The sequence below is a fragment of the Streptococcus sp. 3109 genome, from assembly GCF_013276905.1.
GTDB lineage: Bacteria > Bacillota > Bacilli > Lactobacillales > Streptococcaceae > Streptococcus.
Window position 1 is genome coordinate 1 of the sequence record NZ_VMLY01000021.1, and the last position, 57,671, is coordinate 57,671.

The 57,671-nt window shown below is 39.6% G+C and carries 59 protein-coding genes and 4 pseudogenes (1 of these 63 running past the window's edge); 57 read left to right on the top strand and 6 right to left on the bottom strand.

Going from position 1 to position 57,671, the window contains the following annotated elements:
- The coding region (locus tag HT698_RS10420) for an LPXTG cell wall anchor domain-containing protein (RefSeq protein ID WP_240153252.1) at window positions 1–467 on the top strand (467 nt) is incomplete at its 5' end.
- Window positions 468–521: 54 nt separating this feature from the next.
- On the opposite strand, the pseudogene HT698_RS09045 reads toward HT698_RS10420, so the two are convergent.
- Window positions 522–1,040 (bottom strand): annotated as a pseudogene (locus HT698_RS09045) (transposase); the annotation flags it as partial.
- 150 nt (window positions 1,041–1,190) lie between these two features.
- Window positions 1,191–1,712 (bottom strand): annotated as a pseudogene (locus HT698_RS09050) (biotin--[acetyl-CoA-carboxylase] ligase); the annotation flags it as partial.
- 211 nt (window positions 1,713–1,923) lie between these two features.
- Here HT698_RS09050 and HT698_RS09055 point away from each other — a divergent pair.
- The 11 genes from HT698_RS09055 to dnaJ all read left to right on the top strand — a co-directional run bounded on the left by HT698_RS09055 (window position 1,924) and on the right by dnaJ (window position 12,990).
- A complete protein-coding gene (locus HT698_RS09055; protein ID WP_049496377.1) occupies window positions 1,924–3,120 on the top strand; it encodes a phosphoglycerate kinase in 1,197 nt (398 codons plus the stop codon).
- Between the two features lie 135 nt (window positions 3,121–3,255).
- Window positions 3,256–3,783 carry an aromatic acid exporter family protein gene (locus HT698_RS09060; protein ID WP_049496374.1) on the top strand — a complete coding sequence of 176 codons (528 nt, stop codon included), beginning with the start codon at window positions 3,256–3,258 and terminating at the stop codon, window positions 3,781–3,783.
- Between the two features lie 76 nt (window positions 3,784–3,859).
- The gene (gene glnR, locus HT698_RS09065; protein WP_000659548.1) at window positions 3,860–4,216 is read left to right on the top strand and encodes a transcriptional repressor GlnR; all 357 of its coding nucleotides are present in this window, start codon (window positions 3,860–3,862) and stop codon (window positions 4,214–4,216) included.
- A gap of 36 nt (window positions 4,217–4,252) precedes the next feature.
- Window positions 4,253–5,599 carry a type I glutamate--ammonia ligase gene (glnA, locus tag HT698_RS09070; RefSeq protein WP_033676218.1) on the top strand — a complete coding sequence of 449 codons (1,347 nt, stop codon included), beginning with the start codon at window positions 4,253–4,255 and terminating at the stop codon, window positions 5,597–5,599.
- Between the two features lie 119 nt (window positions 5,600–5,718).
- Window positions 5,719–6,039, top strand: coding sequence for a PadR family transcriptional regulator (locus HT698_RS09075; protein WP_173219759.1), 321 nt, complete (start codon window positions 5,719–5,721; stop codon window positions 6,037–6,039).
- A complete protein-coding gene (locus tag HT698_RS10550; protein ID WP_173219846.1) occupies window positions 6,039–6,614 on the top strand; it encodes a DUF2812 domain-containing protein in 576 nt (191 codons plus the stop codon). The genes HT698_RS09075 and HT698_RS10550 overlap by 1 nt, the downstream gene beginning before the upstream one ends.
- 34 nt (window positions 6,615–6,648) lie before the next feature.
- On the top strand, window positions 6,649–7,152 hold the full coding sequence (locus tag HT698_RS09085) for a DUF2812 domain-containing protein (protein ID WP_112444458.1): 504 nt from the start codon (window positions 6,649–6,651) through the stop codon (window positions 7,150–7,152).
- A gap of 160 nt (window positions 7,153–7,312) precedes the next feature.
- Complete coding sequence (hrcA, locus tag HT698_RS09090; RefSeq protein WP_173219761.1) at window positions 7,313–8,347, top strand: heat-inducible transcriptional repressor HrcA; 1,035 nt, start codon at window positions 7,313–7,315, stop codon at window positions 8,345–8,347.
- 26 nt (window positions 8,348–8,373) lie between these two features.
- Window positions 8,374–8,898 (top strand): nucleotide exchange factor GrpE, encoded by a 525-nt coding sequence (gene grpE / locus HT698_RS09095; RefSeq protein WP_000046038.1) that lies wholly within the window; start codon window positions 8,374–8,376, stop codon window positions 8,896–8,898.
- Between the two features lie 484 nt (window positions 8,899–9,382).
- Window positions 9,383–11,206, top strand: a complete 1,824-nt coding sequence (gene dnaK / locus HT698_RS09100; RefSeq protein ID WP_173219764.1) for a molecular chaperone DnaK — start codon at window positions 9,383–9,385, stop codon at window positions 11,204–11,206.
- A 638-nt stretch (window positions 11,207–11,844) separates the two neighbouring features.
- Window positions 11,845–12,990, top strand: a complete 1,146-nt coding sequence (gene dnaJ / locus HT698_RS09105) for a molecular chaperone DnaJ (protein ID WP_173219767.1) — start codon at window positions 11,845–11,847, stop codon at window positions 12,988–12,990.
- A 526-nt stretch (window positions 12,991–13,516) separates the two neighbouring features.
- On the opposite strand, the gene HT698_RS09110 is transcribed toward dnaJ, so the two are convergent.
- Together HT698_RS09110 and HT698_RS09115 are read right to left on the bottom strand one after the other, a co-directional pair.
- Window positions 13,517–13,804, bottom strand: coding sequence for a hypothetical protein (locus HT698_RS09110; protein WP_173219770.1), 288 nt, complete (start codon window positions 13,802–13,804; stop codon window positions 13,517–13,519).
- Window positions 13,805–13,813: 9 nt separating this feature from the next.
- Window positions 13,814–14,224, bottom strand: coding sequence for an HIT family protein (locus HT698_RS09115; protein ID WP_050275810.1), 411 nt, complete (start codon window positions 14,222–14,224; stop codon window positions 13,814–13,816).
- A 67-nt stretch (window positions 14,225–14,291) separates the two neighbouring features.
- On the opposite strand from HT698_RS09115, the gene HT698_RS09120 reads away from it, so the two are divergent.
- Window positions 14,292–15,023 carry an ABC transporter ATP-binding protein gene (locus HT698_RS09120; RefSeq protein WP_049521290.1) on the top strand — a complete coding sequence of 244 codons (732 nt, stop codon included), beginning with the start codon at window positions 14,292–14,294 and terminating at the stop codon, window positions 15,021–15,023.
- A complete protein-coding gene (locus HT698_RS09125) occupies window positions 15,020–16,069 on the top strand; it encodes an ABC transporter permease (RefSeq protein WP_173219774.1) in 1,050 nt (349 codons plus the stop codon). The genes HT698_RS09120 and HT698_RS09125 overlap by 4 nt, the downstream gene beginning before the upstream one ends.
- Window positions 16,070–16,130: 61 nt before the next feature.
- Here HT698_RS09125 and HT698_RS09130 read toward each other — a convergent pair whose 3' ends face one another.
- The gene (locus tag HT698_RS09130; protein ID WP_173219777.1) at window positions 16,131–16,460 is read right to left on the bottom strand and encodes a helicase BlpT; all 330 of its coding nucleotides are present in this window, start codon (window positions 16,458–16,460) and stop codon (window positions 16,131–16,133) included.
- A 295-nt stretch (window positions 16,461–16,755) separates the two neighbouring features.
- On the opposite strand from HT698_RS09130, the gene HT698_RS09135 reads away from it, so the two are divergent.
- The 41 genes from HT698_RS09135 to pheT all read left to right on the top strand — a co-directional run bounded on the left by HT698_RS09135 (window position 16,756) and on the right by pheT (window position 55,741).
- Complete coding sequence (locus HT698_RS09135; RefSeq protein WP_173219780.1) at window positions 16,756–17,493, top strand: response regulator transcription factor; 738 nt, start codon at window positions 16,756–16,758, stop codon at window positions 17,491–17,493.
- Between the two features lie 13 nt (window positions 17,494–17,506).
- The gene (locus HT698_RS09140; protein ID WP_173219782.1) at window positions 17,507–18,856 is read left to right on the top strand and encodes a sensor histidine kinase; all 1,350 of its coding nucleotides are present in this window, start codon (window positions 17,507–17,509) and stop codon (window positions 18,854–18,856) included.
- 68 nt (window positions 18,857–18,924) lie between these two features.
- Entirely contained in the window at window positions 18,925–19,281 is a 357-nt protein-coding gene (locus HT698_RS09145; protein WP_173219785.1) for a hypothetical protein, read from the top strand.
- 274 nt (window positions 19,282–19,555) lie between these two features.
- Window positions 19,556–19,675 carry a PncF family bacteriocin immunity protein gene (locus HT698_RS09150; RefSeq protein ID WP_173219790.1) on the top strand — a complete coding sequence of 40 codons (120 nt, stop codon included), beginning with the start codon at window positions 19,556–19,558 and terminating at the stop codon, window positions 19,673–19,675.
- Window positions 19,676–19,961: 286 nt separating this feature from the next.
- On the top strand, window positions 19,962–20,126 hold the full coding sequence (locus tag HT698_RS09155; RefSeq protein ID WP_049511538.1) for a hypothetical protein: 165 nt from the start codon (window positions 19,962–19,964) through the stop codon (window positions 20,124–20,126).
- Complete coding sequence (locus HT698_RS09160) at window positions 20,123–20,527, top strand: immunity protein (RefSeq protein ID WP_138704684.1); 405 nt, start codon at window positions 20,123–20,125, stop codon at window positions 20,525–20,527. The genes HT698_RS09155 and HT698_RS09160 overlap by 4 nt, the downstream gene beginning before the upstream one ends.
- Before the next feature lie 482 nt (window positions 20,528–21,009).
- Window positions 21,010–21,393 carry an immunity protein gene (locus HT698_RS09165; protein ID WP_173219793.1) on the top strand — a complete coding sequence of 128 codons (384 nt, stop codon included), beginning with the start codon at window positions 21,010–21,012 and terminating at the stop codon, window positions 21,391–21,393.
- Window positions 21,394–21,456: 63 nt separating this feature from the next.
- Window positions 21,457–22,146 carry a CPBP family intramembrane glutamic endopeptidase gene (locus tag HT698_RS09170; RefSeq protein WP_173219796.1) on the top strand — a complete coding sequence of 230 codons (690 nt, stop codon included), beginning with the start codon at window positions 21,457–21,459 and terminating at the stop codon, window positions 22,144–22,146.
- A 41-nt stretch (window positions 22,147–22,187) separates the two neighbouring features.
- Window positions 22,188–22,436, top strand: a complete 249-nt coding sequence (gene blpZ, locus HT698_RS09175) for an immunity protein BlpZ (RefSeq protein WP_112444995.1) — start codon at window positions 22,188–22,190, stop codon at window positions 22,434–22,436.
- A 29-nt stretch (window positions 22,437–22,465) separates the two neighbouring features.
- Window positions 22,466–23,077, top strand: a complete 612-nt coding sequence (locus HT698_RS09180; protein ID WP_112444996.1) for a type II CAAX endopeptidase family protein — start codon at window positions 22,466–22,468, stop codon at window positions 23,075–23,077.
- Window positions 23,078–23,236: 159 nt separating this feature from the next.
- Window positions 23,237–24,031 (top strand): phosphotransferase family protein, encoded by a 795-nt coding sequence (locus HT698_RS09185; RefSeq protein ID WP_112444998.1) that lies wholly within the window; start codon window positions 23,237–23,239, stop codon window positions 24,029–24,031.
- On the top strand, window positions 24,028–24,663 hold the full coding sequence (gene trmB / locus HT698_RS09190; protein ID WP_112445000.1) for a tRNA (guanosine(46)-N7)-methyltransferase TrmB: 636 nt from the start codon (window positions 24,028–24,030) through the stop codon (window positions 24,661–24,663). Before HT698_RS09185 ends, trmB begins: the two co-directional genes overlap by 4 nt.
- A gap of 126 nt (window positions 24,664–24,789) precedes the next feature.
- Window positions 24,790–25,269: a ribosome maturation factor RimP gene (gene rimP / locus HT698_RS09195; protein ID WP_173219799.1), complete on the top strand. Its 480-nt coding sequence runs from the start codon at window positions 24,790–24,792 to the stop codon at window positions 25,267–25,269.
- A 43-nt stretch (window positions 25,270–25,312) separates the two neighbouring features.
- Window positions 25,313–26,449, top strand: coding sequence for a transcription termination factor NusA (gene nusA / locus HT698_RS09200; RefSeq protein WP_173219802.1), 1,137 nt, complete (start codon window positions 25,313–25,315; stop codon window positions 26,447–26,449).
- A 21-nt stretch (window positions 26,450–26,470) separates the two neighbouring features.
- Window positions 26,471–26,764 (top strand): YlxR family protein, encoded by a 294-nt coding sequence (locus tag HT698_RS09205; protein WP_000857560.1) that lies wholly within the window; start codon window positions 26,471–26,473, stop codon window positions 26,762–26,764.
- Window positions 26,757–27,056: a YlxQ-related RNA-binding protein gene (locus tag HT698_RS09210; protein ID WP_001041392.1), complete on the top strand. Its 300-nt coding sequence runs from the start codon at window positions 26,757–26,759 to the stop codon at window positions 27,054–27,056. The genes HT698_RS09205 and HT698_RS09210 overlap by 8 nt, the downstream gene beginning before the upstream one ends.
- Window positions 27,057–27,072: 16 nt before the next feature.
- Window positions 27,073–29,958, top strand: coding sequence for a translation initiation factor IF-2 (infB, locus tag HT698_RS09215; RefSeq protein ID WP_173219806.1), 2,886 nt, complete (start codon window positions 27,073–27,075; stop codon window positions 29,956–29,958).
- A 165-nt stretch (window positions 29,959–30,123) separates the two neighbouring features.
- Window positions 30,124–30,474, top strand: coding sequence for a 30S ribosome-binding factor RbfA (gene rbfA / locus HT698_RS09220; RefSeq protein WP_173219809.1), 351 nt, complete (start codon window positions 30,124–30,126; stop codon window positions 30,472–30,474).
- A 170-nt stretch (window positions 30,475–30,644) separates the two neighbouring features.
- Window positions 30,645–31,424, top strand: coding sequence for a hypothetical protein (locus HT698_RS09225; protein ID WP_164226407.1), 780 nt, complete (start codon window positions 30,645–30,647; stop codon window positions 31,422–31,424).
- Window position 31,425: 1 nt separating this feature from the next.
- Window positions 31,426–31,608 carry a hypothetical protein gene (locus HT698_RS09230; protein WP_049524272.1) on the top strand — a complete coding sequence of 61 codons (183 nt, stop codon included), beginning with the start codon at window positions 31,426–31,428 and terminating at the stop codon, window positions 31,606–31,608.
- Between the two features lie 265 nt (window positions 31,609–31,873).
- Entirely contained in the window at window positions 31,874–32,107 is a 234-nt protein-coding gene (locus tag HT698_RS09235) for a DUF1858 domain-containing protein (protein WP_000368734.1), read from the top strand.
- Window positions 32,107–33,441 (top strand): DUF438 domain-containing protein, encoded by a 1,335-nt coding sequence (locus HT698_RS09240; RefSeq protein ID WP_173219811.1) that lies wholly within the window; start codon window positions 32,107–32,109, stop codon window positions 33,439–33,441. The genes HT698_RS09235 and HT698_RS09240 overlap by 1 nt, the downstream gene beginning before the upstream one ends.
- A 9-nt stretch (window positions 33,442–33,450) precedes the next feature.
- Window positions 33,451–33,705 carry a DUF1912 family protein gene (locus HT698_RS09245; protein ID WP_000119707.1) on the top strand — a complete coding sequence of 85 codons (255 nt, stop codon included), beginning with the start codon at window positions 33,451–33,453 and terminating at the stop codon, window positions 33,703–33,705.
- A gap of 95 nt (window positions 33,706–33,800) precedes the next feature.
- Window positions 33,801–34,196 (top strand): helix-hairpin-helix domain-containing protein, encoded by a 396-nt coding sequence (locus tag HT698_RS09250; protein ID WP_000038635.1) that lies wholly within the window; start codon window positions 33,801–33,803, stop codon window positions 34,194–34,196.
- A gap of 280 nt (window positions 34,197–34,476) precedes the next feature.
- A complete protein-coding gene (locus HT698_RS09255; protein ID WP_173219814.1) occupies window positions 34,477–35,037 on the top strand; it encodes a GNAT family protein in 561 nt (186 codons plus the stop codon).
- On the top strand, window positions 35,037–35,615 hold the full coding sequence (locus HT698_RS09260) for an AAA family ATPase (protein WP_173219817.1): 579 nt from the start codon (window positions 35,037–35,039) through the stop codon (window positions 35,613–35,615). The genes HT698_RS09255 and HT698_RS09260 overlap by 1 nt, the downstream gene beginning before the upstream one ends.
- Before the next feature lie 296 nt (window positions 35,616–35,911).
- Window positions 35,912–36,109, top strand: coding sequence for a hypothetical protein (locus HT698_RS09265; RefSeq protein ID WP_007284866.1), 198 nt, complete (start codon window positions 35,912–35,914; stop codon window positions 36,107–36,109).
- Between the two features lie 30 nt (window positions 36,110–36,139).
- Entirely contained in the window at window positions 36,140–36,295 is a 156-nt protein-coding gene (locus tag HT698_RS09270; RefSeq protein ID WP_004237269.1) for a hypothetical protein, read from the top strand.
- Between the two features lie 5 nt (window positions 36,296–36,300).
- Window positions 36,301–37,533 carry a beta-carotene 15,15'-monooxygenase gene (locus tag HT698_RS09275; protein ID WP_112445099.1) on the top strand — a complete coding sequence of 411 codons (1,233 nt, stop codon included), beginning with the start codon at window positions 36,301–36,303 and terminating at the stop codon, window positions 37,531–37,533.
- 302 nt (window positions 37,534–37,835) lie between these two features.
- Window positions 37,836–39,077 carry a hypothetical protein gene (locus HT698_RS09280; protein ID WP_173219820.1) on the top strand — a complete coding sequence of 414 codons (1,242 nt, stop codon included), beginning with the start codon at window positions 37,836–37,838 and terminating at the stop codon, window positions 39,075–39,077.
- A gap of 31 nt (window positions 39,078–39,108) precedes the next feature.
- Window positions 39,109–40,110 carry a virulence RhuM family protein gene (locus HT698_RS09285; RefSeq protein WP_173219823.1) on the top strand — a complete coding sequence of 334 codons (1,002 nt, stop codon included), beginning with the start codon at window positions 39,109–39,111 and terminating at the stop codon, window positions 40,108–40,110.
- A gap of 122 nt (window positions 40,111–40,232) precedes the next feature.
- Window positions 40,233–42,884 carry a valine--tRNA ligase gene (locus HT698_RS09290; protein ID WP_173219828.1) on the top strand — a complete coding sequence of 884 codons (2,652 nt, stop codon included), beginning with the start codon at window positions 40,233–40,235 and terminating at the stop codon, window positions 42,882–42,884.
- A gap of 79 nt (window positions 42,885–42,963) precedes the next feature.
- Window positions 42,964–43,719: a DUF3883 domain-containing protein gene (locus tag HT698_RS09295; RefSeq protein WP_173219831.1), complete on the top strand. Its 756-nt coding sequence runs from the start codon at window positions 42,964–42,966 to the stop codon at window positions 43,717–43,719.
- Window positions 43,720–43,757: 38 nt separating this feature from the next.
- Window positions 43,758–43,901: a hypothetical protein gene (locus tag HT698_RS09300; RefSeq protein ID WP_162499158.1), complete on the top strand. Its 144-nt coding sequence runs from the start codon at window positions 43,758–43,760 to the stop codon at window positions 43,899–43,901.
- 102 nt (window positions 43,902–44,003) lie between these two features.
- Entirely contained in the window at window positions 44,004–46,682 is a 2,679-nt protein-coding gene (locus HT698_RS09305; protein ID WP_173219834.1) for a DEAD/DEAH box helicase family protein, read from the top strand.
- A gap of 307 nt (window positions 46,683–46,989) precedes the next feature.
- Window positions 46,990–47,829, top strand: a complete 840-nt coding sequence (locus HT698_RS09310; RefSeq protein ID WP_061631244.1) for a PRD domain-containing protein — start codon at window positions 46,990–46,992, stop codon at window positions 47,827–47,829.
- 17 nt (window positions 47,830–47,846) lie between these two features.
- Window positions 47,847–49,685 carry a beta-glucoside-specific PTS transporter subunit IIABC gene (locus HT698_RS09315; protein WP_061631243.1) on the top strand — a complete coding sequence of 613 codons (1,839 nt, stop codon included), beginning with the start codon at window positions 47,847–47,849 and terminating at the stop codon, window positions 49,683–49,685.
- Between the two features lie 12 nt (window positions 49,686–49,697).
- Window positions 49,698–51,113 carry a glycoside hydrolase family 1 protein gene (locus HT698_RS09320; protein WP_173219837.1) on the top strand — a complete coding sequence of 472 codons (1,416 nt, stop codon included), beginning with the start codon at window positions 49,698–49,700 and terminating at the stop codon, window positions 51,111–51,113.
- 590 nt (window positions 51,114–51,703) lie between these two features.
- On the top strand, window positions 51,704–52,750 hold the full coding sequence (gene pheS / locus HT698_RS09325) for a phenylalanine--tRNA ligase subunit alpha (protein ID WP_049524320.1): 1,047 nt from the start codon (window positions 51,704–51,706) through the stop codon (window positions 52,748–52,750).
- Entirely contained in the window at window positions 52,750–53,259 is a 510-nt protein-coding gene (locus HT698_RS09330; RefSeq protein WP_173219840.1) for an N-acetyltransferase, read from the top strand. Before pheS ends, HT698_RS09330 begins: the two co-directional genes overlap by 1 nt.
- 76 nt (window positions 53,260–53,335) lie before the next feature.
- Window positions 53,336–55,741 (top strand): phenylalanine--tRNA ligase subunit beta, encoded by a 2,406-nt coding sequence (gene pheT, locus HT698_RS09335; protein WP_173219843.1) that lies wholly within the window; start codon window positions 53,336–53,338, stop codon window positions 55,739–55,741.
- A 180-nt stretch (window positions 55,742–55,921) separates the two neighbouring features.
- Here pheT and HT698_RS09340 read toward each other — a convergent pair.
- Window positions 55,922–56,923: pseudogene (locus tag HT698_RS09340) on the bottom strand (endonuclease/exonuclease/phosphatase family protein).
- A gap of 154 nt (window positions 56,924–57,077) precedes the next feature.
- On the opposite strand from HT698_RS09340, the pseudogene HT698_RS09350 reads away from it, so the two are divergent.
- Both HT698_RS09350 and HT698_RS09355 read left to right on the top strand, forming a co-directional pair.
- Window positions 57,078–57,563, top strand: a pseudogene (locus tag HT698_RS09350) (helix-turn-helix domain-containing protein); the annotation flags it as partial.
- Between the two features lie 48 nt (window positions 57,564–57,611).
- Window positions 57,612–57,671, top strand: the 5' portion of a protein-coding gene (locus HT698_RS09355) for a helix-turn-helix transcriptional regulator (RefSeq protein WP_112445038.1). Its footprint extends 234 nt past the window's final position; 60 of the gene's 294 nt are visible here — the first part of the coding sequence; the start codon lies at window positions 57,612–57,614; the stop codon falls past the right edge of the window.

The following is a 57,671-nucleotide window of genomic DNA, read 5'->3' on the forward strand; positions in this document are numbered from 1 at the left end:
CGAAAGGTGATGTGGTTTTTATTAAAGTCGGAAACGATGTTGTGAAACGCACTACATCTTATACGGTGACCCCTGAGAACGGTGATGTTACACCGAATGTTAATGACGAAATCGTTAAACCAGGTGAAGTGAAAGACAAGGTTGAATACCTTAAAGTCGGAAACGATGTTGTGAAACGCACTACATCTTATACGGTGACCCCTGAGAACGGTGATGTTACACCAAGTACTTCAGAATATAAAAATTCGTCTAAATTGACTAATACAAATAACACAAATAAACCAAACGACGTTAATGTTGAAGGTGAGATTCAGACAGGTGATAATTCTCGAACTAACTTGACTGGCAAAAAAGTTTTACCAAACACAGGTGGATCTGACTCAGTTGCTATGAATTTGTTAGGTGCGTTAACACTCACTTCTGTTCTTGGTTTGGCTGCGACTAAACGCAAAACGGAAGATAATTAATCTTTAAAGAGATACCTTTGGGCTCTTTGTCAACTGTAGTGGGTTGAAGAAAAGCTATGATCGAGAAAGGACAAATTTCGTCCTTTCTTTTTTGATGTTCAGAGCGATAAAAATCCGTTTTTTGAAGTTTTCAAAGTTCCGAAAACCAAAGGCATTGCGCTTGATAAGTTTGATAAGATTATTGGTTGCTTCCAGTTTGGCGTTTGAATAGGAGAATTGAAGAGCGTTGACGATTTTCTCTTTGTTCTTTAGAAAGGTTTTAAAGACAGTCTGAAAAAGAGGATGGACCTTCTTTAGATTGTCTTCAATGAGACCGAAAAATTTGTCAGCTTCCTTATTCTGAAAGTGAAAAAGCAAGAGCTGATAGAGCTGATAGTGGTGTTTCAAGTCTTCTGAATAGCTCAAAAGCTTGTCTAGGATTTCTTTATTGGTTAAGTGCATACGAAAAGTAGGGCGATAAAAACGCTTATCACTGAGTTTACGACTATCCTGTTGAATGAGCTTCCAGTAGCGCTTGATAGCCTTGTATTCATGGGATTTTCGCTCAAATTGATTCATGTTTTGTATAAATCTTATGGGACTTTTTTCTACAACAAAATAGGCTCCATAATATCCATAGGGGATTTACCCACTACAAATATTATATAGCTGAAAAGCTAAGCTCTAGAAAGGACAAATTTCTTTCTTTTTATATAGTTTATTTTTTGTTATATAACTTTACTATTATTTCCAAGTTTTTAGTGAAATTTCTCCGCTATTTAGCCAGATTTCTTTTCCGTTATCACATTGAACTAAAAGTTTACCACTTTCAGAGATATCTTTAGCAAGTCTCTTGTAGTCTTTTTGCCCTAGTGTGAAAGTGACTTCTTTTCCAAGAACGAATGACTGTTTTTTGTATAGGTATAATAGCTCTTCTGCTGGTGTTTCGAAGAAAGCACGCCATATTTCGATAATTAATTCATTTCTTGTTATAGGTGCTGGTACTTTAAATAAACTATCAGCTTTTTCTTTTAATTCCTGAGGGAAGTCTTTAATAGTGAAATTGATACCTACTCCAATAATGATATCTGTGACTAAGCCAGTTTCTACAGAGGTCATTGCTTCAGTAAGGATTCCTCCAATTTTATGATTTTTGAGGTAGATATCGTTGACCCATTTTATGTCGACATCTATTAAAGTTAGGTTCTTAATAGCTTTGTAGATAGCTCCAGCTACAAGTAGTGTGTAGGATGCTATTTTGTCATAGTGGACCTCATTTCTAACTCAAACGTCTCATACTTAATTCCACCATAAAAATCCGTTTTAGACTAATTTCCACTTTGGTCATCCAAGTGGAAGTTACTTTGAGAAGTTACCATGGAGATTAAATATCGAAAAATATTGTGAAATCTTTCCTTATATTCCCAAAGTGTGATATAATAGTTTCGAATAAAATAAATAAAGGGGTTTTTGTAACATGGCAAAACTTACTGTTAAAGACGTTGACTTGAAAGGTAAAAAAGTCCTCGTTCGTGTTGACTTCAACGTACCATTGAAAGATGGCGTAATCACTAACGACAACCGTATCACAGCAGCTCTTCCAACTATTAAGTACATCATCGAACAAGGTGGACGTGCAATTCTTTTCTCTCACCTTGGACGTGTGAAAGAAGAAGCTGATAAAGCTGGTAAATCACTTGCTCCTGTAGCAGCTGACTTAGCAGCAAAACTTGGTCAAGATGTTGTGTTCCCAGGTGTCACTCGTGGTGCTGAATTGGAAGCAGCTATCAACGCTCTTGAAGATGGACAAGTTCTTTTGGTTGAAAACACTCGTTACGAAGATGTTGACGGCAAAAAAGAATCTAAAAACGATCCTGAACTTGGTAAATACTGGGCATCACTTGGAGATGGTATCTTCGTAAACGATGCATTCGGTACAGCTCACCGTGCACACGCATCTAACGTTGGTATCTCAGCAAACGTTGAAAAAGCAGTTGCTGGTTTCCTTCTTGAAAACGAAATTGCCTACATCCAAGAAGCAGTTGAAACTCCAGAACGTCCATTCGTGGCTATCCTTGGTGGTTCAAAAGTTTCAGACAAGATTGGTGTTATCGAAAACTTGCTTGAAAAAGCTGATAAAGTCCTTATCGGTGGTGGTATGACTTACACATTCTACAAAGCACAAGGTATCGAAATCGGTAACTCACTTGTAGAAGAAGATAAATTGGATGTTGCGAAAGCTCTTCTTGAAAAAGCAAACGGTAAATTGATCTTGCCAGTTGACTCAAAAGAAGCAAATGCATTTGCTGACTACACTGAAGTGCGTGACACTGAAGGTGAAGCAGTTTCTGAAGGCTTCCTTGGTCTTGACATCGGTCCAAAATCTATCGCTAAATTTGACGAAGCTTTGACTGGTGCCAAAACAGTTGTATGGAATGGACCTATGGGTGTATTTGAAAACCCAGATTTCCAAGCTGGTACAATCGGTGTGATGGACGCTATCGTGAAACAACCAGGCGTTAAATCAATCATCGGTGGTGGTGACTCAGCTGCCGCAGCAATCAACCTTGGTCGTGCAGACAAGTTCTCATGGATCTCTACTGGTGGTGGAGCATCAATGGAACTTCTTGAAGGTAAAGTTCTTCCAGGACTTGCAGCCTTGACAGAAAAATAAGATTAACTAAATGAATCAAAGAAGAGGGGAATGAAAGTTCCTCTTTTCTTTTACTCGAAATAAAAACGCTTCCTCTCAACTATTGCTCATAAAATCAGCCAATTTATGATAAAATGGAAATAGAAAGTTGAGATTATGAGTTATTTTAAAAAATATAAATTCGATAAATCACAGTTCAGACTTGGTATGCGAACCTTTAAAACAGGTATTGCTGTTTTTCTAGTTCTCTTGATTTTTGGCTTTTTTGGTTGGAAAGGTCTTCAAATTGGTGCTTTGACAGCCGTTTTTAGCCTGAGGGAGAGTTTTGATAAGAGTGTCCATTTTGGGACTTCGCGTATTCTAGGAAATAGTATCGGTGGCCTCTATGCCCTGGTCTTCTTCCTATTAAACACCTTTTTCCACGAAGCCTTTTGGGTAACCTTAGTTGTTGTTCCAATCTGCACCATGTTAACCATTATGACAAATGTAGCCATGAATAACAAAGCAGGGGTTATTGGTGGTGTAGCAGCCATGTTAATCATTACCCTATCGATTCCGAGCGGCGAAACAATTTTGTACGTGTTTGCGCGTGTATCAGAAACTTTCATGGGAGTTTTTGTCGCAATTCTCGTAAATTACGATATTGATCGTATTCGGCTCTTTTTAGAGAAAAAAGAAAAATAATGTTACATTTTATAACATTATCAATTGACGTTTGTCTTTTTTTAGACTATAATAGACAGAAAGAAGGAAATTGTAAATGAAGGAAAAAGAATTTCGCCGAAATATGGCTGTTTTTCCTATCGGCAGTGTTATGAAGTTGACCGATCTATCGGCGCGTCAGATTCGTTATTATGAAGATCAAGAGTTGATTAAGCCTGATCGAAACGAAGGAAACCGTCGCATGTATTCCTTGAATGACATGGATCGTCTGCTTGAAATCAAAGATTATATCTCTGAAGGTTATAATATCGCTGCCATTAAGAAAAAATATGCTGAACGTGAAGCGAAATCCAAGAAAGCGGTTAGTCAGACTGAAGTACGTCGTGCACTTCACAATGAACTCCTCCAACAGGGTCGCTTTGCTTCAGTACGGTCACCTTTTGGTCGCGGTTAGGCAACCGCAAGTAGTCATACATTAAGGAGAAAACTCATGCCAATCACAGCTGCAGATATTCGTCGTGAAGTCAAGGAAAAAAATGTTACCTTTATTCGTCTCATGTTCTCAGATATTTTGGGAACCATGAAAAACGTCGAAATTCCTGCTACAGATGAACAGTTAGATAAAGTCTTGTCAAATAAGGCTATGTTTGATGGATCTTCTATTGAAGGTTTTGTACGTATCAATGAGTCAGATATGTACTTGTACCCTGACTTGGATACATGGACAGTCTTTCCTTGGGGAGATGAAAATGGAAGTGTTGCAGGTTTGATCTGTGATGTCTATACAACAGAAGGTGAGCCATTTGCAGGTGACCCTCGTGGCAATTTGAAACGTGCTCTTCATCACATGGAAGAAGTAGGATTCAAGTCCTTCAACCTTGGTCCAGAACCAGAATTCTTCCTATTTAAGTTGGATGAAAATGGAGACCCAACGCTTGAAGTGAATGATAAGGGTGGCTACTTTGATTTGGCGCCTACTGACCTTGCGGACAATACACGTCGTGAGATTGTGAATGTCTTGACCAAAATGGGATTTGAAGTAGAAGCGAGTCACCACGAGGTTGCGGTTGGACAACACGAAATTGACTTCAAGTACGATGAAGTTCTCCGTGCTTGTGATAAGATTCAAATCTTTAAACTCGTTGTTAAAACCATTGCTCGCAAACATGGCCTTTACGCAACCTTTATGGCTAAACCAAAATTTGGTATTGCTGGATCAGGTATGCACTGTAATATGTCCTTGTTTGATGCAGAAGGAAACAATGCCTTCTTTGATCCAAATGATCCAAAAGGAATGCAGTTGTCAGAAACGGCCTATCATTTCCTTGGCGGTTTGATTAAGCATGCCTACAACTATACTGCTATCATGAACCCAACGGTTAACTCATACAAACGTTTGGTTCCAGGTTATGAAGCACCTGTTTACATTGCTTGGGCTGGCCGTAACCGTTCACCGCTTGTGCGCGTGCCTGCTTCACGTGGTATGGGAACTCGTCTTGAGTTGCGTTCAGTGGATCCGATGGCAAACCCATACATCGCTATGGCTGTTCTTTTGGAGGTTGGTTTGCATGGTATTGAAAATAAAATCGAAGCACCAGCTCCTATCGAAGAAAATATCTACATCATGACAGCAGAAGAGCGTAAGGAAGCTGGTATTACAGACCTTCCATCAACTCTTCACAACGCTTTGAAAGCTTTGACAGAAGATGAAGTCGTCAGAGCGGCTCTTGGAGAACATATCTATACTAGTTTCCTTGAAGCCAAACGAATCGAATGGGCAAGTTATGCAACCTTCGTTTCACAATGGGAAATTGATAATTATTTAGACCTTTACTAATACTAATATAGAAGAAAGATTGCCTGAGGGTGATCTTTTTTCTTGTATTTTATATCGAGGTGTGATATACTTTATATAACGAGGTGCGATATATCGAACTGAATAGGAGGTGGCTATAAATGGAATTAACGGATAAGATCCGTCGTGTTTATCTTCCGATGACGGAAACTGGCTTTTATATCTTGTTCTGTCTGCAAAAGGAAGGTCATGGTTATAGTATTACGCAAAAGGTCAGGGAGATGACAGATTCGCAAATCTTGATTAGTCCTGGAACTATGTATGGAACCTTGTCGAAGATGGAAAAGGATGGCTTGATTTCCTTTGTTCGCGAAGAGGAGAAACGGAAAATCTATCAGATTACAGACTTGGGACGCAAAGTCTTAGAGATTGAATTGAAACGTATTGAACGACTCTACAGAAATAGTCGGGAGGAAAGATGATGGAAAAGAAAGTTGTTTATCGAATTTTTACAATTGCGGATTATGAGAGGGAGGCTTTATATCTTAGAAAAATGCATGCTAAGGGCTGGAAACTTAGAAAAGTAAGTTATTCTATCTTATTGTTTGCAGTTAAGTATACCTTTGAAAAATGTCAGCCTGAGCAAGTATCTTATCAGTTGGACTTTTATCCCATGAAAAAATCAGATAGAGCCTCCTATTTACAATTATTTAAAGACTGTGGCTGGGAGCATATTACAGACTTTAATGGGTTTTCCTACTTTAGAAAGCTTCATTCTGAAATTGAATCGAATGCAGAATTTGAAATCTATAATGACGCTGCTGGGAAGTTAGCTATGGTCAAACGGATTTTAACGAGGCGGATGCTTCCTATTTTGCTTCTCTTTTTAGCTCTACTACCGGTTTTCTCAAAGTTTGTCAGTGGAGGTAGTTCTTTCAGTTGGGTAGTGTTTTTGATTTTCATAATAGATTGGGTTTTATTGATAGTTTTTGCGATTCAGATTTCTTATATTTTTTGGAGCTTGTTTCAAAAATGGAAAGAATTATCTGACAAATAAAACCATGTATGTTTTCTGATTTGGAGGTAAGGTAATGAATAGCAAAGTACAATTTCGGTTTTTCACCATTGTTGATTTGGACAAGGAAGAAGAATATTTACATGAGATGCATTTGAAAGGTTGGAGGTATAGAACGAGTCGTTTTGGTTTGTTCTATTTTGACCAATGTCAACCAGACGATGTCATCTACTGTATCTATGATTCTAGATTTCTTAAAAAATATAAGCATGAACTGCAAGATTTTAGAAATAGCGGTTGGGAATTGATAGAAGCAGGTTCTTGTTCGGTTCTTCGTAAATCATCTTTTGATTTACTTCCGGAGGATATGAGCAAGGGTCTTAGATGGGAAGTTATGCGATCTAGACTTCGTTCCTGTACAGCTACTTTCTTAGGCGGTCTTGTTGTTTGTATGAGTTTGTTTCGAGAAGAACTGTCGCAACCTTTCTCTGTCATTTTTGTTCTATATGCCTTTATGATTTCTTATCTAATCTATGGTTATTTCAGACTAAAAAGGAAATATCAAGTAGATGGAAGGTGAGTTTCTCGGTCTTCAGACCGATTTTTAGCACTCTTGGCAAAAGAGTGCTAATTTTTTGAGTTTTTATCTTGACATTCTCTTTTAAGGGTGTATAATAGAATCATGAGTTAGCACTTGAGTATGTTGAGTGCTAATCGATCAGACAGAGAGGAGTGATGAGGTGGTTACAGAGCGTCAGCAGGATATTTTAAATCTGATTATTGACATCTTTACCAAAACGCACGAACCTGTCGGATCCAAAGCCTTGCAAGAGTCTATTAACTCTAGCAGTGCAACCATTCGTAATGACATGGCGGCTTTAGAAAAGCAAGGTTTGCTTGAGAAGGCTCATACTTCAAGCGGTCGCATGCCAAGTGTTGCTGGTTTTCAGTACTATGTGAAACACTCACTGGATTTTGACCGACTGGCTGAAAATGAGGTTTACGAGATTGTCAAAGCCTTTGATCAGGAATTCTTCAAATTGGAGGATATTCTGCAAGAGGCTGCTAATCTACTGACAGACTTGAGTGGCTGTACGGTAGTAGCACTGGATGTTGAGCCCAGCAAGCAACGGTTGACAGCCTTTGATATCGTTGTTTTGGGGCAACATACAGCCTTGGCAGTATTCACCCTAGACGAGTCGCGAACGGTTACCAGTCAGTTTCTGATTCCAAGGAACTTTTTGCAGGAGGACTTGCTGAAGCTGAAGAGCATCATTCAGGAACGTTTCCTCGGCCACACCGTTTTAGATATTCACTACAAGATTCGGACGGAGATTCCGCAGATTATCCAGCGTTACTTTACAACAACGGACAATGTTATCGATCTCTTTGAACACATTTTTAAGGAAATGTTCAACGAAAACATTGTAGTGGCGGGCAAGGTAAATCTCTTGAATTTTGCTAATCTGGCAGCTTATCAGTTCTTTGATCAACCGCAAAAGGTGGCTCTGGAGATTCGTGAGGGGATGCATGAGGATCAGATGCAAAATGTCCGAGTTGCGGACAGTCAAGAGTCCTGTCTAGCTGACCTAGCGGTGATTAGTAGCAAGTTCCTCATTCCTTATCGCGGAGTTGGAATTCTAGCCATTATCGGTCCGGTTAATCTGGATTACCAACAGCTAATCAACCAAGTCAATGTGGTCAATCGTGTTTTGACCATGAAGTTGACAGATTTTTACCGCTACCTCAGCAGTAATCATTACGAAGTACATTAAGATTGAAATCATTAAAGGAGGCGAAAATGGCCCAAGATATAAAAAATGAAGAAGTAGAAGAAGTTCAAGAAGAGGAAGTTGTGGAAACGGTAGAAGAAACAACTCCTGAGAAGTCTGAATTGGACTTGGCAAATGAACGTGCAGATGAATTTGAAAACAAATACCTTCGCGCTCATGCAGAAATGCAAAACATTCAACGCCGTGCCAATGAAGAGCGTCAAAACTTGCAACGTTATCGTAGCCAGGATTTGGCAAAAGCGATTCTCCCTTCTTTGGACAACCTTGAGCGTGCACTCGCAGTTGAAGGTTTGACAGATGATGTGAAGAAGGGCTTGGAAATGGTGCAAGAAAGTTTGATTCATGCTTTGAAAGAAGAAGGAATCGAAGAAATCGCAGCTGACGGTGAATTTGACCATAACTACCATATGGCCATCCAAACTCTTCCAGCAGACGATGAACACCCAGCAGATACCATCGCCCAAGTCTTCCAAAAAGGCTACAAACTCCATGACCGCATCCTACGCCCAGCCATGGTAGTGGTGTATAACTAAGATACAAAGCCCGTAAAAAGCTCACAGTAAAAATAGGAGATTGACGAAGTGTTCGATGAACACAAGAAAATCTATCTTTTTTACTCAGAGCTTAGGGCGTGTTCGATTAGGCAATTCTGACGGTAGCTGAAGCAACTTGTCAGAAAACGGCAATCGCTATGGCGTTTGCCTAGCCTCCTTACTAACTCGTCGTCGAAATAAAATCGATTTCGACTCCTCGTGTCGCAATTTACATAATAGAAAACTTGTCCGAAACGACACTAAACTATGAAAGAAAGATAAGAGGCAAGCCGGAGGCTTGCAAGGAAGATATTTCCCACCGTGGTGAAAGTTTCAGTAGCAAAAGCTACTGAAACAGGGGATTTTTGAGACAATAGGCTCAAAAATAAGTGATGAAATCCCGAAGGGAGTTGCTCACGTCCCCACCACTTAAGGGAAATATCAAAAAATCAAAATTCGAATTAAAATTTAAGGAGAAAAACACATGTCTAAAATTATCGGTATTGACTTAGGTACAACAAACTCAGCAGTTGCAGTTCTTGAAGGAACTGAAAGCAAAATCATCGCAAACCCAGAAGGAAACCGCACAACTCCATCTGTAGTCTCATTCAAAAACGGCGAAATCATCGTTGGTGACGCTGCGAAACGTCAAGCAGTCACAAACCCAGATACAGTTATCTCTATTAAATCTAAAATGGGAACTTCTGAAAAAGTTTCTGCTAACGGAAAAGAATACACTCCACAAGAAATCTCAGCTATGATTCTTCAATATTTGAAAGGCTACGCTGAAGACTACCTTGGTGAAAAAGTAACCAAGGCAGTTATCACAGTTCCAGCTTACTTCAACGATGCTCAACGTCAAGCAACAAAAGACGCTGGTAAAATCGCTGGTCTTGAAGTAGAACGTATCGTCAACGAACCAACTGCAGCAGCTCTTGCTTACGGTTTGGATAAGACTGACAAAGAAGAAAAAATCTTGGTATTTGACCTTGGTGGTGGTACATTCGACGTCTCTATCCTTGAATTGGGTGACGGTGTCTTCGACGTATTGTCAACTGCAGGGGACAACAAACTTGGTGGTGATGACTTTGACCAAAAAATCATCGATCACTTGGTAGCAGAATTCAAGAAAGAAAACGGTATTGACTTGTCTACTGACAAGATGGCGATGCAACGTTTGAAAGATGCGGCTGAAAAAGCGAAGAAAGATCTTTCTGGTGTAACTTCAACACAAATCAGCTTGCCATTCATCACTGCAGGTGAGGCTGGACCTCTTCACTTGGAAATGACTTTGACTCGTGCGAAATTTGACGATTTGACTCGTGACCTTGTTGAACGTACAAAAGTTCCAGTTCGTCAAGCCCTTTCAGATGCAGGTTTGAGCTTGTCAGAAATCGACGAAGTGATCCTTGTTGGTGGTTCAACTCGTATCCCAGCCGTTGTCGAAGCTGTTAAGGCTGAAACTGGTAAAGAACCAAACAAATCAGTAAACCCTGATGAAGTAGTTGCTATGGGTGCGGCAATCCAAGGTGGTGTCATCACTGGTGATGTCAAAGACGTTGTCCTTCTTGACGTAACACCATTGTCACTTGGTATTGAAACAATGGGTGGTGTCTTCACAAAACTCATCGACCGCAACACAACAATTCCAACATCTAAATCACAAGTCTTCTCAACTGCGGCAGACAACCAACCAGCCGTTGATATCCACGTTCTTCAAGGTGAACGCCCAATGGCAGCAGATAACAAGACTCTTGGACGTTTCCAATTGACTGATATCCCAGCTGCACCTCGTGGAATTCCTCAAATCGAAGTAACATTTGACATCGATAAGAATGGTATCGTGTCTGTTAAAGCTAAAGACCTTGGAACTCAAAAAGAACAAACAATTGTGATCCAATCGAACTCAGGTTTGACTGACGAAGAAATTGACCGCATGATGAAAGATGCAGAAGCTAACGCTGAAGCAGATAAGAAACGTAAAGAAGAAGTTGACCTTCGTAACGAAGTAGACCAAGCTATCTTCGCAACTGAAAAGACTATCAAGGAAACTGAAGGCAAAGGATTCGACACAGAACGTGAAGCTGCCCAAGCTGCCCTTGATGACCTTAAGAAAGCGCAAGAAGATAACAACTTGGACGACATGAAAGCAAAACTTGAAGCATTGAACGAAAAAGCTCAAGGCCTTGCTGTTAAACTCTACGAACAAGCCGCAGCAGCGCAACAAGCTCAAGCAGGAGCAGAAGGCGCACAAGCAACAGGAAACGCAGGCGATGACGTCGTAGACGGAGAGTTTACGGAAAAATAAGATGCAAAGCCCGTTAAAACCTCACAGTGAAAATAGGAAATCTGACGCAGAAACTTTAGTTTCTAGAAAGATTTGTCTTTTTCACCAAGAGGTTAGGGCGTGCTCGATTCGGTAAGATGTTGAGGCGTTAAGAAAACGAAAGAAAAATAGGAAGCCATCGCCTTGTGCGATGCACAAAAGATGGCTTATCTTTTTTCCGAAGTTTTTAGCCGAAACTCAGTTAAGCCTAACTCGTTAAGAATGACAAATGGCTAAAGAGTTTGTCATTCGACTGCAATCGCTATGGCGACTTGCCTAAACGCCTTACTAGTTCAAAAACAAAGTATAATCGACTTTGTTTTTGAACGTCGTAATGATAGGAAGAAATCCAGAGGTTGCAACCCAGCCTCTGTTTTTCGATAAAAAGGATCTGAACCTGATTTATTTGGGGTTTGTCTTGTCAATATATAAAGAAAGGAATTGAACCCGACCTAAATGGTGGTTCGATTCAGAACATCAATAGAAAGGAACAAGGGTGTTCGTAACTGAACACGGGCTACGGACTGTGCCAAAAAGATAGTTTTTTCTAGGACGCAAGCGTCCGTCGTCAAAACTCCTATTTTGGCTGTGTCCGTTTGACGCCCTTTGTATCTTGAATTATGAACAATACTGAATTTTATGATCGTCTGGGGGTGTCAAAAAACGCTTCGGCAGACGAAATCAAAAAAGCTTATCGTAAGCTTTCGAAAAAATATCACCCAGATATCAATAAGGAGCCTGGTGCTGAGGAAAAGTACAAGGAAGTTCAGGAAGCCTATGAGACTTTGAGTGACGACCAAAAACGTGCTGCCTATGACCAATACGGTGCTGCTGGAGCCAACGGTGGTTTTGGTGGAGCTGGCGGTTTCGATGGGGCAGGAGGCTTCGGTGGGGCAGGAGGCTTCGGTGGTTTTGAGGATATTTTTTCAAGTTTCTTTGGAGGAGGCGGAGCTTCGCGCAATCCAAACGCTCCTCGTCAGGGGGATGACCTCCAGTATCGTGTGAACTTGACCTTTGAAGAAGCTATTTTTGGAGCTGAAAAAGAAGTTAAGTACAACCGTGAAGCTAGCTGTCGTACATGTAATGGTTCTGGTGCTAAGCCAGGAACAAGTCCAGTCACTTGTGGACGCTGTCATGGCGCTGGTGTCATTAACGTTGATACGCAGACTCCGCTTGGTATGATGCGTCGCCAAGTAACCTGTGATGTCTGTCATGGTCGCGGAAAAGAAATCAAAGATCCATGTACAACTTGTCACGGAACAGGTCATGAAAAACAAGCGCATAGCGTACATGTCAAAATCCCTGCTGGTGTGGAAACAGGTCAACAAATTCGCCTAGCAGGTCAAGGTGAAGCAGGATTTAACGGTGGACCTTATGGTGACTTGTATGTAGTAGTTTCTGTGGAAGCTAGCGACAAGTTTGAACGTGAAGGAACGACTATCTTCTACAATCTCAACCTCAACTTTGTCCAAGCAGCTCTTGGTGATACAGTTGATATCCCAACGGTTCACGGTGATGTTGAATTGGTTATCCCAGAGGGAACTCAGACTGGTAAGAAATTCCGTTTACGTGGTAAGGGAGCTCCGAGCCTTCGTGGTGGTGTAGTTGGTGACCAATACGTTACTGTCAATGTCGTAACACCGACAGGCTTGAACGACCGCCAAAAAGCAGCCTTGAAAGAATTCGCAGCTGCGGGTGATTTAAAAGTCAATCCAAAGAAAAAAGGCTTCTTTGACCATATTAAAGATGCTTTTGAAGGAGAATAAAGCAAAAAGAGCTGTCGGGCTCTTTTTACTTTATAGATTTTTTAAGACTTTCCTAAGTAATGACGGACGGTAGCGACCTCCTTCGAAGTTCCATACCTAAACTTTGAACCTAAGTCTTAAAGTTTCCAAACAGCTGAAACCAAGCTGTTTCAGCTGTTTTCATTACGGCAGAAAGTCTTCGATTTAGTTGTGAAATGGTGAATGATACTCTTCAAACCACGTCAGCGTCGGCTTGTCATGGGTATGGTTACTGACTTCGTCAGTTCTATCCACAACCTTAAAACGGTGTTTTGAGCAGTCTGTGCCTAGCTTTCTAGTTTGCTTTTTGATTTTTATTGAGTATGAGTTACCTAAATTATGATGCATAGTTGATGGGATATATATAGTAGATTGAAATATAATATGAACAAATTGATAAGAGGATTTTAAAGTAATCTCTAACAATGCTTTAGAAACTATGATGTGCTATTCTAAATTCAATTCACTATAACTTGTTTACCTTTTAAAAAAGAGCCGAGTGGCTCTTTTACTTATCTTCAAGTTCCTGTGTTTCTTTAATCACAGCTAGTCTAGTCTGGATATCCTTTTCCACGACCTTAAACTTGTAAGTCAGGTCTTCTTGATATTCCTTGATGAGTTCTTTTTGCTGGTCGATGATTTGCAGGCTGTTTTGGATAATATCCACATCATCCTTGATAGCTTGAACGCGGTCAGTTGTATTCAAGACTTCATCTGTGATGGTTTGGCGATTTTTTGTGACCAGATAACTTCCGGCTGCGGCTCCTGCAAATAGCAGTAGGTTGGATAATTTCATGGTAACTCCTTAGGCGTTTTTGATGGTTTCAGCGACTTGAGCGAGTTTGTCAAAGTCAGGTTCGTGGGCGATAAAATCAATCTTGAGGTCATCGTCCGCACTGTAGCGAGGCACGAGGTGAACGTGGGTATGAAAGACGGTTTGACCTGCGATTTCTTCACAGTTAGCAATGATATTCATACCAGCAGCCTTGGTAGCTTTCATGACTTTTTGAGCTACTTTTGGTACTTGGGCAAAGAGTTGGCTGGCGCTAGTAGCGTTCATTTCCAAAAGATTGCGATAGTGTTCTTTTGGCACGACTAAGGTGTGTCCTGGTGTCACTTGAGAAATATCCAGAAAGGCAAGAACCTGCTCATCTTCATATACTTTTGAAGCAGGAATTTCCCCTGCGATGATTTTACAAAAAATGCAATCTGACATAAAATCTACCTCTACTGTATTGAATTTTGATATAATATAGCTACATTATACCAGATTTGGAGAAAATATGTTAGAAATTAAAAACCTGACAGGTGGCTATGTCCATGTCCCTGTCTTGAAAGATGTGTCTTTTACTGTTGAAAGTGGGCAGCTGGTCGGTTTGATTGGTCTCAATGGTGCTGGGAAATCGACGACAATCAATGAGATTATTGGTCTGTTGACACCTTATAGTGGCTCCATCAATATCAATGGCCTGACCCTGCAAGAAGATGCGACTAGCTATCGCAAGCAAATTGGTTACATTCCTGAGACACCTAGCTTGTATGAGGAATTGACCCTCAGAGAGCATATCGAAACGGTTGCCATGGCTTATGGTATTGAGCAGAAAGTGGCTTTTGATCGAGTAGAACCTTTGTTAAAAATGTTCCGTCTGGACCAGAAATTGGACTGGTTCCCTGTTCATTTTTCAAAAGGGATGAAGCAGAAAGTCATGATTATCTGTGCTTTTGTGGTGGATCCGAGTCTTTTCATCGTGGATGAGCCTTTCCTTGGTCTTGATCCGCTGGCTATTGCAGACTTGATTCAGCTTTTGGAAGTGGAAAAGCAAAAGGGTAAGTCTATTCTCATGAGTACTCACGTGCTGGATTCAGCGGAAAAGATGTGTGATGCCTTTGTTATTCTCCACAAGGGAGAGATGCGTGCCAAAGGCAATCTCCTGCAACTGCGCGAAGCCTTTGATATGCCTGAGGCTAGTTTGAATGATATTTACTTGGCTCTGACCAAAGAGGAGGAGCTATGAAAGACTTGTTTTTAAAGAGAAAGCAGGCTTTTCGTAAGGAGTGTCTTGGTTATCTGCGCTATGTTCTCAATGACCACTTTGTCTTGTTCCTGCTTGTCTTGCTGGGTTTTTTAGCCTACCAGTACAGTCAACTCTTACAACATTTTCCTGAAAATCATTGGCCTATTCTTTTGTTTGTAGGAATTACGTCTGTTTTACTTTTGCTTTGGGGAGGAATTGCCACCTATATGGAGGCTCCAGACAAGCTCTTTCTCTTGGTCGGAGAAGAGGAAATCAAGCTCCATCTCAAGCGTCAAACTGGCATTTCCCTAGTCTTTTGGCTCTTTGTGCAGACCCTTTTCTTGCTGTTATTTACGCCTTTATTTTTAGCAATGGGTTATGGCTTGCCTGTTTTTCTGGTCTATGTGCTTTTATTGGGGGTAGGAAAATATTTCCTCTTTCGTCAAAAGGCCAGCAAATTTTTTACTGAAACTGGACTAGACTGGGATTATGTCATTTCCCAAGAAAGCAAGCGTAAGCAAGTCTTGCTTCGTTTCTTTGCCCTCTTTACGCAGGTCAAGGGGATTTCAAACAGCGTCAAGCGTCGTGCCTATCTGGACTTTATCCTAAAGGCTGTTCAGAAGGCCCCTGGGAAGATTTGGCAAAATCTCTATCTGCGTTCTTATCTACGAAATGGAGACCTCTTTGCGCTCAGTCTCCGTCTTCTCTTGCTTTCCATACTGGCGCAGGTTTTTATCGAGCAAGCTTGGATTGCGACAGCAGTGGTGGTTCTCTTTAACTACCTCTTGCTCTTCCAGTTGCTGGCCCTCTATCATGCCTTTGACTACCAGTATTTGACCCAACTCTTTCCACTGGACAAGGGGCAAAAGGAAAAAGGCTTACAGGCTGTAGTCCGAGGATTGACCATTTTTGTTTTACTTGTGGAATTAGTTGTCGGGTTGATTACCTTCCAAGAAAAACTGGCCCTTCTAGCCTTACTGGGAGCTGGTTTGGTTTTACTAGTCTTGTATTTGCCTTATCAGGTAAAACGTCAGATGCAGGACTAACATTGCCTATATGACACTAAAAAAGAAGTTGAGTTCAGTCTGTCTCAGCTTCTTTTATTTTCTACAGGATAATGGTTGGTCCGTAGAGACTCAACTTGGTCTTGACTTGGTCAAAGTGGAAGCGGTCATAGGCCCGCCAAGCGGCGCGAGTTGGAGCATCTGGATTGAGAGCACTGAGTCCCATGAGAAGGCTGGAAGTCTGGTAAAATTTTTCCAGTTCAATCAAGACTCGATTATCCACTGTCTCAGACTTGGCTAGAAAACCAAGAATAGAGTTTAGCTGCTCCTGAAAGCGGACGTCGTCAGCGCTTGCCTGTTTGCATGCTTGGTAGGCTTTGTTTAAGTCAGTAATCAAAGTCTGAGCTCTTTTGATAGGGTCTGTATCTGTCATGAGAATTCCTCCTTTAATCTTGGTGCCAGTCTTGTTTCTAGCAACTGTGTTTTGATACTGTCAGTTTATCACTTTTATCTCCTTTTTCACCATCAAATCTTTAATTGTTCTTGAAATTTCCTGAATGGTACTGTTAAGATTTTATGATAAAATAGTGGTAAGATTATCATGCTTATTTGAGGAACAAGATACCTTTCAGGAGCGTTAAAGGCCTGTTTAGGATTGGGTGGGCTTGTATCATAGTATTTTTGCTATTCTATTTTTAGGAAGAAATCGAAACAAGGAGAGTAAGAAGATGAGAATATTTGTTTTAGAAGATGATTTTTCCCAACAGACTAGGATTGAAACGACGATTGAGAAACTCTTGAAGGAGCATCATATCACTCCCAGCTCTTTTGAAGTTTTTGGTAAGCCAGACCAGCTGCTGGCAGAGGTGCATGAGAAGGGAGCCCATCAGCTATTCTTTTTGGATATTGAGATTCGAAATGAGGAGATGAAGGGTCTGGAAGTGGCTAGAAAGATTCGGGATCGGGATCCTTATGCCCTGATTGTCTTTGTGACGACTCACTCGGAGTTTATGCCCCTGTCCTTTCGCTACCAAGTGTCTGCTTTGGACTATATTGATAAGGCCTTGTCAGCTGAGGAGTTTGAGTCTCGGATCGAGACAGCCCTCCTCTATGCCAATAGTCAAGATAGTAAGAGTCTGGCGGAAGATTGCTTTTACTTTAAATCAAAATTTGCCCAATTTCAGTATCCTTTTCAAGAGGTTTACTATCTCGAAACGTCGCCCAGAGCCCATCGTGTTATTCTCTATACCAAGACAGACAGACTGGAATTTACAGCGAGCTTAGAGGAGGTTTTCAAGCAGGAGCCTCGTCTCTTGCAGTGCCACCGCTCTTTTCTCATCAATCCTGCCAATGTGGTTCGTTTGGATAAGAAAGAAAAACTCCTTTTCTTTCCCAATGGTGGAAGCTGTCTAATCGCGCGTTATAAGGTCAGAGAAGTGTCTGAAGCTATCAATAACTTGCATTGAGCTAGGAGAGTTTATGAATATTGCTTGGATATTATTATATACACTTGTTACTCATGGACTAGAAATTGTCATTTTCTTTAAGGTGGATGGAATTGGTCTCACTTTTGAGAGGATTTTTAAGGCCTTTCTTTTTAAGATACTGTTGGCCTTTGTTTTTTTAATGATTGGCTATATGGTAGGAGATAGTTTCCTATTTTATTTTATGGACCCCTTGTACGGTATAGGCTTGTCTTTCTTACTGTTAAGAGGGCTTCCTAAAAAACTCCTCTTCTTTTATGGTCTCTTTCCAATGATATTGGTGAATCTCTTTTATAGAGGGGTCTCCTATTTTGTGCTTCCATTTTGGGGACAAGAAATTGTAGATAAAGATAGCAATCCTATCTTTTTATTGATGACGATATTCGTTTGCTTCATAGTTTTAGTCTTTTTGAAATGGTTGGACTATGATTTCACTAACTTGAGAAGGGAGATTCTCGATAAAGGTTTTAAAAAGTCCCTGACTACGATTAACTGGATAATGGGGGGCTACTATCTAGTGATGCAAAGTCTGTCTTTCTTTGAATATGAACAAGGTATTCAATCAACGACTGTTCGCCATCTGATTCTAGTGTTTTACCTGCTCTTTTTTATGGGGATGATCAAGAAATTGGATACCTATTTGAAGGACAAACTTCATGAGAGACTGGACCAAGAGCAGGTCTTGCGCTACAGAGATATGGAACGCTATAGTCGGCATATAGAGGAGCTTTACAAGGAAGTCCGGAGCTTTCGCCATGATTACACTAACCTCTTGACCAGCTTACGTCTGGGCATTGAAGAGGAGGATATGGAGCAGATAAAAGAGGTCTACGACTCGGTCTTAAAGGATTCCAGTGAGAAATTACATGACAATAAATATGATCTTGGACGATTGGTGAATATTCGTGATAAAGCCCTCAAAAGTCTTCTAGCAGGGAAATTTCTAAAAGCTAGAGATAAGAAGATTGTCTTTAATGTCGAAGTTCCTGAGGAGATTCAGGTCGAGGGGATGAGTCTACTTGATTTTCTAACCATTGTGTCTATCCTTTGTGACAATGCTATTGAAGCTAGTGTAGAGGCCAGTCAACCTCATGTTTCAATCGCCTTTTTAAAAAATGGGGCACAGGAGACCTTTATCATTGAAAACTCCATCAAAGAAGAGGGCATCGATATTTCTGAAATCTTCTCCTTTGGAGCCAGTTCTAAAGGGGAGGAGAGAGGAGTTGGTCTCTATACCGTTATGAAGATTGTGGCAAGTCATCCTAATACCAGTCTAAATACCACCTGCCAAAATCAAGTCTTTCGTCAGGTTTTAACAGTTCACTCGATGTCAGTTGATGATTAGAAGACTTGTGGAAAGAAGTACTGCCTGCAGTCATCAATTAAAATGCCATAGTATATGAGGTACCCTATATGAATAAGAAATCCTTTTTTATCATCTGTTCTACGTTGATCATAGCATCGAATCTTCTCATGCTTTCCGTTGTGAACAAGGGAGAAGAAACAGGGAGCAATCTGTTTGTGATTGCTATAGCCTGTGTTTTATTACCAGCATTTTTATATGCGGTTGAAAATCAACTGACTTCATTGGTAAGAGTAGAATCAATACTCCTGATTCAATTGACAGTTATATCCCTACTCCGTCTTATCAACAGAATAGGGAGTACGCCTGAAATCCTCAACATTATCATTACCCTTATCGCTTTGGCAAGTGGGACAGCTGCTATCCTTGTTGCGATCATGAGAATATATGAGAACAGACGGAAGTAAGGCTGAATAGCTTTCGATGTATTTTCACATTGTTAAATTCCCCTAGGGCAAGTATGTTTTTCATGCTTGCTTTTTAAATTTTTTACAATTCAAGATGTTTTGATGACCATTTGTGATTTGGATGGAAAATTTTAAAAAATAGTAGTATACTAACCTTATTAAGGTTGTAATAGGACGAAAGTAAAAAGAGGTATTCCTCGTGAATGCAAAAACAATGTTACAATTGGCTATTATGGTTGCTTAAAGACTTGAGCTTGTGTACTTGGAGGTAATTATGGATTTTAAAAGTTTTATTATTGGTTTAGTAGTTGGTATATTTGGTCCTTATATGGATGATTTAATTAGAAAAATATTTTCAAAATCTCCCAAAAAGGATACAGATAGTACCCTCTAAAAAATAAATTTCTCCCCTGTATTTGCTAGCTTAATTTACAGGGGAGTTTCTTTAATTTTGTTTCGCCTGTCAAAATGATATGTGATAGCAGGATGAAAAGTCTACAAACAAGTTGGTATCAATACAATATAAAGAGGAAAGTATGTTTTTCATGCTTGCTTTTTAAATTTTTTACAATTCAAGATGTTTTGATGACCATTCGTGATTTGAGTGATCCAAGGTCAAAATAAGTGCTATACTAATAGTGTAAAGGTTCTAGCTCAACAAACATTTAGGAGGAAATCTTATGAAGAAAAAAATACTTGTCATTTTCATCTTGTATCTAATCATGTCCATCTTTCTATATCCGCTTAGGGAGAGTGCTTGGTATCAGCTATTTTATACTATAGCCTATATGATTGCGGTTATGATTTATCTTGCTTTAACTAAAAAGAAAGGAGCAAAGAAATGAAAACTTTTCTTGCTAAAAAACGGAACATCTTCCTTGCGAGATTGTTCTTAGGTCAGTTGCCCTTGCTTGTCTCTACTTATCTATTTCTATCTCGTCAGTTTTTAAATTTTTCCTTGGTTTTCCAATTTCTTTTAGTGGTTATTAACTTGGCTTCGATTTTGGTTACTGTTTACCTCACTAGGGAGATGAGGATAAGAGAGTTTGAAGATGATGATTTGGTTAGTCCTAGAACCAATCAACTCATGTTCATCGGCTTGACAGGTTTTATGTCTATTATCTGTTTGTATAGAGGTATCACAGCAGGAGAATCCTATCAGCAATTGATTGCCTACATTGGTGCTATTCTCTGCTTGATTATCATGCTTCTGCTTATTTGGGGCTTGAAGTATTATAAAAAGTAGGGGCTAATGAAGTTTTTACAATTCAAGATGTCTCGATGACTATTCAAGATTTGGATGAAAAACTTTAACAAATAGTGCTATACTGAAATTGTCAAAGTTGCAACGGGTGCTGCTACATTATGTTAAAAATCGCTCTTGATTGATAAGCTGGATTTGTTAGGAAAGGAGTAAATAATTATGGATAAGAAAAAGATAGTTTCGACTATAATATGTATAGTATTTCTTGTAGTGTCAGTAGATAATTTTTTTAGAGACTTAACCCCGTTATTGTTCATTTTAAATATTATTGGCCTAACTTGTTTTTTAGTGTTAACATACACTAACATAAAAGAGATACTCTTAAATATAAGTAAATGATGATTTGGTTAGTCCTAGAACCAATCAACTCATGTTCATCGGCTTGACAGGCTTTATGTCTATTATCTGTTTGTATAGAGGTATTTCAGAAACAGAATTCTATCAACAACTAATCGCTTATATATATGAAATACAGACTATTTCTTGTTATTTTCTTGAGTAGTGTGTTGGATATTCTTTTAGGGACATTTTTACAAATCTCTATCGTATCGATTGGGTGGCTTGTTCTTTACAGTGGTTTGTTTGAGGCAGGAGTTTTCCTTCTTGCCAATAAAGGGTTGGCGGTAAAAATCAAGGAAGTAGACATTCGAAATCGCTTTAAATTTATTTTTGGAAAAACCTTATGGTTTCAAATTCTTTTGCTCATCTTTTTGATAATCAAACTTTATCTTGGTTTGGATGCGAGGTTGATTTTATTCTATGGACATATTTTCATTGTCTTTAATGCCTTAATGTATCTATTATCTAGTAGTCAGGTTATCCTTAAAAAGAACAAACTGTCTTCTTAATCTTACAGCAGTAGAGCCTGACAAGGGGAGCCATCCTGTCTTGTAGATAGTAGGAGGATTTATATGAAAAGACACTCTATTCTTTTCAAAACGAGTGCAATTCTTTCTTATTTGTTTCTGTTTTTCGGACTGTCTTGGACGCCCCAATTTTGGAGCAATTATTGGGAGTTCTCGTCTTGGGTAGGAAATATTATCTGGATTCGAAACATCATCAGCCTTCTCTTTATCGGCTTGATGGTTTGGATTTTGGTCAGGTCGGGCCATGCTTATCTCTTTCGTATCCCTAGGAAAAAGTGGTTGAGCTATTCTGTTCTGACGGTGTTAGCAGCTGTTGTGCTTATCTGCTTTAACTATCTGACAGCTAAACACGTTCAGGGAACCAATGAAGGGTGGAATTTGTTTATTGCTTATAGTGAGACAAATTTTGCGGAGTTTGGTGTTTACCTAACCTTAATCGTACTAGGACCTCTGATGGAAGAATTGGTATGTAGGGGATTGCTTCAACATGCCTTCTTTAAGAATTCGAGGTGGGGGCTGGATCTTCTCTTTCCGTCATTCTTATTTGCCTTGCCCCACTTTTCTAGCTTGCCAAGTCTGGCAGATATTTTTGTCTATACGGCAGTGGGCTGTCTATTTGCCTGTCTAACACGTTATACTAAGAGTATCTATCCTTCTTATTCGATTCATATTGTTAATAATATCATCGCAAACTTACCATTTTTGCTCACTTTTCTACATAGGGTCTTGGGGTAAAAAAACCAAAGGCTTGCTTTTCAGCCATAGAGGAGGTTATCATGTATAAACACTTATTTTTCCTAGATTCAAAAACCTTAGACTGGTTGACACCTTATATTCTGGTCTTGGCTTCTGACACCATTGCCTTTAATGTTTTTGTGCTAACCTTTGTATCTGTTGTGATGTTTTATTTTCTGAATCCCATGCTATCTTTAATGGCTATATTCTTAGGAGCTGGCTATGTGGTCGGTTTTTGGTTGTTAAAATGGTTTGTTTTGGAAAGGTTAGAGCTCAAGGATGACGCGTAGGAAGTCTGTTTGGTGAGGAGGATAATTTGATGGAGTTTTTTGACAAATTTCATGCCTTTTGTTTTGGATTTTTAGTACTAATAATCGTCATTACAGTTCCTTATACGATTAACCACGGGGATTTTTTTCAAAATGAGCCTGCACTGATTATTGTAAGTCTTCTTGTAACCTCGATGAGTGTTGCTTATGCTAGAAAATTTGAAATGATTTCTTTTGGGATGTTAAGCAAGAAAGACATTTTGCTTTTCATTACAATCTTTCTTCTAAGTCTGCTTGAGACGCTGGTTTATATTCATTTCTTCGCTATTTCTTCTGGCGCGGGAGTTCAACACTTGGCGGAAGTCCGCAGAGGAATTTCCCTGTCTTTGGTTTTGACTTCCTCAGTTTTTGGCCCCATCCAGGAGGAACTCATTTTCAGAGGACTTCTTCAAGGTGCGGTTTTTGACAATTCTTGGTTAGGGCTTGTGCTAACTTCCTCTCTCTTTTCGTTCATGCATGGTCCTTCTAATGTCCCTTCGTTTATTTTTTATCTACTTGGGGGCTTGTTGCTGGGCTTTGCTTATAAAAAGAGCCAAAACTTATGGGTTTCTACTCTAGTTCACATGTTTTACAATGCTTGGCCACTCTTATATTATTTATAAAAATCATGAAAGGGAAGCAGAAGAAAGAGCTTGCCTTTTCTTTCTACAATGATACCCAAGTCAATCCAGAGGCTTTTCTTTGAGAATCGGGTGTGGAGCGGTTGACGAATAGGCCAAAAACTAGTAGAATAGTAAGGAAACTTTATACGGAGGAAAGAAATGGATTTGGGTGATAATGAGCTAACACTGACTCCCATACCTGGGAAAAGTGGCAAAGCTTATATGGGTAGCTATCCTGATGGGAAGCGTATCTTTGTAAAAATGAACACCTCTCCAATCCTACCTGGTCTAGCTAGAGAACAAATTGCTCCACAATTATTATGGAGTCGCCGTTTGGCAGATGGGCGTGATATGTGTGCTCAAGAATGGTTGACAGGCAAGATATTGACCCCCTATGATATGAATCGTAAGCAAATCGTCAATATTTTAATCCGTCTGCATCGCTCACGTCCGTTGATGACACAGTTGAGTCGTTTGGGCTATGCCATGGAAACACCTGTAGATTTACTACAGTCTTGGCAGGAAACGGCTCCAGATGCTTTGCGTAAAAATCATTTTATCAGTGAAGTGATGGCTGATTTACGTCAGACTATTCCAGGATTTAGAGAGGACTATGCGACCATTGTCCATGGAGATGTACGACATAGTAATTGGATTGAGACAGATAGTGGCTTGATTTATTTGGTAGATTGGGATTCGGTTCGCTTGACCGACCGCATGTTTGATGTGGCCCATATGCTCTGCCATTATATTCCAGAACATCAGTGGAAGGAGTGGTTAACCTACTACGGTTACAAGTACAATCAAACGGTATTAAATAAATTGTATTGGTACGGTCAATTATCTTACTTGAGCCAGATTTCCAAGTATTATATGAACCAAGATTTAGAAAATGTTAATCGGGAGATTCATGGCTTGCGTCACTTCCGAGACAAGTATGGAAAGAGAAGATGAGAGTTAGAAATCGTAAAGGGGCGACAGAATTACTAGAGGCAAATCCCCAGTATGTGGTTCTCAATCCCTTGGAATCCAAGGGAAAATGGCGGGACCTGTTTGGCAATGACAATCCCATTCATGTGGAAGTTGGAAGTGGAAAGGGTGCCTTTGTTTCAGGAATGGCCAAGCAGAACCCTGACATCAACTATATCGGGATTGATATTCAAAAGTCTGTTTTGAGCTACGCTTTGGACAAGGTGCTTGAAGTTGGAGTGCCTAACATCAAGCTCTTGTGGGTAGATGGTTCTGACTTGACTGACTACTTTGAAGACGGTGAGATTGATCGTTTGTATCTGAACTTTTCAGATCCTTGGCCGAAAAAACGCCATGAAAAGCGTCGTTTGACCTATAAGACCTTCTTGGATACCTTCAAGCGTATCTTACCTGAAAATGGTGAAATTCATTTCAAGACGGATAACCGTGGCTTGTTTGAGTACAGCCTAGTGAGCTTTTCTCAGTATGGCATGAAGCTCAATGGTGTTTGGCTTGATTTACATGCCAGTGATTTTGAAGGCAATGTCATGACAGAATACGAGCAAAAATTCTCCAACAAGGGGCAAGTTATCTACCGAGTTGAGGCAGAATTTTAAGAAATAGCCTGAAATCAGGCTGTATAAGTGCTTTTGCTTTACATAAGTTAGCAAATGTGATATACTAAGGGTAAGAATATGAGAAAGAGAGGCGGGGAAATATCTTCGCCTCTTACTTATGAGGAGGTGGACGCAATCGCAACAATCGTAGAATTAGTCAGAGAAGTTGTAGAACCTGTCATCCAAGCACCTTTCGAACTCGTGGATATCGAGTATGGAAAGATTGGCAGTGACATGATTCTCAGTATTTTTGTAGATAAACCTGAAGGAATTACCTTGAACGACACGGCAGACTTGACAGAAATGATCAGTCCTGTCCTAGACACCATCAAGCCAGATCCCTTCCCAGAACAATATTTCCTAGAAATCACCAGTCCAGGCTTGGAACGTCCTTTGAAAAACAAAGATGCCGTCGCTGGAGCGGTTGGGAAATACATCCATGTCGGGCTCTACCAAGCCATCGATAAGCAAAAGGTCTTTGAAGGAACCTTGTTGGCCTTTGAAGAGGATGAGTTGACTATGGAATATATGGACAAGACACGTAAGAAAACTGTCCAAATTCCATACAGTTTAGTATCAAAAGCACGTTTAGCAGTTAAATTATAGAAAAAGAAAGGATAGCTTTTGAGGATTCAAAAGTGAAGAAAACATGAGTAAAGAAATGCTAGAGGCCTTCCGCATTTTGGAAGAAGACAAGGGAATCAAAAAAGAAGACATCATCGACGCAGTAGTAGAGTCGCTTCGTTCCGCTTATCGCAGACGCTATGGTCAATCAGACAGCGTAGCTATTGACTTCAACGAAAAAACAGGTGACTTTACAGTTTATACTGTCCGTGAAGTGGTTGATGAAGTATTTGATAGCCGTTTGGAAATCAGCTTGAAAGATGCTCTTGCTATCAATTCAGCCTATGAACTTGGTGACAAAATCAAGTTTGAAGAAGCACCTGCTGAGTTTGGTCGAGTAGCAGCCCAATCTGCCAAACAAACCATCATGGAAAAAATGCGCAAGCAAACACGTGCCATCACTTACAATACTTACAAAGAACATGAGCAAGAAATCATGTCTGGTACAGTAGAGCGCTTTGACAACCGCTTCATCTATGTCAATCTTGGTAGCATCGAAGCCCAATTGTCAAAACAAGACCAAATCCCTGGGGAAGTTTTTGCTTCCCACGATCGTATCGAAGTATATGTTTATAAGGTTGAAGACAATCCTCGTGGCGTCAACGTCTTTGTTAGCCGTAGCCATCCAGAAATGATCAAACGCTTGATGGAGCAAGAAATTCCAGAAGTTTATGATGGAACTGTTGAAATCATGAGCGTGGCTCGTGAAGCAGGTGACCGTACCAAGGTTGCAGTTCGTAGCCATAATCCAAACGTGGACGCTATCGGTACAATCGTTGGACGTGGTGGTGCTAATATCAAGAAAATCACTAGCAAATTCCACCCAGCTCGCTACGATGCCAAGAGCGACCGTATGGTGCCAATCGAAGAAAACATCGACGTTATTGAGTGGGTAGCAGATCCAGCTGAATTTATCTACAATGCCATCGCTCCTGCTGAAGTTGACCAAGTTATCTTTGACGAAAACGACAGCAAACGTTCCTTGGTGGTTGTGCCAGATAACAAGCTTTCTCTTGCCATTGGTCGTCGTGGACAAAACGTTCGCTTGGCAGCTCACTTGACTGGTTACCGTATCGACATCAAGTCTGCTAGCGAATTTGAAGCCATGGAAGAAGCTGATTCGGTAGAGTTGGAAGCAGAAAACGATACTGTAGAAGAATAAAAGCTGCTAGAGGAGGGAAAGATGAAAACAAGAAAAATCCCTTTGCGCAAGTCTGTTGTGTCCAATGAAGTGATTGATAAGCGTGATTTGCTCCGCATTGTCAAGAACAAGGAAGGGCAAGTCTTTATCGATCCGACAGGCAAGGCCAATGGCCGCGGCGCTTATATCAAGCTAGACAATGCAGAAGCCTTAGAGGCTAAAAAGAAGAAGGTCTTTAACCGCAGCTTTAACATGGAAGTGGAAGAAAGCTTTTATGACGAGTTGATCGCTTATGTGGATCACAAAGTGAAAAGAAGAGAGTTAGGACTTGAATAAGCAAAAGATAAGCAATCTCTTGGGACTTGCTCAGCGAGCAGGGCGGATTATATCGGGTGAAGAATTGGTGGTCAAGGCCATTCAAGACGGCAAGGCCAAGATGGTCTTTCTAGCTCATGATGCTGGACCCAATCTAACCAAGAAGATTCAAGATAAAAGTCATTATTATCAAGTAGAAATTGTAACCGTGTTTTCAACACTGGAATTAAGCATAGCAGTCGGGAAATCGAGAAAGGTTTTGGCTGTAACAGATGCTGGATTTACAAAGAAAATGAGGTCTCTTATGGAATAGAAGAGGAGGACATGATTTGTCTAAGAAAAGATTGTACGAAATCGCAAAAGAACTTGGAAAAGAAAGTAAAGAAGTTGTAGCGCGTGCAAAAGAGTTGGGCTTGGATGTGAAAAGCCACTCATCAAGTGTGGAAGAAGCTGTCGCTGCAAAAATTGCTGCCAGCTTTAAGCCTGCAGCTGCTCCGAAAGTAGAAGCAAAACCTGCAACACCAAAAGCAAGTGCAGAAAAGAAAGCCGAAAAGTCTGAACCAGCTAAACCAGCTGTAGCTAAGGAAGAGGCAAAACCTGCAGCCCCAGAAGCAAGTGCAGAAAAGAAAGCCGAAAAGTCTGAACCAGTAAAACCAGCTGTAGCCAAGGAAGAGGTAAAACCAGCTGAGCCAGTCGCTCCTAAAGCAGAAAAAGTAGCGGCTAAACCGCAAAGCCGTAATTTCAAGGCTGAGCGTGAAGCCCGTGCCAAAGAGCAGGCAGAACGACGCAAGCAAAATAAGGGCAATAACCGTGACCAACAACAAAACGGAAACCGTCAGAAAAACGACGGTCGTAATGGTGGGAAACAAGGTCAAGGCAACCGCGACAATCGTCGCTTTAATGACCAAGCGAAGAAACAGCAAGGTCAGCAAAATCGTGGAAACGATCGCCGTCAACAAGAGGACAAACGTCCAAATCAAGCGGCTCCACGTGTTGACTTTAAAGCCCGTGCAGCAGCCCTCAAAGCAGAGCAAAATGCAGAATATGCACGTTCAAGTGAGGAACGCTTCAAGCAGTATCAGGCTGCTAAAGAAGCCTTGGCTCAAGCTAACAAACGCAAGGAACCAGAGGAAATCTTTGAAGAAGCGGCTAAGTTAGCTGAACAAGCGCAGCAAGCACAGCAAGTTCAAGCAGTGGTTGAAGTCGTCCCTGAGAAAAAAGAACCTGCAGTGGATACACGTCGTAAAAAACAAGCTCGACCAGACAAAAATCGTGACGATTATGATCACGAAGAAGATGGTCCTAGAAAACAACAAAAGAATCGAAGTAGTCAAAATCAAGTGAGAAATCAAAAGAATAGTAACTGGAATAACAACAAAAAGAACAAAAAAGGCAATAACAAGAACAACCGTAATCAGACTCCAAAACCTGTTACAGAGCGTAAATTCCATGAATTGCCAACAGAATTTGAGTATACAGATGGTATGACCGTTGCGGAAATCGCAAAACGTATCAAACGTGAACCAGCTGAAATCGTTAAGAAACTTTTCATGATGGGTGTCATGGCCACACAGAACCAATCCTTGGATGGGGAAACAATTGAACTCCTCATGGTGGATTACGGTATCGAAGCCAAACAAAAGGTTGAAGTGGATAATGCCGATATCGAACGTTTCTTTGTCGAGGATGGTTATCTCAATGAAGATGAATTGGTTGAGCGTCCACCAGTTGTAACTATCATGGGACACGTTGACCACGGTAAAACAACTCTCCTAGATACCCTTCGTAACTCTCGTGTTGCGACAGGTGAAGCAGGTGGTATCACTCAACATATCGGTGCCTACCAAATTGTGGAAAATGGCAAGAAGATTACCTTCCTTGATACACCTGGACACGCGGCCTTTACATCAATGCGTGCGCGTGGTGCATCTGTTACCGATATTACCATCTTGGTTGTAGCGGCAGATGACGGGGTTATGCCACAGACTATCGAAGCCATCAACCACTCAAAAGCAGCCAACGTTCCAATTATCGTAGCTATCAACAAGATTGATAAACCAGGTGCCAACCCAGAACGTGTTATTGGTGAATTGGCAGAGCATGGAGTTATGTCAACTGCTTGGGGCGGAGATTCTGAATTTGTTGAAATCTCAGCTAAATTCAACCAAAACATCGAAGAATTGTTGGAAACAGTCCTTCTTGTGGCTGAAATCCAAGAACTCAAGGCAGACCCAACAGTTCGTGCGATCGGTACAGTTATCGAAGCTCGCCTGGATAAAGGAAAAGGTGCGGTCGCAACCCTTCTTGTTCAACAAGGTACCTTGAATGTCCAAGACCCTATCGTTGTCGGAAATACCTTCGGTCGTGTCCGTGCTATGACCAACGACCTTGGTCGTCGTGTTAAGGTAGCAGGTCCATCAACACCAGTTTCAATCACAGGTTTGAACGAAGCGCCAATGGCAGGTGACCACTTTGCAGTTTACGAAGATGAAAAATCTGCGCGTGCAGCAGGTGAAGAGCGTGCCAAACGTGCCCTCATGAAACAACGTCAAGCTACCCAACGTGTCAGCCTTGAAAACCTCTTTGATACCCTTAAAGCTGGTGAACTCAAGTCAGTTAACGTTATCATCAAGGCCGACGTACAAGGTTCTGTTGAAGCCCTTTCTGCCTCACTTCAAAAGATCGACGTGGAAGGTGTCAAAGTTACCATCGTTCACTCTGCGGTCGGTGCTATCAACGAATCAGATGTGACCCTTGCCGAAGCTTCAAATGCCTTTATCGTTGGTTTCAACGTACGCCCGACACCACAAGCTCGTCAACAGGCTGAAGCTGACGATGTGGAAATCCGTCTCCACAGCATTATCTACAAGGTTATCGAAGAGATGGAAGAAGCTATGAAAGGGATGCTTGATCCAGAATTCGAAGAAAAAGTTATCGGTGAAGCAGTTATCCGTGAAACCTTCAAGGTGTCTAAAGTGGGAACTATCGGTGGATTCATGGTTATCAACGGTAAGGTTACCCGTGACTCTAAAGTCCGTGTTATCCGTGATGGTGTCGTTATCTATGATGGCGAACTCGCAAGCTTGAAACACTACAAAGACGACGTCAAAGAAGTTACAAACGGTCGTGAAGGTGGATTGATGATTGACGGCTACAATGATATCAAGATGGATGATGTGATTGAGGCGTATGTCATGGAAGAAATCAAGAGATAATAGAGAAACGATAGCTCATTTGACTCGTCGTCAACAGCGCCTTGATGAACTTCAGTTCTATCTAAGGCTTGTTTCCTAGATTCAAATGGCTCTAGTTCCTCTATCTAATAGAAATAGCTAGGTCTGCTGGCCTAGCTTTTGGTTCAAAGTAGAGAAAGGAATATCATGGCAAATCATTTCCGTACGGATCGTGTGGGCATGGAAATCAAGCGTGAAGTCAATGAGATTTTGCAAAAGAAAGTCCGTGATCCGCGTGTCCAAGGTGTGACCATCACAGATGTCCAGATGCTGGGTGACTTGTCTGTTGCCAAGGTTTACTACACCATTTTGAGTAACCTTGCTTCAGATAACCAAAAAGCCAAAATCGGGCTTGAAAAAGCAACTGGTACTATCAAACGTGAACTTGGTCGCAATTTGAAATTGTACAAAATCCCAGATTTGACCTTCGTCAAAGACGAGTCCATCGAGTATGGAAACAAAATTGACGAGATGCTACGCAATCTGGATAAGAACTAAGAAGAGGGGCAACCCTCTTTTTTGGTGGAGAAAGTAGGTGGAATTTGAAATGGAAAAATATTCTTTTAAAAAGGGGGTCTGTATTTTTAAATGTTAGCTAATCAGAAAATGCTTTTTTTTTTAGGAAATATGATATGATAAAGTGTAAAAAAGAAATAAGGAGTTTGTATATGGCTGAACAAGAGTTGGCTATGCAAGTATTGCAACAAGTGGTGAAACTACCTGTTGTTAAGGTTGATCGTTCGAAATTTTTAGTGGATAAGTTTTCCAAAGAATTGGATCCACAGGACATTCCTACCTTATTAGAACAAGGTCCAACGTCTCTCTTATCTCAAGAAACCTTAGATAGAGTGGCTAATGTCTGCATTAGGGATAATGTTTTATTGGCGAGTGGAACCTCTGTTTTGGCAGGATTACCAGGTGGACTTGCCATGGCAATCACTATACCAGCGGATGTAGCTCAATTTTATGCTTTTTCTTTAAAATTAGCTCAAGAACTAGGTTATATTTATGGATATGAGGATCTTTGGGCTTCACGCGAGGAGTTGAGTGAAGATGCTCAAAATACCCTCTTGCTTTATCTAGGCGTCATGTTGGGGGTAAATGGAACCGCTGCCTTGCTACGTGCTGGTGGTATAACAATTGCCAAACAGGTAATGAAAACAGTGCCTAATAAAGCCTTAACAAAGACGCTTTGGTACCCTATTTTGAAAAAAGTCTTAAAAATATTTGGTGTGAATCTGACCAAGGGAGGGCTGGCCAAAGGAATGGGGAAATTTATTCCTATCTTGGGAGGTATCATTTCAGGTGGTTTAACCTTTGCAACTATGAAACCGATGGGTGAAAGCTTGCAGAAAGAATTATCCAAGCTAGTCAACTATAGTGAAGTTCAATATCAAGAAGATGTTGAAACAATCCGAAAAGAGGCTGAAATCATCGAAGGAGAGTAATATGGGACTCATAAAAATTCTAGCTAAAACTTATGGGAATTACTTTTTGACCGTGCAAGGTGTAAAAGTAATGAAGACGATAAAGAAAGATGACCACGCCGTTGTCGGTCTAGGGAAACTTTTTATTGCAGACAAGTTAATGGATACGGCTCGGTGGCTCATCAAGCCAGAGGAGAGAGAATGAAATTTTTCTGGGGACTTCTTGCCATTCTTTTTATTAAACAGATTATTGGAATTGTGAAATTCTTTTGGATGATCATCTCTTTTGCAGTCCAATTGCTGTTTTACAAGCTATTATTTAAACTATTGGATTGGCTCTTTAAACTTATTTAGTCCGTAATTCAAGTCGCAGAGAACTAGCAGGAACTCCACTGCTAGTTTTTTAATCTCTTTCCTTGTGGTATAATAAAAGCAGTAAAATCATTTTAGAACATTCAGTGGAGGTCGTCATGGACAATATCATCGATGTGTCAATTCCCGTTGCAGAAGTGGTGGATAAGCATCCAGAAGTCTTGGAAATCCTAGTAGAGCTGGGTTTCAAACCTCTTGCTAATCCCTTGATGCGTAATACTATCGGTCGTAAAGTATCACTCAAACAGGGTTCTAAGCTTGAAGGAACTCCTATGGACAAGATTGTCCGTACGCTGGAAGCAAACGGCTACGAAGTGATTGGGTTAGACTAATGGCAGATGAACGGATTCATGTCCTACGGGATATTTTGTTAGAATTGCACAATGGTGCCTCTCCTGAGTCGGTTCAGGAGCGTTTTGATGCGACCTTTACAGGTGTTTCAGCCATTGAGATTTCCCTCATGGAGCACGAACTGATGAACTCAGACTCAGGTGTCACATTTGAAGATGTCATGGAACTCTGTGATGTCCATGCCAATCTTTTTAAAAATGCTGTTAAGGGTGTCGAAGTAGAGGATACCGAGCATCCTGGCCACCCAGTTCGGATCTTTAAGGAAGAAAATCTGGCCCTCCGTGCTGCCTTGATTCGCATTCGGAGACTGTTAGATACCTATGAGTCTATGGAAGATGAAGAAATGCTTGCGGAGATGCGTAAGGGTTTGGTGCGTCAGATGGGACTTGTGGGGCAATTTGACATCCATTACCAACGTAAAGAAGAACTCTTCTTTCCTATCATGGAGCGCTATGGACACGATTCACCCCCAAAAGTTATGTGGGGAGTGGATGATCAGATCAGGGAACTCTTTCAAACAGCTTTAGCGACAGCCAAGTCACTACCAGAAGTGTCAATTAGCAGCGTAAAAGAATCTTTTGAAGCCTTTGCGACAGAGTTTGAAAGTATGATTTTCAAGGAAGAGTCCATCCTCCTTATGATTCTCCTTGAGTCCTTTACTCAGGATGACTGGCTTCAGATTGCGGAGGAGAGCGATGCCTATGGTTATGCCATCATCCGTCCATCTGAGAAATGGGTGCCAGAACGCCAGAGTTTTGTCGAGGAAAAGAGTGCAGAGGAGCCCGTACAACTAGATACGACAGAAGGCCAAGTTCACCAAGTTATCGATACGCCAGAGGGTCAGTTTACTATCACCTTTACACCTAAGGAAAAGGAAGCAGTGCTGGATCGTCATAGTCAACAGGCTTTTGGGAATGGCTATCTATCGGTCGAGCAGGCAAATCTCATCCTCAATCACCTCCCCATGGAGATTACCTTTGTCAATAAAGACGATATTTTCCAGTATTACAATGACAATACGCCAGCTGATGAGATGATTTTCAAACGGACACCGTCTCAAGTTGGGCGCAATGTCGAACTCTGCCATCCGCCTAAGTACTTGGACAAGGTCAAGACTATCATGAAGGGACTTCGTGAGGGGACCAAGGATAAGTATGAAATGTGGTTCAAGTCTGAGTCGCGAGGTAAGTTTGTCCACATCACCTACGCAGCAGTGCACGATGAAGAGGGAGAATTCCAAGGTGTGTTGGAGTATGTTCAGGATATTCAGCCCTACCGTGAGATTGATACGGACTATTTCCGTGGATTAGAATAAGGAGAAAAAATGAGTTACGAACAAGAATTTATGAAGGAATTTGAAGCTTGGGTCAATACCCAAATCATGATTAACGACATGGCGCACAAGGAAAGTCAAAAAGTTTACGAAGAAGACCAGGACGAGCGTGCCAAAGATGCCATGATTCGTTATGAGAGCCGCTTGGATGCTTATCAGTTCTTGCTTGGTAAGTTTGAAAACTTCAAAGCAGGCAAGGGATTTCATGATTTGCCAGAAGGCTTATTTGGTGAGCGGAATTATTAAACGAGAAAGGTTCTTGATTTTTTACTAAAATCTTGATAGAATATTTATATTAAATCCTTGTCAGAGCAGGGGTTTTTTATTGAAAGGATTTTATCATGTCAAAGAAACTCAATCGTAAAAAACAATTACGAAATAGCCTCCGTCGTGCAGGTGCCTTTTCAAGTACTGTGACTAAGGTTGTAGAAGAGACAAAAAAAGTCGTGAAACGTGCAGAACAGTCAGCAAGCCAAGCTGGTAAGGCTGTTTCTAAAAAAGTTGAACAAGCAGTAGAAGCTACCAAAGAGCAAGCTCAAAAAGTAGCCAATTCTGTAGAAGATTTTGCAGCAAACTTGGGTGGACTTCCACTTGATCGTGCCAAAACTTTCTATGATGAAGGCATCAAATCTGCTTCAGATTTCAAAAATTGGACTGAAAAAGAACTTCTTGCCTTGAAAGGAATCGGCCCAGCTACCATCAAGAAATTGAAAGAAAATGGTATCAAGTTCAAGTAATTTTTCTTGTTCCTTGCATTTCCGTTAAAATCTTGCTACAATAGAGCCATTAGAGGTGTTTTGAATCCCACATTTTACAGAAAGTGGCGGAGCTGAGAAGTCCACAAATGTGTCAAAACTGGTTGCTAATGGATGAAAAATTGAAATAAAAGTGTCTTTTTGTTTTAAAGACGAGAGTTGCGGGCAACTGCCCGAAATTGGGTGGTACCGCGGATAAATACATTCGTCCCTGTCATGTAGATGGCAGGGACGATTTTTTTGTAGAAAGCGAGGAAGAAGGATGACAAGAGCTGAATTACCAGAACGCTTAGAAACCGAACGACTCGTCCTACGAGTTCGTACAGTGGCAGATGCTGAGGGTATCCATACCTACGCTAGTTTGCCGGAGGTCGCTTACCCAGCGGGCTTTCCGCCCGTCAAGACCTTGGAAGATGAAATCTATTATCTGGAGCATATCCTTCCCGAGCGCAATCAAAAGGAAAATCTCCCAGCTGGCTACGGAATTGTCGTCAAAGGAACCGATAAAGTCATCGGCTCTGTTGATTTCAACCATCGGCACGAAGACGATGTACTGGAGATTGGCTACACCTTGCCCCCAGACTATTGGGGACGAGGTTATGTGCCAGAAGCAGCGCGTGCCTTGATTGACATAGCTTTTAGAGAACTAGGTCTTCACAAGATTGAACTTTCTTGCTTTGGTTACAATACCCAAAGTCAACGAGTCGCAGAGAAACTTGGCTTTACTCTGGAAGCTCGCATCCGAGACCGCAAAGATGCCCAAGGCAATCGCTGTGATGATTTGAGATATGGCTTGCTGAGGAGTGAGTGGGAGGTAATTTGATGCATCTTTTCATCATTGGTGCTCCAGCATCAGGAAAAATGACCATTGGTCAAGAATTATCTCGACTGACAGATGCTACCCTCTTTTATAACCATCAAGCCATCGATTTTGCACTAGAAATCTATCAGGACTTTACAGAGGAAATGTGGGAATTTGTTCGTGGAATCACCTTTTCTTTCCTTGGAGCAAGTGCAAGAAATCAGCGATCAGTAATTTTAACTGACGTAATTGATTTTTCAAATCAGTACCAGCTGATGTATTTAAAGCAAATTCAGGATTTGTTGAATGACTATCATCAAGAGATTCTGTTTGTGGAGTTGGAAACAAGTCTTGAGGAGCGCTTACATCGAAATCGAACGGAGAATCGATTAAAGCACAAACCCTTAAAACGACATATTGAGGTATCTGAAAGAGAAATTTTAGAAACCACTGAAACACTTCAATTAAATTCCCAACATCAACCGAATGAGCTACACCACTACTTTAAAATAAATAATACGAATTTGTCTGCAGAAGAAGCTGCTAAGCAAATTCAAAATAAAATGAACAAAATAGAGAAAGGACACACACATATCTAAACAACTTCATGAAGACGTTCTCAAGACTCAAGAAGTTCAAAAGTCTCAATCTTTTTCGTTCGTGATTCCTACCACCAAATGTAACTTTAAAACTCTACCTTAATCGCGCTTGGAGTACACCCTTCAAAGTAAACGAATCACAAAGAAACTGGGATTTCCCATTTAAGCCTGTATCCGAGGTCGTAAGAATATCCAATACAGCAGAGGTAGAGTTTGATTTATTGAAGAATGAGTTAGAGGAGAAAATAGATGGCTAAAAAGAAAAATAGAAAAAAGAATTAAATCGCCAGCAAAAGTTGGATATCAAAGTCGTTTCTGAAGAAGAGGTTGTCTGGACAGAACTACTGGCTAAAAAACCAACTTTTGTAGAACGTCGGACCATTCAAAATTTCGATGAACTACATACAACAGTGATGCAATATGCTGATGAACATGGAGAGTATCCAGATGTTCAGCTAATCAATTACCAACTGAAAAATAGGATTTTTGATTAGAATCAGGACCATGCTTTATTTAGAGAAGCTATGCATACTCCAAATACACAGAAGCGAAATGAACTGTTAAAACAAGTTTTAAAGATCAATCCAGATTATTTTGCTGCTGATTTTCACCCATTCTTATCAGAGGTTGAAGATTTTGATTTACCAACCTTTAGATTAGATTTAGGAGGCAAAGATTGAAATTAATGTATTATTTTAATACTGACAATAGATTGAAGAATCTTTTTGCTCAAACTTGGAAAATACTTATGTATGCGCTAACGTATTTTCCAATAATATCTCTAATTATATTCTGTCTTACCGATTTTAAATTAGTTATAATTTTACAATTTGCCTTGATACTAATATATGTGTTTAACTATAAAAATCGATTTAATAAGTTTAGAGTTTTTCTTACTAAAAGTACTAAATCTTTAGCTTTTATGAACGCATGGGATGGAATATTTTGCGGAATCTTGACTTACATTCTTTATAACCTAAATCTAGTTGAATCAACTTTAATCAACTTATCTCAATATTTTTTTATTAATTATGGCATAAGTAAAAATCACATAAATAACTGGATTATCATTGTAATACTTTTAATATTACCATTTGTATTATCTGTTATAAAAACTGTAGGATCAATCAAGATATTTCAAAAAGTTAATAAAATAGATATCGTAAAGGGAAAGACACTGTGGAATGTATATGCCACGATGCTTATTATTTCGTTTTTATGGTATTATATCTATATTTATTACTTTATTTCTAATGTTATTGATTTTCATTCTGATTTAATAACTGACATTCTTATGTTCAGTTCACTTATTGCACTTTATTTAATATGCTGGTGGATGATTTATAATCTAATTAGACATGGTGCAAAAGATACCAAAGAAGTAATAGCATCATGGTTAATTGGTTCAATCTGTATATTACTGTTAGCAGTATTTAATCAAGTTGAAAATGAATTAATAAATGCTTTAACATGGTTTTTGCCAATTTTAATTCCTAGTCTAATTGGAGAAATAAATTCTCAATTCGATACAAAAAAACATAAGAAAAAACCAATAAGAACTGAGAAAATGGATAGACACCTCTATCGAACTCAACTATATGGTTTTCTTACTCTATTAATGTTGAGTATTATTCCAAAGTTAACCGAAATTATTTGGGGTTTAAAGATTAAGAAGAAATTGGTCGAATTTATAACTCCCGAAGCTGATTGGATGTCTGAATTATTTGCCTCAACTATAATTATTTTCGTTTGTTTCATATTATCATTAGTTATTGGGAAGATTATAATTTGGTTATTACAATATTTCTATTTAAACACCTATAATGGATATTACGTGTATCGTGACAATATGCATAGTATATTAATAAATCGTAGATATAAAAGAAATATTCATAAAAGGAGAAAAAATAATGTCTAAATAACTTTCACCTAAATACACTCCATCCTATGTTTAGGTTGGTCGTTAACAAAACAACTTCATGAAGATGTTCTCAAGACTCAAGAAGTTCAAAAGTCTCAACCTTTTTCATTCGTGATTCCGACCACCAAATGTAACTGGAAAAACTCTACCTTGGTCAGGCTTGGGGTACAACCTTCAAAGCAAATGAATCACAAAGAAGCTTAGATTCCCGTTCAAGCCTGTATCCGAGGTCGTAAGAATATCCAATACAGCAGAGGTAGAGTTTGATATATTGAAGAATGAGTTAGAGGAGAAAATAGATGGCTAAAAAGAAAAATAGAAAAAAAGAATTAAAACGCCAGCAAAAGTTGGATATCAAAGTTATTTCTGAAGAAGAGGCTGCTTGGACAGAAATCATGGCCAAAAATCCAACTTTTGTAGAACGTCGGACTATTCAAAATTTCGATGAACTGCATACAGCAGTGATGCAATATGCTGATGAACACGGAGAGTATCCAGATGTTCAGCTAATCAATTACCAACTGAAAAATAGGACTTTTGATTGGAATCAGGATCATGCTTTATTTAGAGAAGCTATGCATACTCCAAATACACAGAAGCGAAATAAATTGTTAAAGCAAGTTTTAAAAATAAATCCAGATTATTTTGCTGCTGACTTTCACCTATTCTTATCAGAGGTTGAAGACTTTGATTTGTCAACCTTTAAAAAAGTATTGGATTTTGAAATTCTAGTTTTAGAAAAATGGAAAATGAATGGCTACAATAGTTGGAATTATTTTGAAGCACGCCCTATCCTGTCTGCTCTGATGTTTCTGATTGAGTATTATATGATGGAGAACTTCAATTCTAAGGCTATGAAATTGATTGACCTATATTTGAGTAAGCGACCAGAACGTTTTCCTCCTAATTTTGTCTTCTGTATGCTTTCCTTGTATCATATCACTGGTCAGGAACTAAAGGTTGAGCGCTTCTATCGTGAAGAATTGAATAAAGGGAAACGGGACGATACCATTCTTATTCATGCCATCATCTCTGCTTTTTCTCAAGGAAAAATTGAGGAAGCCAGTCAGTTATTTGCAAAATTAGTGGAAATCAATGATGAAGCTGTTGAATTCTTTATAGAGGAAGATTGGCAATTCAAAGTTATAGATATAGAAGACCAAGAATGCTATTATCCAAATTCAGTTGAATCGTTACAAGCTAGTTTGTATCCTCTGTTTGATTATTTACTAGAAAATATTATTTTAACGAAATTTTTAACAAACGAAGCCCAAAAATTCCGCCGTAAACCAGTATTTTCGAATCATTCTAGTATGATAAAAAATTTATCCGAGGTATCCGATTGTCATTCCTTTATGAATGAGGAAAAAATGAAGGGGATTCGGATGGATCTTGTTCACATCTTTGTTGAAAATGGGATTCGTAGGTATTCAGATTTCAAAAAATGGACTGAAAAAGAAGTTCTCGCTTTGAAGGGAATTGGTCCCGTAACCGTTAAAAAGCTGAAAGAAAACGGCATAAAGTTTAAGAAAGAGAAGTAATTGTTTATGGAAGGGGGGAGGTGAAATTGTCTTGAATGAAATTTCTAATTTCATCCTGTATACTACACCAAATGGCGACGTTCAGCTAGATATCCTTTTACAAGATGAAAATCTTTGGTTGACTCAAAAAGGTCTTGCAGAGCTCTTTGGAGTTGAACGAAGTGTCATTACAAAGCACTTGAAAAACATTTATGATAGTGGTGAGTTGGATAAGATGTCAACTTGTGCAAAATTTGCACAGGTTCAACAAGAGGGCAATAGAACTGTCCGGCGTGAACTTGAATATTACAATCTGGATGCTATCATTTCAGTAGGCTATCGTGTAAATTCCAGTAAGGCTACTCAATTTAGAATTTGGGCAACCAAGACCTTGAAAGAATTTATCATCAAAGGTTTTGTTTTAGATGATGAACGTTTGAAACAAGGACAGACAGTTTTCGGACAAGATTATTTCCGTGAACTTTTAGAACGAATTCGCTCTATTCGTTCTAGCGAGCGCCGAATCTATCAACAAATTACGGATATCTTTGCCGAATGTGCCATAGATTATGATCGAAACTCAGATATTACTAAAAACTTCTATGCTATGGTGCAAAATAAATTTCATTATGCAATTACTGGAAGTACGGCTGCAGAAATTATCTATCAGCAAGCAGATGCTAGTAAAGAAAAAATGGGATTAACTACTTGGAAGAATGCACCTGATGGACGAGTTCTCAAATCAGATGTAACAGTAGCCAAAAATTATTTGCAAGAAAAAGAAATTCGACAACTAGAGCGAACTGTTACAGCCTATTTTGATTATATTGAGGGTTTGGTTGAGCGCCGTAATACTTTTACAATGCGAGGATTGGCAGATAGTATTGATCGTTTTCTATCTTTTAATGAGTACGAAATTTTAGAAGGAAAAGGAAGTATTTCCAAGAAACAAGCAGACTCAAAAGCCATCCAGGAGTATGAAAAATTTAACCGAACTCAAAAAATTCTATCGGACTTTGATAAACATATTCTGAAGATAATGAGAGAAAGTTAATGTAAAATTTTCACCGTTTCTTTGCTTATAGAAGATAATGAGAAAAACAAGATGAGTTGAATCAAAGTCTATCTTCTACATACTAATTTTATTTAAAGATATTAACTAGAAAGGACAAACACATGTCTAAAGAACTTTCACCTAAATACAATCCAGCCGAGGTTGAGGCTGGTCGTTACCAAAAATGGCTTGATGCCGATGTTTTTAAGCCTTCAGGCGATCAAAAGGCTAAGCCATATTCTATCGTTATTCCACCACCAAACGTAACTGGTAAACTTCACCTTGGTCACGCTTGGGATACGACTTTGCAGGATATCATTATCCGTCAAAAACGCATGCAAGGTTTTGATACCCTTTGGCTTCCAGGGATGGACCACGCGGGGATTGCTACTCAGGCTAAGGTTGAGGAGCGCTTGCGTGGAGAGGGCATTAGCCGTTATGACCTAGGTCGTGAATCTTTCTTGACGAAGGTCTGGGAATGGAAAGACGAATATGCCACTACTATCAAGGAACAATGGGGCAAGATGGGGCTCTCTGTCGACTACTCTCGCGAGCGTTTCACTCTTGATGAAGGCTTGTCAAAAGCTGTTCGTAAGGTCTTTGTGGACCTTTACAAGAAAGGATGGATCTACCGTGGTGAGTTTATCATCAACTGGGACCCAGCAGCTCGCACAGCCCTTTCTGATATTGAGGTGATTCACAAGGATGTCGAAGGTGCCTTCTACCACATGAACTACATGCTGGAAGATGGCTCACGCGCCCTTGAAGTTGCGACCACTCGTCCTGAGACCATGTTTGGAGACGTTGCAGTTGCGGTCAATCCAGAAGACCCACGCTACAAGGACTTGATCGGTAAAAACGTCATCCTTCCAATCGCTAATAAATTGATTCCAATCGTTGGGGATGAGCATGCTGATCCTGAGTTTGGTACAGGTGTCGTGAAAATCACACCTGCCCATGATCCAAACGACTTCTTGGTTGGTCAACGACACAACTTGCCACAAGTTAACGTCATGAACGATGACGGAACTATGAATGACTTGGCCTTTGAATTTGCAGGCATGGACCGTTTTGAAGCTCGTAAGGCAGTCGTTGCCAAGCTGGAAGAAATCGGTGCCCTCGTTAAAATCGAAAAACGTGTCCACAGTGTTGGACACTCAGAGCGTACAGGTGTTGTGGTTGAACCACGCTTGTCTACGCAGTGGTTCGTCAAGATGGATCAATTGGCGAAAAATGCTATTGCCAACCAAGACACAGAGGACAAAGTTGAATTCTACCCACCTCGTTTCAACGATACCTTCCTTCAATGGATGGAAAATGTCCACGACTGGGTTATCTCTCGTCAGCTCTGGTGGGGGCACCAAATCCCTGCTTGGTACAATGCTGAGGGTGAAATGTACGTCGGTGAAGAAGCTCCAGAAGGTGACGGATGGACTCAAGACGAAGACGTCTTGGATACTTGGTTCAGTTCTGCTCTCTGGCCATTCTCAACCATGGGCTGGCCTGATGTCGACTCAGAAGACTTCAAACGCTACTTCCCAACTTCAACCTTGGTAACAGGTTACGACATCATCTTCTTCTGGGTGTCTCGCATGATCTTCCAATCCTTGGAATTCACTGACCGTCAGCCATTCCAAAACGTTCTTATCCACGGTCTTATCCGTGACGAGCAAGGACGTAAGATGTCTAAATCTCTCGGTAACGGGATTGACCCGATGGATGTCATCGAGAAATACGGTGCCGATGCCCTTCGTTGGTTCCTTTCAAACGGCTCTGCACCAGGTCAAGACGTGCGCTTCTCTTACGAGAAAATGGATGCTTCATGGAACTTCATTAACAAAATCTGGAACATCTCTCGCTATATCCTCATGAACAATGAAGGCTTGACCCTTGAGCAAGCAACTGCCAATGTGGAAAAAGTTGCCAACAAGGAAGCTGGAAATGTCACAGATCGCTGGATTCTCCACAACCTCAATGAAACGATCGGCAAAGTCACTGAAAACTTTGATAAGTTTGAGTTTGGTGTGGCTGGACACATCCTCTACAACTTTATCTGGGATGAGTTTGCGGACTGGTATGTTGAGTTGACCAAGGAAGTCCTTTATAGTGATAATGAAGAAGAGAAAGTCATCACACGCTCTGTTCTCCTTTACACTTTGGACAAGATCCTTCGCCTCCTTCACCCAATCATGCCATTTGTGACAGAGGAGATCTTTGGACAAATCTCAGAAGGCTCTATCGTTACAGCAGAATACCCAACTGTCAACCCAGCCTTTGAAGACCTTGCGGCTCACACAGGTGTAGAAAGCCTCAAGGACTTGATCCGTGCTGTTCGTAATGCGCGTGCAGAAGTAAATGTAGCTCCAAGCAAGCCAATCACCATCCTTGTTAAGACAAGCGATAGTGACTTGGAAGCCTTCTTTAACAGCAATGTCAACTACATCAAACGATTCACAAATCCAGAACACTTGGAAATTGCATCAACCATCCCTGCACCTGAACTTGCTATGTCAAGCGTTATCACAGGATCAGAAATCTACTTGCCACTAGCAGACCTCCTCAATGTCGAAGAAGAACTGGCTCGTCTCGACAAGGAACTGGCTAAATGGCAAAAAGAACTGGACATGGTAGGCAAGAAGCTCTCTAACGAACGCTTCGTAGCTAATGCCAAACCAGAAGTCGTCCAGAAAGAACGCGACAAACAAGCTGACTACCAAGCTAAATACGCCGCGACCGTCGCACGTATTGATGAGATGAAGAAATTGGTGGAATAAAGCTAAATAAACACAGAAACACGGTGATGAGCCGTGTTTTTTGGTATAATGAAATCAATATCTATTGATGGAGAAAGTGATGTCCAAACACCCTCATTATGAATTGTTAAATTTAATTGGCTACGGTCTTGCTAAGTTTGACAAGCTTTTTATAAAAGAATTTCAATGTTCTAGCAAGTCGGAGTTTTATCGCTACGTGGTTTCTCTGGGAGTTGCTGAAACAACTGGAGTTGTAAAAAATAGAATGGATTTATTTGATCCTTATTTTGACAATAATCGAAAAGGTTGGTGGCAGAAAGCTGAAGTTTACCGTTTTCGTAAAGATTTAATTGATATGATGTTTGGAAATGAAGATGTTCATAGTTATGCTGAAATCGTTAAAATGCTACTTGCCAGTGAAGGAAAGCGAACAGGCATTACTACCATTGAAAAACCAATCATTCGAACCAAATTCAAACGTCTACAGGAAACGGGAATGGAGGCAGAGAATTATTTTATCCTTCATTTTGATAAAGAAGAAAAATTCCAAGGTGGACAGTTAACCGATGCCCGTCTTTATGGTGATGGATATGATTTCCAAGTAGATGTTCAAGAGCATTCTTACCTTGCCGAAGTAAAAGGTATCCGAAAATCTAAGGGGCGTGTGCGTTTGACTGCGAAAGAATTCGAAAAAGCCAAAGAGTTTCAATCGGATTTTATTTTATCCTTGGTCACAAACCTAGATGATATTCCAAAGTTAGTATTAGTTGATAATCCTTTAAAACATTTTGAGTTTAAAAAGAATATTATCAAAAATGAAATTATTGAATACAGAAGCTTAGAAGATTTGTATTAGTTCCCCCTTAATTTTACTAGTTGAAGAAGATAGAAACCTTGACAGGTCAACGACTCAATGAACTGGAAATCAACGGTATTCGTTTAACCAAGTTTAAAAATGGGGAAATCGGTATTGAATTTATCTGGATTGATATCGAGAATCCCCCAAGTGATGCTATCGGCTGGGTAGCAAAGAAATAAAAGTTTTCAAAACTATTGTAACAAGTAAGGGATTTTATTTTCGTGTACAATTTCAGCTATTCTTGTTATAATCAGCCTATAGGAATCAAGGAGGTGACTCTTATGGCTGTTTTTGTGTCTTTGGATGGAATTGTGGTAGAAGTACTTGATGTCTTTTCTTCTTTTAATGGGGATAGTGAGTTTTTCTTGTGTAAACGTCTTAAAGACAAGAGTCAGTTTGTGATGGAACGCTCTCAGTTCGAGGAGATGTTCCAACTTCAAAGTAGTCACTTGACCACGCAAGAAAAATTACAATTGTTTACCTCTGTGTTTGCTGGCCGTTATGATGTTTATGCTAAGAGTTTTATCAATGATCAAGGGAAAATTCAGTATTTTCCATCCTATGATTATGGTTGGAAGCAGTTGCCGCCTGAAAAACGGAGTTTCCAGACATTAACGGATTCCGTTTTGAAATCTCATTTTCGTGGGGAGACAGCTATCGGTATCTTTCCTATGCACTTAGATGATAGCTGTTATTTTTTGGTACTGGATTTGGATGAAAGTGATTGGAAAGAAGCCGGTTTAGCCATTCGAAGAATAGCCAGGGAACGCCAGATGGAAGCCCATTTAGAGATTTCTCGTTCGGGTCACGGACTCCATATTTGGTTCTTCTTTGAGGAAGCGATTCCGAGTCGAGAAGCTCGCTTGTTTGGAAAGAAACTATTAGAATTGGCTATGCAGGAAAGTATGCAACTGTCCTTTGATTCTTTTGATCGCATGTTTCCAAATCAGGATGTTCTTCCTAAGGGGGGATTTGGTAATTTGATTGCCTTGCCTTTTCAAGGAGAAGCTTATCATCAAGGGCGAACGGTCTTTGTGGATGAACAGTTTCAGCCTTATGAAGACCAATGGAGGTATTTACAAGAAATTCAGAGGGTTTCAACTGCTAAAGTGGCACTGTTAATCCAAGAGGAGTTAGGGAAGCAAGAATTGGATAAGGAGTTGAAGGTCATCTTATCCAATATGATCCAACTTGAAAAATCGTCTGTGACACCCAAGACACTTTTTTTCTTGAAAAATATGGCTTCATTTTCTAATCCCGAATTTTATTTAAAGCAGGCTATGCGACAACCAACCTATCAAATTTCTGAGCGAATGTATTTATTTGGAGAATCCGATCATTATTTATGGCTACCAAGAGGTTTACTGTATCCATTGCAAGATAAATTTAAGCAGGTATCTGTGGAAGATAGGAGAAAGGTACAGAGGTCTATTAGAGTGGAATTTAAGGGAGAACTCACTTTTGAGCAAGAGTTAGCCCTGTCAGATATGATTTCCAAAGAAAATGGTTTACTCCATGCGGAGACTGGTTTTGGGAAGACCGTTTTAGGTGCTGCTCTCATCTCTGAACGTAAGACCAAAACAATTATTCTAGTCCATAATAGGCAACTCTTAGACCAATGGCTGGATCGTTTAAACCATTTTTTGACTTTCGAAGAGGAAGAAGCTACCCGTTATACGGCATCAGGTCGTGAAAGGGTAATAGGCTATGTTGGGCAGTACGGTGGGACTAAGAAATGGCTGAGTGGACTGGTTGATGTCGTTATGATCCAATCTCTATTTAAGTTGGAAAATAGTCAAAGTCTTTTGGATAAGTATGAGATGATGATTGTGGATGAGTGTCATCACGTGTCTGCTTTGATGTTTGAAAAAGTTGTGGCACAGTTTAGAGGGAAGTATCTTTACGGTTTGACGGCTACGCCTGAACGTAAGAATGGTCATGAACCTATTGTTTTTCAGAGAATTGGTGAGATACTCCATACTGCTGATAAGAGGGAAACGGATTTTAAACGGCAATTGCAATTAAGATTCACTTCTTTTGGTCATTTGGAGATTGAAAAGACCAAAGCAAGTAATTTTATACAGCTTAGTGATTGGATTGCGACAGACTCAGTGAGGAATCAGATGATTCTCAAGGATATTCTAGACCAAGTGACAGAAGGGCGGAATATCTTGGTTCTAGTCAATCGAATTCAACAGATAGATGTCTTTGAAAAGTTATTGAAAGAGAAAGAGGTTGATGACTGTTACATTATTAGCGGAAAAACCAAAGTCCAAGAGAGAACAAGTTTATTGAAGACATTAGAACAGCTAGATAAAGGGTTTGTTTTGTTGTCTACTGGAAAATACATTGGCGAAGGTTTTGACTTGCCTCAGCTAGACACGCTTATCTTGGCAGCGCCCTTTTCTTGGAAAAATAATTTGATTCAGTATGCAGGTCGGATTCATAGAAACTACAAGGATAAGTCTTTGGTGCGGATTTTCGATTATGTGGATATTCATGTTCCTTATTTAGAAAAGATGTTTCAGAAACGACAAGTAGCTTATCGAAAGATGGATTATCGTGTCATCGAGGGTGAGGAGAAACAATTCGTTTATGTTGATAGTAGATATGAGAAGGTGTTGAGAGAGGACTTGGCAGGGGAAAGACAGGAATGTATGCTTATTTTACCTTATGTGCACCAGACAAAACTGATGAATTTTCTAAAAGAATTTAGGATTAGTCAAATTGAGATATGTATACCAGAGACGGTTGCAAATAAAACATGGATAGACCAGATGAAGAGCCAGAAAATTAAAGTGTCTTTTACTCAATCAAAAATAGTCACGCCTATTCTTTTGGTAAACAAGACCATTGTTTGGTATGGTGCAATGCCATTATTAGGGAAGGTAGATGAAGTGACCATATTACGTTTGGAATCAGCTAGTATAGTTTCTGAACTAGTGGCAGGTTTACGATAGAGAAAATTTTTAAAAATTTCTATGTATGATTTTCATTTCTTTAGTGAGACTGTTGCCATTATCACATTCGAATCACACAAAATAAAAAAATAAAAAAATTTCTACAAGTACTTGACAAATAGATTGAAATATCTTAAAATGAAAATGGTTACAGAGTTATTAATTATTTAAGCTTCATGTCACCATTAAAAATTGAAATAAAAGGATGTTATCACTAATACAAGTGAGCAGGAACCTATTTAATCACATCGGAAGAAGTTTCTTGATGTTTTTAAGTAGGTTCCTTTTATTTTAAAAGGGAAATTTTATGATCATAAAACGAATACTAAACCACAATGCCGTAATTGCGCAAAGTAAAAAAGATATCGATATTCTTCTTTTTGGAAGGGGAATAGCTTTTGGAAGAAAAATTGGAGATAAAGTAAATCCAATTGATATTGAGAAAAGTTTTTTTCTCAAAAATAGAGATAATATGACCCGTTTTACAGAGATGTTTATTAACGTTCCTTTGGAGTTGGTGTACATCACCGAAAAAATAATTAATCTAGGTAAAATAACATTGGGTAATAATTTTGATGAAATTATCTATATTAATTTAACGGATCATATTTCTTCGAGCATAGAACGTTATAAAGAAGGGATTATTATTTCGAATCCCCTACGCTGGGAAATCTCGAAATATTATAAAGAAGAATTTGAGCTTGGGAAAAGGGCTTTACAAATAATAAAAAAAGAGTTAGGTATTGAACTTCCAATTGACGAAGCTGCATTCATAGCGCTACATTTTGTTAATGCTAATTTAGAAAATAATTTTCAAGAGTCGTATAAAATCACTGAAATAATTATGGGAATTGAGAAAATCATTCAAGATTTCTATTGTACTGAGTTTAACCAAGATTCTATTGATTATTATAGATTCATAACTCATATAAAATTATTTGCCCATCGTTTGGTTGAAAATACAACTTATTGTGACGATGATGATGAAGACTTGTTAGCATTAATGAAAAATAAATATCCTAGGGAATATGAATGTGGTAAACAGGTGGCAATGTTTATACAAACTGAGTACAATTATTTGCTGACTTCTAGTGAATTAGTTTATTTGATGGCTCATATTCGTCGCTTAACAAAAAATTTAGATTAATAGAATAGGAGAATACCATGAGTTATAAAGATACGGTACAAAAAATCCTCGATGTAATTGGAGGCGAAAAAAATGTCAATAGAGTTACCCATTGTGTAACACGTTTAAGATTAGAATTAAAAGATGAAAATTTAGTCAATGATGATGATGTGAAGAAGATACCAGGTGTAATAGGTATTATGAAAAAGAATGGGCAATATCAAATTATACTTGGTAATGATGTAGCCAATTATTATAAAGAATTCATTAAACTTGGCAATTTTGAAACAGATTCAGTTGATCAAGGGCACAAAGGGAATATTTTAGAAAGAATCATTGAATATATCGCTGGTTCCATGACTCCAATCATTCCAGCAATGTTAGGGGGAGGTATGTTGAAAGTCTTGGTAATCATTTTACCAATGCTTGGTATATTGCAATCAGATTCTCAGACTATTGCTTTTTTGACATTTTTTGGGGATGCTCCATATTATTTCTTACCGCTGTTATTAGCTTATTCTGCATCACAAAAATTAAAAGTAACATCTACATTAGCTATGTCTGTAGCAGGTGTACTTCTCCATCCAAATTTTGTTCAAATGGTGCAATCAGGGAATCCTCTTAGTTTATTTGGTGCACCTGTGACACCAGCTAGTTATGGTTCATCAGTCATTCCAATTCTTATTATGGTTTGGTTGATGAAATATATTGAAAAAATGATTGCTAAATTAACACCAGCTGTTACTAAGAGTTTTTTGCAACCTACGCTAGTATTATTAGTATCAAGCTGTATTGCCTTAGTTGTAGTCGGACCTATTGGAGTAATTGTTGGTCAAGGATTATCAAATCTAGTTGGGCAAATGTATGGTGTAGCTGGATGGCTTACATTAGCTATTCTTGGTGCTATTATGCCATTTATTGTTATGACTGGAATGCATTGGGCTTTTGCACCTATTTTTTTGGCGGCATCTATTGCTACTCCAGACGTATTAATTCTTCCAGCAATGTTAGGGTCAAACTTAGCTCAAGGAGCTGCTTCGATGGCTGTTGCATTAAAGAGTAAAAATAATAATACAAAACAAATTGCTTTTGCAGCAGGTTTCTCAGCCTTACTTGCAGGGATTACCGAACCTGCATTATATGGTGTGACTTTAAAATATAAAAAACCACTTTATGCAGCTATGATTGGTGGTGGATTAGCGGGATTATTTGCAGGTCTTACTAGTGTTAAAGCCTATCTATTTGCTGTTCCATCTTTGATAGCGTTGCCTCAATTTATTTATTCTGATGTACCATCAAATATTGTAAATGCTTTAATTGTGGCGGTCATTTCTGTTGTTATTACCTTTGTCTTGGCTTATATATTTGGAATCGATGAAGAAGAGAGTTCTAGCCATTTAGAAGTTGAGGCTAGAGTTTCAAATAAAAAAATGGTATTTTCTCCTATATCAGGAGAAATCATTCCGTTAAGTGATGTCCAGGATAAAACATTTTCAGATAAACTTATTGGAGACGGAGTAGCGATTATCCCAAATGAGGGTAAGGTTTATGCACCATTCGATGGGGAAATTACAAATATTTTTCCGACTAAGCACGCAATTGGATTGAAGAGTGATGAAGGTGTTGAGTTACTAATTCATATTGGATTAGATACTGTTGAGCTAAAAGGTCAAGGTTTTATTAGTCATGTAGAAGAAGGAGACAGAGTTTTCAAAAATCAGTTGATTTTTGAAATGGACTTAAATTTAATCAAGAGTAAAGGCTACGAAACAGTTACACCAGTAATTGTAACGAATACCAACGATTTTCTAGATGTATTAGTATTACCTAATAATCAGACAATCGAGCATTCTAAGGAATTACTGGTAATATTATAATGGAGGAAAGTTATGGCCATTTTTCCAGATGATTTTCTTTGGGGTGGAGCTGTTGCAGCTAATCAAGTAGAGGGAGCATATAATGAAGATGGTAAGGGATTATCAGTTCAGGATGTGTTACCCAAAGGTGGATTAGGAGAAGCAACAGAAAATCCTACAGAAGATAACTTAAAACTGTTAGGTGTTGATTTTTATCATAAATATAAGGAAGATATATCCTTGTTTTCTGAAATGGGCTTTAATGTTTTTCGTACTTCTATTGCATGGAGTAGAATTTTTCCAAAAGGAGATGAGGAAGAACCTAACGAAGCTGGTTTGAAATATTATGATGAATTGTTTGATGAGCTACATGCTCACGGGATAGAACCACTTGTAACTCTTTCACACTATGAGACTCCATTATATTTAGCAAGAAAATATCATGGATGGGTTGATAGGAGAATGATTCATTTTTATGAAAAATTTGCTCGAACAGTTTTAGAAAGGTATAAAGATAAAGTTAAATATTGGCTTACATTTAACGAAGTAAACTCTGTTTTGGAATTACCATTTACTAGTGGAGGAATAGATATACCTAAGGAGAATCTTTCGAAACAAGAATTATATCAAGCTATACATCATGAATTAGTTGCCTCGAGTTTGGTTACAAAAATTGCTCGTGAGATTAATTCAGAGTTTAAGGTGGGATGTATGGTATTAGCTATGCCAGCTTATCCAATGACTCCAAATCCAAAAGATGTATGGGCGACTCATGAGTATGAGAATCTAAATTATCTATTTTCAGATGTGCATGTTAGAGGTTATTATCCGAATTATGCAAAAAGATATTTTAAGGAACATGACATTAACATAGAGTTTGCAGCTGAAGATACAGAGTTATTAAAAAATTATACTGTAGATTTTTTATCGTTTAGCTATTACATGAGTGTGACTCAATCTGCTCTTCCAACACAGTATAATTCAGGAGAAGGGAATATTATTGGTGGTTTAGTAAATCCTTATTTAGAGTCTTCTGAGTGGGGATGGCAAATTGATCCAATTGGACTACGTATAATTTTAAATAGATATTATGACCGTTATCAAATCCCATTATTTATAGTAGAAAATGGATTAGGTGCTAAAGATCAACTAATAAAAGATGAATTTAATAACTTAACCGTCCAAGATGATTATAGAATTCAGTATATGAAAGAACATTTATTGCAAGTAGCTGAAGCTCTACAGGATGGTGTTGAAATTATGGGCTATACGTCTTGGGGATGTATTGACTGTGTTTCTATGTCCACTGCACAACTTTCTAAAAGGTACGGTCTCATTTATGTTGATCGAAACGATGATGGAAGTGGTACATTAAATCGATATAAGAAAATGTCTTTTACTTGGTATAAAGAAGTGATTGAATCAAATGGAGAATCCTTATTCAAATAGTTTTTTATTGATGACTAACTATTATCACGGTTAAGGCAAAATCTCATTAAATATGAAATAAAGAGATTTGGAAGACATCAAATTCTAAACCTCTTTATTTTATAGGGGGATTAATTAATTTAATTTTGTTACAGAGAGCCGATTATAAATAGTTAACTTAGGATAGATTGGTTATATATAGTAGACTGAATCTAAAATAGTACGAAACAATTGCTAAAACATTTATAGAAATTAATTTTACTTTCCCAATCGATTTGTTCTCATCTTATTTCAATCCGCTATAAAGTTAGATAAGAATAAGCTAACAAGCAGAAGTGAGATAGGTCTTGCAAGAATGGTAAAAATCTGATAAACTAAGTAGTAATTGAATAGAAATCCGCAAGACTAGTAACTCAAGGGAAGTATATCAGGGAGGAGAGCCGTGACTGCAAGCTCTCTATATGAAAGCTGGGTGAATTCACTTGCGCATGGATTTAGAAATGAAGGTCTGACTTGTCAGATGAAAACGGATGGTACCGCGTGTCAACGCTCCGAGTGGAGTTTTTGGCATGTGGTTTTCTTTTTATCTACGAGAGACTGATGGAGGAATTATGTCAACTATTGAAGAACAATTAAAAGCGCTTCGTGAAGAAACGCTGGCTAGCTTGAAGCAGATTTCTGCTGAAAATGAAAAAGAGATGCAAGATTTGCGTGTCTCTGTCCTTGGTAAAAAGGGTTCGCTCACTGAAATCCTCAAAGGGATGAAAGATGTCTCTGCTGAGATGCGTCCAATCATTGGGAAACACGTCAATGAAGCTCGTGATGTCTTGACAGCTGCTTTTGAAGAAACAGCTAAGCTCTTGGAAGAAAAGAAAGTCGCGGCTCAACTGGCTAGCGAAAGTATCGATGTGACACTTCCAGGTCGTCCTGTTGCGACTGGTCACCGTCATGTCCTCACACAAACCAGTGAAGAAATCGAAGATATTTTCATTGGGATGGGTTACCAAGTCGTGGATGGTTTTGAAGTAGAGCAAGACTACTATAACTTTGAACGTATGAACCTTCCAAAAGACCACCCAGCTCGTGATATGCAGGATACTTTCTATATCACTGAAGAAATCTTGCTCCGTACCCACACGTCTCCAGTTCAGGCGCGTGCTATGGATGCCCATGATTTTTCTAAAGGTCCTTTGAAGATGATCTCGCCAGGGCGTGTGTTCCGTCGTGATACGGACGATGCGACTCACAGTCACCAGTTCCACCAAATTGAAGGCTTGGTTGTTGGGAAAAATATCTCTATGGCAGATCTTCAAGGAACCCTGCAGTTGATTGTCCAAAAAATGTTCGGTGAAGAGCGTCAAATCCGTTTGCGTCCATCTTACTTCCCATTCACAGAGCCATCTGTTGAGGTGGATGTTTCTTGCTTCAAGTGTGGTGGAGAAGGCTGTAACGTATGTAAGAAAACAGGTTGGATCGAAATTATGGGGGCCGGTATGGTTCACCCGCGTGTCCTTGAAATGAGTGGTATCGATGCGACTGTTTACTCTGGATTTGCCTTTGGTCTTGGACAAGAGCGTGTAGCTATGCTCCGTTATGGAATCAACGATATCCGTGGATTCTACCAAGGAGATGTCCGCTTCTCAGAACAGTTTAAATAATGATTAGAAAAGTAGAAATGGCAGATGTTGAGATGTTGGCTAACATAGCCAAACAAACCTTTCGTGAAACATTTACCCATGATAATACGGAAGAGCAGTTACAGGAATACTTTGAAGAGGCTTATAGTCTGAAAACTTTGTTAACTGAGTTGGGAAATCCTGACTCCGAAACCTATTTCATTATGCATGAAGAGGAGATAGCTGGTTTTCTCAAGGTCAACTGGGGAAGTGCTCAAACTGAGAGAGAATTAGAGGATGCTTTTGAAATTCAACGCCTCTATGTGCTACAAAAATTCCAAGGATTTGGATTCGGTAAGCAACTGTTTGAATTTGCTCTTGAACTTGCTACAAAAAATAGTTTTTCTTGGGCTTGGCTAGGTGTTTGGGAGCATAATACAAAAGCTCAAGCGTTTTATAACCGATATGGTTTTGAAAAATTTAGCCAACATCATTTTATGGTTGGTCAAAAAGTAGATACGGATTGGTTGCTGAAAAAGAAATTAAGGTAAGAAGAGGATTCTTCTATTGAAATGATAGGAAAGGAAAAGAACCAGAGGGACAACTGTCATTCTGGAGAATTAAATTATGCTTGTATCTTATAAATGGTTAAAAGAATTGGTGGACATTGATGTGCCATCACAAGAGTTGGCTGAAAAAATGTCAACTACAGGGATCGAGGTAGAAGGTGTCGAATCACCTGCTGCTGGTCTCTCAAAAATTGTCGTCGGTGAGGTCTTGTCTTGTGAAGATGTGCCAGAAACTCACCTCCATGTTTGTCAGGTTAACGTTGGCGAAGAAGAAGCCCGTCAAATCGTCTGTGGTGCACCGAATGTGCGTGCTGGTATCAAGGTTATGGTGGCTCTTCCAGGAGCTCGCATCGCTGACAATTACAAGATCAAAAAAGGGAAAATCCGCGGTCTTGAGTCACTTGGGATGATCTGTTCACTTGGTGAACTGGGAATTTCTGACTCCGTTGTGCCTAAGGAATTTGCAGATGGCATTCAAATCTTGCCGGAAAATGCCGTTCCTGGGGATGAAGTCTTCTCATATCTAGACTTGGATGATGAAATCATCGAACTTTCTATCACACCCAACCGTGCGGATGCCCTTTCTATGCGTGGGGTGGCTCACGAAGTGGCAGCCATCTATGACAAGGCGGTCAACTTTAAAGAATTTACTCTAACAGAAACTGACCAAGCTGCAGCAGATGCTCTTTCTGTGGGCATTGAGACAGACAAGGCGCCTTACTATGCCGCTCGTATCTTGGACAATGTGACTATCGCACCAAGTCCACAATGGTTGCAAAACATTCTTATGAATGAAGGTATCCGTCCAATCAATAACGTAGTGGACGTGACCAACTATATCCTTCTCTACTTTGGTCAACCTATGCACGCCTTTGACTTGGATACCTTTGAAGGGACAGACATCCGTGTGCGTGAAGCGCGTGCTGGTGAAAAATTGGTGACTTTAGATGGTGAAGAACGTGACTTGGACATGAATGACTTAGTTATCACTGTCGCAGACAAGCCAGTAGCCCTTGCAGGTGTCATGGGCGGTCAAGCAACAGAAATCTCTGAGAAATCTAGTCGTGTCGTCCTTGAAGCTGCAGTCTTCAACGGAAAATCAATCCGCAAGACTAGCGGACGTCTCAATCTTCGTTCTGAGTCATCTTCTCGCTTTGAAAAAGGTATCAATGTGGCAACTGTTAACGAAGCCCTTGATGCGGCAGCTAGCATGATGGCAGAACTTTCAGGTGCGACGGTTCGTAAGGGCATCGTTTCAGCGGGTGAACTTGATATCTCTGATGTGGAAGTTTCTTCAACTCTTGCAGACGTTAACCGTGTCCTTGGAACTGAGCTTTCTTATGCTGATGTAGAAGACGTCTTCCGTCGTCTTGGCTTTGGTCTTTCTGGAAATGCAGACAGCTTTACAGTCAGCGTCCCACGTCGCCGTTGGGATATCACCATCGAAGCGGACCTCTTTGAAGAAATCGCTCGTATCTATGGATATGACCGCTTGCCAACCAGCCTTCCAAAAGACGATGGTACAGCTGGTGAATTGACTGCCACACAAAAACTCCGTCGCCAAGTTCGTACGATTGCTGAAGGAGCAGGTTTGACAGAAATCATCACCTATGCTCTAACAACTCCTGAAAAAGCAGTTGAGTTTACGGCTCAACCAAGTAACCTTACTGAACTCATGTGGCCAATGACAGTGGACCGTTCTGTCCTCCGTCAAAATATGGTTTCAGGTATCCTTGATACTGTTGCCTACAACGTGGCTCGTAAGAACAAAAACTTGGCTCTTTACGAGATAGGAAAAGTCTTTGAACAAACAGGCAATCCAAAAGAAGAACTTCCAAATGAAATCAACAGTTTTGCCTTTGCCTTGACAGGATTGGTTGCTGAAAAAGATTTCCAAACAGCAGCAGTTCCAGTTGATTTCTTCTATGCTAAGGGAATCCTTGAAGCCCTCTTTGCTCGTTTGGGACTCCAAGTAACTTATACAGCAACATCTGAAATTGCTAGCCTCCACCCAGGTCGTACAGCTATGATTTCACTCGGTGACCAAGTTCTTGGTTTCCTTGGCCAAGTGCATCCAGTCACTGCCAAGGCCTACGATATTCCAGAAACGTATGTAGCTGAGCTCAACCTTTCAGCCATCGAGGCTGCTCTTCAACCTGCTGCTCCATTTGTGGAAATCACTAAATTCCCAGCAGTTAGCCGTGACGTTGCCCTCCTTCTCAAGGCAGAAGTGACTCACCAAGAAGTTGTAGATGCTATCCAAGTTGCCGGTGTGAAACGTTTGACAGATATCAAACTCTTTGACGTCTTCTCAGGAGAAAAATTGGGACTTGGTATGAAGTCAATGGCTTATAGCTTGACCTTCCAAAATCCAGAAGACAGCTTAACGGACGAAGAAGTCGCACGCTACATGGAAAAAATCCAAGCATCACTTGAAGAAAAAGTCAATGCAGAAGTGCGTTAAACGATAGTAGGATACAAATTCCCCCTCTGGTTTATGAACACTAGAGGGGGAATTTTATATAATCCTCAATGAAAATCAAAAAGCAAACTAGGAAGCTAGCNNGACGAAGTCAGTAACCATATGTCTAAGGTAAGTCGACGCTGACGTGGTTTGAAGAGATTGTCGAAGAGTATAAAATAATTAAAATGTGATTTCTGTAAAAATACATCTATGATCAGAGTTTTGAAAACTTACAATGTCTAAATTTTTAACATAGTAGTGGTTTTTAGGCAATAAAATATGATCTATTGTTGCATTAAAAAGTTTTGGACTTTGGCTATTCCAAGTTCCTCTTTCAAAAGGTGGAAGTGCATTTAATGCGTCCCTATGAGAGCTTATTTTTGCAAGCGCTCCATGACGCATAGTTGCATTAAAATCACCTGCAATAATAGCCTTTGGATATTTTGAAGCCAGTTGATTATGAATGATATTTAAGTCTTGCTTCCAGATTTCCATTAAACCTGGCAGAGGAGGAGCAGTATGCAAAGCAATGATATCTGGTATATTTTGTTTTCTCGAATGTAATAGAATTGTCCCAAACCGTGTTGTATGGAAAGTTTTAGCTTCTGTATAGAAACCATAACTTTTCTTGACAATCACAGTCACAGGAGCTATTCCACTGTCAGTAGGTGGAGAAGTAAAAATATCATAGTTGGCCATAGAAAGTCCAACTTGATGAAACAATAGTTTGATTCTCTGGTTTTCTTGCTCACCTCTGATATTGGTAGCTAGTTCAGGGAATATAGCAATATCGGCATCAAAATGGCTAAAAATTCGCTCAATATGTTGTGCTTCTATTGATTAGCGATGTTCCAAGTTACTAATTTTAAGGTTTTAGTCTTATTTGATGTGGAAGAAAGGGTTTTATCTGTTCCGAATAATAGTAATATGAGCGATAATAAGAGCAAAATGCCAGAGTAAAACCGTATTTGTTTATTTTTCTTGTAAAAAGATAGGGAAAAAAATACGAAACTTAAAATAGGAAGCCATAGTTGCAGTAGCTAAGGGGAAGGCATAAATCTGTGCCAAGATAGGTCTGGTAGATAGCCAAATATTAAGATTAGAAGATGGGAAAAAAGAATAAGCTATGATAGGGATAGCGAAGAGAATGACAGAAAGGGCAGAAAGAAATGTTTTAATCATTGTATGAGTACCTCAATTTGCAATGGTTGCTCGGAGCTAATGTGACTTTGTGACTTTACTTGATTGATATTCTTTTTCTTGTCTTCCTCATAGATTAAGTACAACCCAAGTAAAAAAGTCCAATTTAAGATTGAAATGATTAAAAGGCACAGAAATGCAAGACAATTATACTACAAAAGGCAAACATTTGACAATCGATAGTCGTTGCTTAATCGAACGATGGAAAAAAGAAGGAAAATCAAATAGAGAAATTGCCTCTCTATTTGGAAAAGCTCCTCAAACATCCATACTGAAATCAAGCGTGGGACAGTCCGAAAATGTCTTGGGAAAGGGGGGTAAAGAGCTTTACTCTGCCGACTACGCTCAACAATTTTATGAAAATAATCGCAAGCGCTCGGTCAAGAAATCAAGCTTGACCAAGGAACTAAAGGAAAAGATTCTCCACTATCATAACCAAAAATTTTCGCCTGAAATGATGGTGATGGCTAAGGGCGTTAACGTGGGAATTTCAACCATTTACTATTGGATTCATCATGGAAAATTAGGATTATCAAAACAGGATCTGCTCTATCCTAGAAAAGGAAAAGCGCTTAAGAAACAAGCTAGTTCCAACTTTAAACCCGCTGGTCAATCTATCGAATCATAATTCGCTCATTATACATAGACGTAAAAGAAAGAGGGCTAAGTGATGGAGAATAGTGCTATTGGGAGTAACTGGAAGGATGTCCGATCTCAACTCTTTACAAAA

What these genes read in the sequence shown, in the direction of transcription:
- grpE (WP_000046038.1), top strand. Translation starts at nt 8,374, where the DNA reads ATGGCCCAAGATATAAAAAATGAAGAAGTAGAAGAAGTTCAAGAAGAG.
- HT698_RS09235 (WP_000368734.1), top strand. Translation starts at nt 31,874, where the DNA reads ATGGACAATATCATCGATGTGTCAATTCCCGTTGCAGAAGTGGTGGAT.
- dnaJ (WP_173219767.1), top strand. Translation starts at nt 11,845, where the DNA reads ATGAACAATACTGAATTTTATGATCGTCTGGGGGTGTCAAAAAACGCT.
- HT698_RS09305 (WP_173219834.1), top strand. Translation starts at nt 44,004, where the DNA reads ATGGCTGTTTTTGTGTCTTTGGATGGAATTGTGGTAGAAGTACTTGAT.
- HT698_RS09125 (WP_173219774.1), top strand. Translation starts at nt 15,020, where the DNA reads ATGAAAGACTTGTTTTTAAAGAGAAAGCAGGCTTTTCGTAAGGAGTGT.
- HT698_RS09295 (WP_173219831.1), top strand. Translation starts at nt 42,964, where the DNA reads ATGTCCAAACACCCTCATTATGAATTGTTAAATTTAATTGGCTACGGT.
- HT698_RS09240 (WP_173219811.1), top strand. Translation starts at nt 32,107, where the DNA reads ATGGCAGATGAACGGATTCATGTCCTACGGGATATTTTGTTAGAATTG.
- HT698_RS09060 (WP_049496374.1), top strand. Translation starts at nt 3,256, where the DNA reads ATGAGTTATTTTAAAAAATATAAATTCGATAAATCACAGTTCAGACTT.
- HT698_RS09275 (WP_112445099.1), top strand. Translation starts at nt 36,301, where the DNA reads ATGTATTATTTTAATACTGACAATAGATTGAAGAATCTTTTTGCTCAA.
- HT698_RS09055 (WP_049496377.1), top strand. Translation starts at nt 1,924, where the DNA reads ATGGCAAAACTTACTGTTAAAGACGTTGACTTGAAAGGTAAAAAAGTC.
- HT698_RS09170 (WP_173219796.1), top strand. Translation starts at nt 21,457, where the DNA reads ATGAAAAGACACTCTATTCTTTTCAAAACGAGTGCAATTCTTTCTTAT.
- HT698_RS09165 (WP_173219793.1), top strand. Translation starts at nt 21,010, where the DNA reads ATGAAATACAGACTATTTCTTGTTATTTTCTTGAGTAGTGTGTTGGAT.
- HT698_RS09145 (WP_173219785.1), top strand. Translation starts at nt 18,925, where the DNA reads ATGAATAAGAAATCCTTTTTTATCATCTGTTCTACGTTGATCATAGCA.
- HT698_RS09180 (WP_112444996.1), top strand. Translation starts at nt 22,466, where the DNA reads ATGGAGTTTTTTGACAAATTTCATGCCTTTTGTTTTGGATTTTTAGTA.
- pheT (WP_173219843.1), top strand. Translation starts at nt 53,336, where the DNA reads ATGCTTGTATCTTATAAATGGTTAAAAGAATTGGTGGACATTGATGTG.
- HT698_RS09085 (WP_112444458.1), top strand. Translation starts at nt 6,649, where the DNA reads ATGAATAGCAAAGTACAATTTCGGTTTTTCACCATTGTTGATTTGGAC.
- HT698_RS09315 (WP_061631243.1), top strand. Translation starts at nt 47,847, where the DNA reads ATGAGTTATAAAGATACGGTACAAAAAATCCTCGATGTAATTGGAGGC.
- HT698_RS09140 (WP_173219782.1), top strand. Translation starts at nt 17,507, where the DNA reads ATGAATATTGCTTGGATATTATTATATACACTTGTTACTCATGGACTA.
- HT698_RS09110 (WP_173219770.1), bottom strand. Translation starts at nt 13,804, where the DNA reads ATGAAATTATCCAACCTACTGCTATTTGCAGGAGCCGCAGCCGGAAGT.
- HT698_RS09280 (WP_173219820.1), top strand. Translation starts at nt 37,836, where the DNA reads ATGGCTAAAAAGAAAAATAGAAAAAAAGAATTAAAACGCCAGCAAAAG.
- blpZ (WP_112444995.1), top strand. Translation starts at nt 22,188, where the DNA reads ATGTATAAACACTTATTTTTCCTAGATTCAAAAACCTTAGACTGGTTG.
- HT698_RS09225 (WP_164226407.1), top strand. Translation starts at nt 30,645, where the DNA reads ATGGCTGAACAAGAGTTGGCTATGCAAGTATTGCAACAAGTGGTGAAA.
- HT698_RS09245 (WP_000119707.1), top strand. Translation starts at nt 33,451, where the DNA reads ATGAGTTACGAACAAGAATTTATGAAGGAATTTGAAGCTTGGGTCAAT.
- HT698_RS09290 (WP_173219828.1), top strand. Translation starts at nt 40,233, where the DNA reads ATGTCTAAAGAACTTTCACCTAAATACAATCCAGCCGAGGTTGAGGCT.
- pheS (WP_049524320.1), top strand. Translation starts at nt 51,704, where the DNA reads ATGTCAACTATTGAAGAACAATTAAAAGCGCTTCGTGAAGAAACGCTG.
- HT698_RS09320 (WP_173219837.1), top strand. Translation starts at nt 49,698, where the DNA reads ATGGCCATTTTTCCAGATGATTTTCTTTGGGGTGGAGCTGTTGCAGCT.
- rbfA (WP_173219809.1), top strand. Translation starts at nt 30,124, where the DNA reads ATGGCAAATCATTTCCGTACGGATCGTGTGGGCATGGAAATCAAGCGT.
- HT698_RS09130 (WP_173219777.1), bottom strand. Translation starts at nt 16,460, where the DNA reads ATGACAGATACAGACCCTATCAAAAGAGCTCAGACTTTGATTACTGAC.
- HT698_RS09250 (WP_000038635.1), top strand. Translation starts at nt 33,801, where the DNA reads ATGTCAAAGAAACTCAATCGTAAAAAACAATTACGAAATAGCCTCCGT.
- glnA (WP_033676218.1), top strand. Translation starts at nt 4,253, where the DNA reads ATGCCAATCACAGCTGCAGATATTCGTCGTGAAGTCAAGGAAAAAAAT.
- HT698_RS09075 (WP_173219759.1), top strand. Translation starts at nt 5,719, where the DNA reads ATGGAATTAACGGATAAGATCCGTCGTGTTTATCTTCCGATGACGGAA.
- nusA (WP_173219802.1), top strand. Translation starts at nt 25,313, where the DNA reads ATGAGTAAAGAAATGCTAGAGGCCTTCCGCATTTTGGAAGAAGACAAG.
- HT698_RS09155 (WP_049511538.1), top strand. Translation starts at nt 19,962, where the DNA reads ATGAAGAAAAAAATACTTGTCATTTTCATCTTGTATCTAATCATGTCC.
- HT698_RS09230 (WP_049524272.1), top strand. Translation starts at nt 31,426, where the DNA reads ATGGGACTCATAAAAATTCTAGCTAAAACTTATGGGAATTACTTTTTG.
- trmB (WP_112445000.1), top strand. Translation starts at nt 24,028, where the DNA reads ATGAGAGTTAGAAATCGTAAAGGGGCGACAGAATTACTAGAGGCAAAT.
- HT698_RS09120 (WP_049521290.1), top strand. Translation starts at nt 14,292, where the DNA reads ATGTTAGAAATTAAAAACCTGACAGGTGGCTATGTCCATGTCCCTGTC.
- HT698_RS09160 (WP_138704684.1), top strand. Translation starts at nt 20,123, where the DNA reads ATGAAAACTTTTCTTGCTAAAAAACGGAACATCTTCCTTGCGAGATTG.
- dnaK (WP_173219764.1), top strand. Translation starts at nt 9,383, where the DNA reads ATGTCTAAAATTATCGGTATTGACTTAGGTACAACAAACTCAGCAGTT.
- HT698_RS09115 (WP_050275810.1), bottom strand. Translation starts at nt 14,224, where the DNA reads ATGTCAGATTGCATTTTTTGTAAAATCATCGCAGGGGAAATTCCTGCT.
- HT698_RS09135 (WP_173219780.1), top strand. Translation starts at nt 16,756, where the DNA reads ATGAGAATATTTGTTTTAGAAGATGATTTTTCCCAACAGACTAGGATT.
- HT698_RS09260 (WP_173219817.1), top strand. Translation starts at nt 35,037, where the DNA reads ATGCATCTTTTCATCATTGGTGCTCCAGCATCAGGAAAAATGACCATT.
- HT698_RS09270 (WP_004237269.1), top strand. Translation starts at nt 36,140, where the DNA reads ATGCATACTCCAAATACACAGAAGCGAAATGAACTGTTAAAACAAGTT.
- HT698_RS09310 (WP_061631244.1), top strand. Translation starts at nt 46,990, where the DNA reads ATGATCATAAAACGAATACTAAACCACAATGCCGTAATTGCGCAAAGT.
- HT698_RS09255 (WP_173219814.1), top strand. Translation starts at nt 34,477, where the DNA reads ATGACAAGAGCTGAATTACCAGAACGCTTAGAAACCGAACGACTCGTC.
- HT698_RS09150 (WP_173219790.1), top strand. Translation starts at nt 19,556, where the DNA reads ATGGATTTTAAAAGTTTTATTATTGGTTTAGTAGTTGGTATATTTGGT.
- HT698_RS09330 (WP_173219840.1), top strand. Translation starts at nt 52,750, where the DNA reads ATGATTAGAAAAGTAGAAATGGCAGATGTTGAGATGTTGGCTAACATA.
- glnR (WP_000659548.1), top strand. Translation starts at nt 3,860, where the DNA reads ATGAAGGAAAAAGAATTTCGCCGAAATATGGCTGTTTTTCCTATCGGC.
- HT698_RS10550 (WP_173219846.1), top strand. Translation starts at nt 6,039, where the DNA reads ATGGAAAAGAAAGTTGTTTATCGAATTTTTACAATTGCGGATTATGAG.
- HT698_RS09205 (WP_000857560.1), top strand. Translation starts at nt 26,471, where the DNA reads ATGAAAACAAGAAAAATCCCTTTGCGCAAGTCTGTTGTGTCCAATGAA.
- HT698_RS09185 (WP_112444998.1), top strand. Translation starts at nt 23,237, where the DNA reads ATGGATTTGGGTGATAATGAGCTAACACTGACTCCCATACCTGGGAAA.